Source organism: Pseudoduganella buxea (assembly GCF_009720835.1).
GTDB lineage: Bacteria > Pseudomonadota > Gammaproteobacteria > Burkholderiales > Burkholderiaceae_D > Rugamonas > Rugamonas buxea.
Genome location: NZ_WNKZ01000052.1, coordinates 1 through 43,113 on the forward strand (window position 1 = coordinate 1; position 43,113 = coordinate 43,113).

At 64.1% G+C, this 43,113-nt stretch carries 40 protein-coding genes and 1 tRNA gene; 17 read left to right on the top strand and 24 right to left on the bottom strand.

Features of this window, described 5'->3' with window-relative positions:
- Nucleotides 1–92 precede the first annotated feature (92 nt).
- Nucleotides 93–1,448, bottom strand: coding sequence for a site-specific integrase (locus GM672_RS17125; protein WP_155471755.1), 1,356 nt, complete (start codon nucleotides 1,446–1,448; stop codon nucleotides 93–95).
- A gap of 144 nt (nucleotides 1,449–1,592) precedes the next feature.
- Nucleotides 1,593–1,669, bottom strand: a tRNA-Pro gene (locus tag GM672_RS17130).
- 162 nt (nucleotides 1,670–1,831) lie between these two features.
- Here GM672_RS17130 and arsC point away from each other — a divergent pair.
- Nucleotides 1,832–2,179 (top strand): arsenate reductase (glutaredoxin), encoded by a 348-nt coding sequence (gene arsC, locus GM672_RS17135; protein ID WP_155471756.1) that lies wholly within the window; start codon nucleotides 1,832–1,834, stop codon nucleotides 2,177–2,179.
- A 67-nt stretch (nucleotides 2,180–2,246) separates the two neighbouring features.
- On the opposite strand, the gene GM672_RS17140 is transcribed toward arsC, so the two are convergent.
- Together GM672_RS17140 and GM672_RS17145 are read right to left on the bottom strand one after the other, a co-directional pair.
- Entirely contained in the window at nucleotides 2,247–3,488 is a 1,242-nt protein-coding gene (locus GM672_RS17140) for a BT3233 family polysaccharide utilization protein (protein ID WP_155471757.1), read from the bottom strand.
- A gap of 10 nt (nucleotides 3,489–3,498) precedes the next feature.
- Nucleotides 3,499–4,902 carry a glycoside hydrolase family 88/105 protein gene (locus GM672_RS17145; RefSeq protein ID WP_170300108.1) on the bottom strand — a complete coding sequence of 468 codons (1,404 nt, stop codon included), beginning with the start codon at nucleotides 4,900–4,902 and terminating at the stop codon, nucleotides 3,499–3,501.
- 166 nt (nucleotides 4,903–5,068) lie between these two features.
- Between GM672_RS17145 and GM672_RS17150 the strand changes: the two genes are divergently transcribed.
- On the top strand, nucleotides 5,069–6,226 hold the full coding sequence (locus tag GM672_RS17150) for a hypothetical protein (RefSeq protein WP_155471759.1): 1,158 nt from the start codon (nucleotides 5,069–5,071) through the stop codon (nucleotides 6,224–6,226).
- Nucleotides 6,227–6,327: 101 nt separating this feature from the next.
- Nucleotides 6,328–11,037, top strand: a complete 4,710-nt coding sequence (locus GM672_RS17155; protein ID WP_211517383.1) for a DUF3320 domain-containing protein — start codon at nucleotides 6,328–6,330, stop codon at nucleotides 11,035–11,037.
- Nucleotides 11,038–11,049: 12 nt separating this feature from the next.
- Here GM672_RS17155 and GM672_RS17160 read toward each other — a convergent pair whose 3' ends face one another.
- Together GM672_RS17160 and ispB are read right to left on the bottom strand one after the other, a co-directional pair.
- The gene (locus GM672_RS17160; protein ID WP_155471760.1) at nucleotides 11,050–11,739 is read right to left on the bottom strand and encodes a FadR/GntR family transcriptional regulator; all 690 of its coding nucleotides are present in this window, start codon (nucleotides 11,737–11,739) and stop codon (nucleotides 11,050–11,052) included.
- Nucleotides 11,740–11,747: 8 nt separating this feature from the next.
- Complete coding sequence (gene ispB / locus GM672_RS17165; RefSeq protein WP_155471761.1) at nucleotides 11,748–12,731, bottom strand: octaprenyl diphosphate synthase; 984 nt, start codon at nucleotides 12,729–12,731, stop codon at nucleotides 11,748–11,750.
- 220 nt (nucleotides 12,732–12,951) lie between these two features.
- Here ispB and rplU point away from each other — a divergent pair, with 220 nt between their 5' ends.
- The 4 genes from rplU to proB all read left to right on the top strand — a co-directional run bounded on the left by rplU (nucleotide 12,952) and on the right by proB (nucleotide 16,154).
- Nucleotides 12,952–13,263 carry a 50S ribosomal protein L21 gene (rplU, locus tag GM672_RS17170; RefSeq protein ID WP_130185982.1) on the top strand — a complete coding sequence of 104 codons (312 nt, stop codon included), beginning with the start codon at nucleotides 12,952–12,954 and terminating at the stop codon, nucleotides 13,261–13,263.
- 38 nt (nucleotides 13,264–13,301) lie between these two features.
- Nucleotides 13,302–13,565: a 50S ribosomal protein L27 gene (rpmA, locus tag GM672_RS17175; protein WP_155471762.1), complete on the top strand. Its 264-nt coding sequence runs from the start codon at nucleotides 13,302–13,304 to the stop codon at nucleotides 13,563–13,565.
- Nucleotides 13,566–13,784: 219 nt separating this feature from the next.
- Entirely contained in the window at nucleotides 13,785–14,894 is a 1,110-nt protein-coding gene (gene obgE / locus GM672_RS17180) for a GTPase ObgE (RefSeq protein ID WP_155471763.1), read from the top strand.
- A gap of 123 nt (nucleotides 14,895–15,017) precedes the next feature.
- Nucleotides 15,018–16,154, top strand: a complete 1,137-nt coding sequence (proB, locus tag GM672_RS17185) for a glutamate 5-kinase (protein WP_155471764.1) — start codon at nucleotides 15,018–15,020, stop codon at nucleotides 16,152–16,154.
- Nucleotides 16,155–16,270: 116 nt separating this feature from the next.
- Here proB and nth read toward each other — a convergent pair whose 3' ends face one another.
- On the bottom strand, nucleotides 16,271–16,918 hold the full coding sequence (gene nth / locus GM672_RS17190) for an endonuclease III (RefSeq protein WP_155471765.1): 648 nt from the start codon (nucleotides 16,916–16,918) through the stop codon (nucleotides 16,271–16,273).
- A complete protein-coding gene (rsxB, locus tag GM672_RS17195; RefSeq protein ID WP_170300109.1) occupies nucleotides 16,915–17,625 on the bottom strand; it encodes an electron transport complex subunit RsxB in 711 nt (236 codons plus the stop codon). The genes nth and rsxB overlap by 4 nt, the downstream gene beginning before the upstream one ends.
- A 137-nt stretch (nucleotides 17,626–17,762) precedes the next feature.
- On the opposite strand from rsxB, the gene GM672_RS17200 reads away from it, so the two are divergent.
- Nucleotides 17,763–18,569: a substrate-binding periplasmic protein gene (locus GM672_RS17200; RefSeq protein WP_170300110.1), complete on the top strand. Its 807-nt coding sequence runs from the start codon at nucleotides 17,763–17,765 to the stop codon at nucleotides 18,567–18,569.
- Between the two features lie 53 nt (nucleotides 18,570–18,622).
- Here the strand turns inward: GM672_RS17200 and GM672_RS17205 are convergent, their stop codons facing one another.
- The 5 genes from GM672_RS17205 to GM672_RS17225 form a co-directional block, all read right to left on the bottom strand.
- A complete protein-coding gene (locus GM672_RS17205) occupies nucleotides 18,623–19,858 on the bottom strand; it encodes a polyhydroxyalkanoate depolymerase (RefSeq protein WP_155471767.1) in 1,236 nt (411 codons plus the stop codon).
- Between the two features lie 223 nt (nucleotides 19,859–20,081).
- Complete coding sequence (locus GM672_RS17210; RefSeq protein WP_155471768.1) at nucleotides 20,082–21,149, bottom strand: NAD(P)/FAD-dependent oxidoreductase; 1,068 nt, start codon at nucleotides 21,147–21,149, stop codon at nucleotides 20,082–20,084.
- Nucleotides 21,150–21,323: 174 nt separating this feature from the next.
- Nucleotides 21,324–21,647: a ferredoxin FdxA gene (gene fdxA / locus GM672_RS17215; protein ID WP_134387214.1), complete on the bottom strand. Its 324-nt coding sequence runs from the start codon at nucleotides 21,645–21,647 to the stop codon at nucleotides 21,324–21,326.
- 168 nt (nucleotides 21,648–21,815) lie between these two features.
- Complete coding sequence (locus GM672_RS17220) at nucleotides 21,816–22,100, bottom strand: protealysin inhibitor emfourin (protein WP_155471769.1); 285 nt, start codon at nucleotides 22,098–22,100, stop codon at nucleotides 21,816–21,818.
- Between the two features lie 43 nt (nucleotides 22,101–22,143).
- Nucleotides 22,144–23,574, bottom strand: a complete 1,431-nt coding sequence (locus GM672_RS17225) for a gluzincin family metallopeptidase (RefSeq protein ID WP_155471770.1) — start codon at nucleotides 23,572–23,574, stop codon at nucleotides 22,144–22,146.
- A 132-nt stretch (nucleotides 23,575–23,706) separates the two neighbouring features.
- Here GM672_RS17225 and GM672_RS17230 point away from each other — a divergent pair, with 132 nt between their 5' ends.
- Together GM672_RS17230 and GM672_RS17235 are read left to right on the top strand one after the other, a co-directional pair.
- Nucleotides 23,707–24,990 carry a putative Na+/H+ antiporter gene (locus GM672_RS17230; protein WP_229417789.1) on the top strand — a complete coding sequence of 428 codons (1,284 nt, stop codon included), beginning with the start codon at nucleotides 23,707–23,709 and terminating at the stop codon, nucleotides 24,988–24,990.
- 33 nt (nucleotides 24,991–25,023) lie between these two features.
- Nucleotides 25,024–25,299, top strand: coding sequence for a polyhydroxyalkanoic acid system family protein (locus tag GM672_RS17235; RefSeq protein ID WP_155471771.1), 276 nt, complete (start codon nucleotides 25,024–25,026; stop codon nucleotides 25,297–25,299).
- 72 nt (nucleotides 25,300–25,371) lie between these two features.
- On the opposite strand, the gene GM672_RS17240 is transcribed toward GM672_RS17235, so the two are convergent.
- Together GM672_RS17240 and GM672_RS17245 are read right to left on the bottom strand one after the other, a co-directional pair.
- On the bottom strand, nucleotides 25,372–25,626 hold the full coding sequence (locus GM672_RS17240; protein WP_155471772.1) for an acyl-CoA-binding protein: 255 nt from the start codon (nucleotides 25,624–25,626) through the stop codon (nucleotides 25,372–25,374).
- Nucleotides 25,627–25,807: 181 nt separating this feature from the next.
- Nucleotides 25,808–26,095 (bottom strand): HU family DNA-binding protein, encoded by a 288-nt coding sequence (locus tag GM672_RS17245; protein ID WP_050409188.1) that lies wholly within the window; start codon nucleotides 26,093–26,095, stop codon nucleotides 25,808–25,810.
- A gap of 339 nt (nucleotides 26,096–26,434) precedes the next feature.
- On the opposite strand from GM672_RS17245, the gene GM672_RS17250 reads away from it, so the two are divergent.
- Complete coding sequence (locus tag GM672_RS17250) at nucleotides 26,435–27,223, top strand: anti-sigma factor (protein WP_155471773.1); 789 nt, start codon at nucleotides 26,435–26,437, stop codon at nucleotides 27,221–27,223.
- A 75-nt stretch (nucleotides 27,224–27,298) separates the two neighbouring features.
- On the opposite strand, the gene GM672_RS17255 is transcribed toward GM672_RS17250, so the two are convergent.
- On the bottom strand, nucleotides 27,299–27,505 hold the full coding sequence (locus GM672_RS17255; protein WP_155471774.1) for a hypothetical protein: 207 nt from the start codon (nucleotides 27,503–27,505) through the stop codon (nucleotides 27,299–27,301).
- The gene (locus GM672_RS17260) at nucleotides 27,505–27,861 is read right to left on the bottom strand and encodes an FKBP-type peptidyl-prolyl cis-trans isomerase (RefSeq protein ID WP_155471775.1); all 357 of its coding nucleotides are present in this window, start codon (nucleotides 27,859–27,861) and stop codon (nucleotides 27,505–27,507) included. The genes GM672_RS17255 and GM672_RS17260 overlap by 1 nt, the downstream gene beginning before the upstream one ends.
- A gap of 246 nt (nucleotides 27,862–28,107) precedes the next feature.
- On the opposite strand from GM672_RS17260, the gene GM672_RS17265 reads away from it, so the two are divergent.
- From GM672_RS17265 to GM672_RS17290, 6 genes are all read left to right on the top strand, one after another.
- The gene (locus tag GM672_RS17265; RefSeq protein WP_155471776.1) at nucleotides 28,108–29,103 is read left to right on the top strand and encodes a YVTN family beta-propeller repeat protein; all 996 of its coding nucleotides are present in this window, start codon (nucleotides 28,108–28,110) and stop codon (nucleotides 29,101–29,103) included.
- A 1-nt stretch (nucleotide 29,104) separates the two neighbouring features.
- Entirely contained in the window at nucleotides 29,105–29,893 is a 789-nt protein-coding gene (locus tag GM672_RS17270; protein WP_170300111.1) for a polysaccharide deacetylase family protein, read from the top strand.
- 7 nt (nucleotides 29,894–29,900) lie between these two features.
- A complete protein-coding gene (locus GM672_RS17275) occupies nucleotides 29,901–30,896 on the top strand; it encodes a sterol desaturase family protein (protein ID WP_155471777.1) in 996 nt (331 codons plus the stop codon).
- Entirely contained in the window at nucleotides 30,896–31,723 is an 828-nt protein-coding gene (locus GM672_RS17280) for an EI24 domain-containing protein (RefSeq protein ID WP_155471778.1), read from the top strand. Before GM672_RS17275 ends, GM672_RS17280 begins: the two co-directional genes overlap by 1 nt.
- A gap of 10 nt (nucleotides 31,724–31,733) precedes the next feature.
- Complete coding sequence (locus tag GM672_RS17285) at nucleotides 31,734–32,525, top strand: competence/damage-inducible protein A (protein ID WP_155471779.1); 792 nt, start codon at nucleotides 31,734–31,736, stop codon at nucleotides 32,523–32,525.
- A 335-nt stretch (nucleotides 32,526–32,860) separates the two neighbouring features.
- Nucleotides 32,861–36,004 carry a transglycosylase domain-containing protein gene (locus GM672_RS17290; RefSeq protein ID WP_155471780.1) on the top strand — a complete coding sequence of 1,048 codons (3,144 nt, stop codon included), beginning with the start codon at nucleotides 32,861–32,863 and terminating at the stop codon, nucleotides 36,002–36,004.
- A gap of 91 nt (nucleotides 36,005–36,095) precedes the next feature.
- On the opposite strand, the gene GM672_RS17295 is transcribed toward GM672_RS17290, so the two are convergent.
- From GM672_RS17295 to GM672_RS17320, 7 genes are all read right to left on the bottom strand, one after another.
- Nucleotides 36,096–38,027, bottom strand: coding sequence for a T6SS phospholipase effector Tle1-like catalytic domain-containing protein (locus tag GM672_RS17295; protein WP_170300112.1), 1,932 nt, complete (start codon nucleotides 38,025–38,027; stop codon nucleotides 36,096–36,098).
- On the bottom strand, nucleotides 38,017–38,553 hold the full coding sequence (locus tag GM672_RS17300; RefSeq protein ID WP_170300113.1) for a DUF3304 domain-containing protein: 537 nt from the start codon (nucleotides 38,551–38,553) through the stop codon (nucleotides 38,017–38,019). The genes GM672_RS17295 and GM672_RS17300 overlap by 11 nt, the downstream gene beginning before the upstream one ends.
- A gap of 137 nt (nucleotides 38,554–38,690) precedes the next feature.
- Nucleotides 38,691–39,212 (bottom strand): DUF3304 domain-containing protein, encoded by a 522-nt coding sequence (locus GM672_RS29980; protein WP_371867080.1) that lies wholly within the window; start codon nucleotides 39,210–39,212, stop codon nucleotides 38,691–38,693.
- Between the two features lie 92 nt (nucleotides 39,213–39,304).
- The gene (locus GM672_RS17310; protein WP_170300114.1) at nucleotides 39,305–40,183 is read right to left on the bottom strand and encodes a DUF4123 domain-containing protein; all 879 of its coding nucleotides are present in this window, start codon (nucleotides 40,181–40,183) and stop codon (nucleotides 39,305–39,307) included.
- Nucleotides 40,180–41,805 (bottom strand): DUF2345 domain-containing protein, encoded by a 1,626-nt coding sequence (locus GM672_RS29760; protein WP_308807498.1) that lies wholly within the window; start codon nucleotides 41,803–41,805, stop codon nucleotides 40,180–40,182. The genes GM672_RS17310 and GM672_RS29760 overlap by 4 nt, the downstream gene beginning before the upstream one ends.
- A 53-nt stretch (nucleotides 41,806–41,858) precedes the next feature.
- A complete protein-coding gene (locus GM672_RS29765) occupies nucleotides 41,859–42,926 on the bottom strand; it encodes a type VI secretion system Vgr family protein (RefSeq protein WP_308807497.1) in 1,068 nt (355 codons plus the stop codon).
- A gap of 80 nt (nucleotides 42,927–43,006) precedes the next feature.
- Nucleotides 43,007–43,113: IS3 family transposase (locus GM672_RS17320; protein WP_155471785.1), on the bottom strand; the 107-nt coding region annotated here is incomplete at its 5' end.

The following is a 43,113-nucleotide window of genomic DNA, read 5'->3' on the forward strand; positions in this document are numbered from 1 at the left end:
CGCCCTGCGCCACCTGCTTGATCGCTGCAATCTTGAATTCCTCTGTGTACCGCTTACCGCTCATATCTTCTCCTTGTGCCCGACATTATGGCTCAGGAGTGTCTACGATAGTCGTGGCGATTCAGTGCTCTAAAAATGGGGGGATTACCGGGTGTCTTCAAATTCAATGTTGGAAGGTGCGCTTTGACCTTCGGGTTGCGTCTGTCGGACTGGATCATGTCGATGTTCTGCTCGCCTGTAAGCTTGCTGGCGTAGAAGCGCTCAATCATCTCTACGGATGTGCGGGCATTTCGGGCAAGCGTCAGCAGGTCGATCTTGTCGCCGTCGAGCAGCCTGAACATGATGCTGGTATGCCGCAAGCTGTAGATCGTGCGTGCTTCACCTTGCGGGCCTTTCTTGAAGTCCAGATCGTCCAGCAGATAATTGAACTGGTGTTGAAGTTCGCGTAACGCGGTGTCGCGATTCGGATATTGGGGCATGAACACGTAGTCATCCGGCTCCGCGAGGCCGTCAGCGGCATAGATGGATTTCAGTTGCTCGTAGACCGTGACCGCTTCTGCCATCGTTACGATTGGGCCGTCCTTGTTCTTGCTCTTTGGCAGTGACAGGCGCAAGTAGGTCTGGTCGGAACGCACAATTTCCACGTGCTTGTGCTGCATGTTTTTCAAGTCAGTAGGGCGGATGAAGCTGTTGACCATGAACTGAATCATCTTCGGCAAATCAGACGTAAATTTTAATGTGCGTGGAGGCCCGGTTTCAGTCGCCTGCACCTTAACAGCCGTGCCTGCAAGCTTGGTTGCTTCGACAATCAGTGCGCGATACTGGGCGTCAGGAAACCATCCACGCGGCTCGTCTTTTTTCTTTATGGTCGGGAAATTCGGCACCGCAAGAAGTAGCTGGCGATGTAGCGCATATTCCATCACCTTGTAGACGATGCCCAGATGTCGCTGAATCGAAGATGGCGAAAGATCAATCCCGATTTTTCCGACGAAGTCTTGCAGGGTAGCGAACGATATAGTGGCGAGTTCCAAGGCACCAAACTCGGGCAGGATGCGCTTGTTGAGCATATAGATGTCGTTGTCGTGCGCCATCTTGGAAAGTTCTCCACGCTCGACCCTCGACTTCTGCGCCTCAAGCATCTTGCCTGCGCATATATCGAAGCGTGTTCCTTGGGTGAGGGCCTTGCCGGTGGCCTGCGCGTGAAGGATGCGGTTATAGGTCGCCTTGGCGAATTCGATCGCTTCCTGCTTGTCAGTGGTTTTTGTGCTCAGCTTGACCGTCTTGCCACTCTCGAAGCACCTGACTTGCCAAAACGGGCTTGCTTCGATCCGGTATATTTTAAGCTTGTCTGGATACCCGCGCACAGACGTGAGACTGTCTGGGATCGGCACAGTGCGCGTTGATTTGCTGGAGGGAGAAGTGCTTGGGTCTGGAGCTGATTGCGTCACTGTCGCGATTCCGAAATACTAGGCCAGCTGCGCCGATATCAAAGGAAAACGGGCGTGCGAAACCAAACTAAAGTACTACACAGGATACTGTAGTACTTTCGGGAAAGCAACAATTAAGTAAGTTGTTGATTTTGCAGAAGAATTTGGTCGGGGTGAGAGGATTCGAACCTCCGGCCTCTACGTCCCGAACGTAGCGCTCTACCGGGCTAAGCTACACCCCGACTGGTAGGAGGCATTATTAAACCAGAACTTTTCCGGTTTTTCAACTGCTCGGCCGGGCCCTGTGGGCGCCTGCGTCAAGTACTTGTTGCAAGTGCCTGTTTTTACTATTATCCGCAGTCCGGCTGTCATCCCGATAGCCTGGCCACGCCCGAAGGAAGCCCATGCCCGTCACCATTTATCACAACAATGCCTGCAGCAATTCGCGCGGCGCGCTGGCGCTGATCCGCGCGGCGGGGATCGAGCCGGTGGTGATCGATTACGTGAAGACGCCGCCCGCCCGTGCGGCGCTGGCGGACATGATCGCCCGGGCCGGGCTGACGGTGCGGGGCGCCATGCGGGACAAGGGCGAGGTTTATGAGGCGTTGGGGCTGGCCGATCCGGCGCTGGGAGACGACGTGCTGCTGGACGCGATGATGGCCCATCCGGCCCTGATCAATCGGCCCTTCGTCGTGACGGACAAGGGCGTGCGCCTGTGCCGGCCGCCTGCCCTCGTCGCGGAGATTTTATGACGCCATGACGTCGCAACGTCATGAGGCGGGCCGCGCAGCCGGTTGAGGGGTGCGCGACCCGTGCCGTTCAGGGCTGCGCCTGCAGGCTGACCTTGACGGGGCTACGCGCGCGCTTGGCGGCATCGGCGACGTAGGCCTTCCACTGGTCGGCGCTGGTGATTTCGCCGGCGCGGCTCCAGGCGCCGCCGGCCCAGTAGCGCAGCGCCTGGCCCGGTTTGACGGGGGCCAGCACCAGCACATTGAGCGGGTCCTCGGCGAAGCCTTGCGCCGTCGGCAGCACGATGGCCGTGCCGAAGGCGCCCTTGCTGGCCTGCTCGATCCACTGCAGCAGCACGCCGTCCTTGGCGTCGCGGTGCACGGCGATCTTCGGCTGCTCGCCCTTGTCGCTAGGCGTCTTGTTCAGGCCCACCGCGGCCGTCAGGGTGGCCTTGTCCTTGAACTCGAAGGTGCTGTCGATCCGGTCCAGGTAGTGGCCCGCGTCGACCGTGAAGCGCTTCACTTCCGTCACGGGCGTGCCGGCCGCATCCCAGGCGTCGTAGCGCAGCTCGAAGATGGCACGCACGGGGCCGTTCGCCAATACCTTCCAGCCGGCGTAGTTCACGCTGGTGTGGAGCTGCTTGCCGTCCCAGATGCCGGTGCCGCCGGCGCCGCGCGACTTGCCGACGTTGTACAGGTCCATGCCTTCACCTTCGTCGTGGTGATAGTGGTCGTGCCCCTTGTTGTACCAGCGGTCGACGATGGGGTAGGGCACGCGCTTGAACCACAGGTCCAGGCCACTGGTCTGCAGCACTTCCTTGCCGCTGCCCGGTGGCGCCGGCGCCATCAGGGCCGGGCCGTAGGTGCGGTGCGCAACCTTGTCGTTCTCCCACGCGAAGTCGTCAAGCCGCTCCTGCACGTAGCGCGCGGTGGCCTGCACGGGGAAGGGCTGCGTCACGCCATCCGTCGTCTCGATGGTGTAGGTGGCGCTCTTCTCGCCGGCTTTGAAGCTGTGCTGGAAAATCAGTTCGCCATAGGCCGCGCCGACGTTCTGCGGGTCCTTGGCCAGCGGGGCCACGTTGGTGACCTGGTAGGGCACGGCGCGGCCGCCGGCATCCTTGACGGCCAGGCGCTGGATCAGCGCGCCGGGCAGGGCGCGGTTCACGTCGGCCCACGGAATCGTCACCGTTTCCGAAGCGCGCGCCATGTCCAGGTCGTGCGCCAGGGTCACGCGCAGGCTTGCGGCGTGGGCCGCCGCCTGCAGCAGCAGGGGCGCCAGCGCGGCGGCCAGCAGGGCAGGGCGCGCGGTAGTGAAGCGTCGTTGCAATGTCATCACAGGCCTTTCAATGGTGTTCGCGGTAGTCGGTCTGCCCCGCGCCTTTCGGCTGGTAGTGATAGGTGCGGACCTTGTACTCGATGTTCACGTTCGGGTTCTTGATCAGGCGGAGCATCTCGGCGCCGGCCATCAGCATCGGTCCATAGCCGTGCAGCGCATGCACGCTGGTCGGGCGATGGTAGTAATACACCTGGTCGCCCGCCAGGGTCGTGCCCACGCAGGTGCCTTCGACCTGGCCCTGTGCATTGATCTTCGACGACAGCCCCGCCCAACCCGCCTGCGCCACCGAGCCATATACCGTAGGGCTGATCCAGCCCTGGTTGATGGCGTGGGCGATGGCGTAGACGAACATGGCGCTGGCCGACGTCTCCAGGTAGGAGTCGTTCCGGTCGATCATCTGGTGCCACAGGCCCGTGCCGGACTGGCGCTCGGCGATGCCCTTCAGGTTCGCGCGCAGCTGGTTCAGCACCTTGTCGTAGCCGGGATGGTCCTTCGGCAGCACGTCCAGCAGGTCGCTCATGGCCAGCACGGCCCAGCCGTTGGCGCGCGACCAGTAGAAGCGCGGCGCGTCCGGCACGTGTGCATGCCAGCCGTGAGTGTAGATGCCCAGTTCGGGGTTGAACAGGTACTTGCTCATATTGAGCACATTGTTGACTGCATCGTCGTAGTACTTGCGCTGGCCCGTCATGCGGCCCATCTCGGCCAGCGCCGGAATGCTCATGTACATATCGTCGCCCCACAGCGAAACGGCCTGCGGGCGCTTGCGCGCCATGGTGCCGTCGGCCAGGCGGAACTGCTTGTTGGCGACCCAGTCGCTGCAGGTGGCGATCATCTGCGACAGGTCCGGGCCGATCTTCGCGGCGCGGGCACGCATCAGCGCGGCGCACATCGAGCCGGCGTCGTCCAGCGCGCGCGGGTCGAGGAAGCGCGAGAAGCTGTTGGCGCGCTCCAGGTGGAACTTCTGTTCCTGGGCGCGGAAGTAGGGCAGCTTGTCGCCGAAGAACTGCAGATGGCGCTGTGTCATCGCCGTGAAGCTCTTGTCGCCGGTGGCCTGGGCCGCCAGCAGCAGGCCGGAATGGACCACACCCATTTCGTAGACGAGGATGCCGTAGTCGCCGGCCGCTTCCTCGAAGACGGCATCGGCCACCGGCGTCTTGAAGTCCGTGATGGGCGCGCCCGTCTTGCGGTTCACGACCCGCGTCGGCGTCGCCTTGTCCATGTAGGCGCGGATGCGGTGCAGCGCATCGGTGATCTCGGCCGCCACGGGCATCTTGTACGGCACCGGGTAGGTGCCCTCGGAAGGGTCCTTCAGGTTCTTGTTGTCGGGGTTCCTGAAAGGGCCCTCGGCCTGGGCGCTGCCCAGCAGCGTGCAGCAAACCAGGGCGGCCAGCACTCGTGTCGTCTTCTTCACCTTGTCTCCGTCGCGCAGCAGGTGCGCCTGTATGGTGGATCGTTGTTGGATTGGTCAGACCATTCTAAAGTGGTCCGGCCAGTTGCGCAAGGCGGGCTGACCGCTTACGCGCGAACCGTGGACGCTTTATAATCTTGCCGATTAAACAAGTGGAGGGGCTGCGGCCATGTCGAAGACGAAGTTCCATTGGCTGCCGGCGCGGCACGATTTCGACGGCACCACCTGGCTGCATGCTTATGGCTACTTCGATGGCCTTTCCTGCGAAGTGGAATACAACGATGCCGACGGCACGTCTTCCCTGTTCCTGATCGACTGCAACGCATGGCCGCCGGCGGAAACCGATATGTCCGCGCTGCGGCCCGATGTCGGCGGCGGCGCGCTGGTGCTGGTCGGGGTCGAAGGGGAGCGCCAGTACTGGCGGCGCCTGCTGGAAGCATCCGACCATGGCGACCGCGACCTGTTCCAGTACGAAGTCCGGCTGGGTAGCGTCTTCACGTCCTTCGGGCCGCCCTTGCGGGGCGACTTCCATGCGCTGGACTGCGTCGTCGCCGGCGGCATTCTGTACGGCCTGCACCGCCCGGACGGCCAGGACGGGCGCTGCGTCAGCCGTGTCAGCGCGGAGGCGGCCGACACCATCTTCGCGCCGGAAGGCAGGGTGGTGCTGACGGGGATGGGTCCGGGCCGCATACTGATCGCCGTGCACGACCCGCACATGACGTCACTGAAGCAGGCGCGCTGCTGGCTGTGGGACGAGCGCCGGGCCACGCCACTGTCCGGTCCCCACCGCTTGCCCGCCATTCCAATCCAGGTGGACAGCGCGCTGGCCTGGCTGGGCGGCGACGACATCCTGTTCTGTTCCGTCACCGAGGCGCCGCACCCGAACAATATGGCCGGCCATGAGCGCACCTTGCACCTGCACCAGTTCAATTTCGTCACCGGCGCGCACCGGCAGGCGCCGCTGCCGCTGTTCGGCAGCACGATGCGATTCGATGCACGCATGTTCAAGAAGCAGCCGAAGCAGATGGTGACGGTGCAAAGCTTCGAGGGCGAGGTCACCATCTGCCGGGGCGGCGGCGATTGGTGGATCCTGAACTACCGCACGCAAAGGATCGGCAAGCGCACCGTCTGCTGGCTGTGGGACCAGGCCAGCGGCGCCGTGGTGAAGATCGCGTCGACCGACCTGCCGGGTCAGGACGTGCTGGCGGTGCTGTACTCGCGCGGGCTGGATGGTTATCTGGTATCGGTGCCCCACGCCATCCACCGGCTCGCCGGTCTGGAAGACATCGTCGCGGCCAGGGGCGACGCGGCGTTGCACTGGGCATAAAGCGTTTGTGCGGCCCCCTTCGGCGGGCGCGCTTTCTCTATAATCGCGGGACCGGCGCACTGCGGAGCGCCCCCACGATCCAGACGAAAAAGGCAGCAATCATGACAGTATCGACCGACGGCATGGCAGGCGAGGCAGGCGACGGCGCAACCGCCGCGGGCAAGGCCGGCCAGAGCGCCAACCTGCAGCGCCTGTTCGACGATACCCGCCGCCGCCTGGTGGAGACGGGCACGCGCAACCGCCTGGTGCACGTCAACCGCGCCAACACGCGCGGCAATGTCATCGCCATCGTCAACGAGCGCTCGAACGATACCCATGCCTGGCTGGCCGGCGGCAAGGCAATGCGCCTGCGCGCCATCGGCCGCGATGCGGAGCAGGAAGGCGACGCCGCCGACAGCGTGCGGCTGGCCGACGCGGGCGAGGAAGGCTTCGAGCCGGAACGCTTCCGCGACGGCTGGCTGGAAACCCGCCTGGGGCCGGACGCGCTGCAAAAGCGCCTGCTGAAGATCGCCCGCGAAGCCCGCACGGCCGAGGAAGAATCGGGCGTGAACGTGCTGTACCTGGCGTTGGGCTTCCTGACGTGGCTGGAGAACAAGCCCGGCACGCCGGTCCGCGAGGCGCCGCTGGTCCTGCTGCCGGTGGAGCTGGCGCGCAATCCCCGCACGTCCACCTACGACCTGCGCCTGCGCGACGAGGACGTCGTCACCAACCTGCCGCTGCAGCAGCGCCTGAAGGAGGACTTCGGCATCGTGCTGCCCGAACTGGAGATCGACGAGGGGTGGACCCCGGCTGCCTACTTCGCCCAGGTGGAAGCGGTGGTGGCCGCCCAGGGCGGCTGGCACGTCGACCGGGACGCCATGCAGCTGGGCTTTTTCTCGTTTTCCAAGCTGCTGATGTACCGCGACCTGGCACCGGATGCGTGGCCCGATGGCGCCATCGCCGGCCATGCTTTGACGCGCGGCCTGCTGTTCGAAGGCTTCACGCCGGCCCCGCCGCTGCTGGCGCCGGGCGAGCGGCTCGACGACGTGCTGCCGCCGGCGCGCATCTTCCATGTCGTCGATGCCGATGCATCGCAGGCAGTCGTCATCGAGGAAGCGCGGCTGGGCCGCAATCTGGTGGTGCAGGGCCCGCCCGGCACGGGCAAGTCGCAGACCATCACGAACATCATCGCCGCGGCCGTGCGCGAGGGGAAGCGCGTGCTGTTCGTGGCCGAGAAGATGGCGGCGCTGTCGGTGGTGCACGAGCGCCTCGTCAAGGTGGGCCTGCGCGACGTGTGCCTGGAGCTCCATTCGCGCAACGCCAACAAGAAGGCCGTACTGGCCGAACTGGCGCGCACCCTGAACGCGGCAGGTGACGTGCCGGCCGCCCCCGGCGCACCGGAAGCGCTGGCGCAGTCGCTGGCCTCCTTGAACGCCATCGCCGAGGCGCTGCATCAGCCCATCGGCGTCTCCGGCGAGACGGCATATACCGTGCTGGCGCAGCAGGCCCGCTTCATCGGCCAGGGGGTCCCGCCCCCGGTCATCGACGGCGCCGCCGTGGCCGCACTGCCGCCGCAGGAGCTGGATCTTTTGCTGGCACTGGTGACGCGCTACGGCGCCGTGCTGGCAGCCGAAGGACCGCCCGCCGTTCACCCGTTCGCCGGCACCGGCAACCTCGATCTGCAGCCGGTCGAGCTGACGCGCCTCGGCCCCCTGATGGAAACGGCGGCCCGGGCGTCGGACGCCCTGGCGACTGCCCTGCAGGCGGCGGCGACCGCACTGGACGTGGCGGTGCCCATCACGCGCCACGCCGGCACGCCGCTGGCCGCCACCCTGGCGCTGCTGCGCGGCTTGCCGCAGGATGGCCAGCCTGCCGCCGCCAGGATGCTGGTCGCAAGCGACCTGCCTCGACTGCGCGAGACCTTGGTGGCCGGTGCCGCATGGCGCACCGCGCGCGACGCTGCCGCGGCCTCGTTCATCGATGCGGCGTTCGCGGCCGCCACGCCGCTGCACCTGCGCGCGCCGCTGGTGGCGGGCACGCAGTCGTTCTTCACGCGCTGGGGCGGGGCCTACCGGGGCGCCTCGCGCGAACTGGCCGGGCTGCTGCGCGCGCCGCTGCCCAAGAGCGCCGGGGAGCGCCTGGCATTGGTCGACATCCTGATTGACGTGGCAGCGCGCCGCGAACGGTGGCAGCTGGATCAGTCCTTCTGCGCGACGACGCTGGGCGAATCCTGGCGCGGCGAACAGACCGATTTCGCCCGGTTGCTGGGCTATGCCAACTGGTGCATGGCGGCCCTGGCCGCGCCGTTGCGCATTCCCGTCGAACGCATGCTGCAGGTGGCGGCCCATTCCTCGCAGGTCGATGCGCTGTTGATCGCCATTGCCACGGCTGAAAGGGGCGCGGCGCCGCTGGACGAAGTACTCGATACGCTTGACGTGCAGCTGCCGGCCGATCATGACCTGGCCTTCGTCGCCGGCTGGCTGCGCGGCGCCGCCGGCAGCCTGCCCCGCTACGGCGGCTGGGTCGCGCTGCAGAAGAACCATGCGGCCCTGCAGGGTGCCGTGCCGGAGATCGCCGGGCGGATGCGCGACGGCGCGCTGGCCGCGGAAGCGGCCGCCACCGAGATCCGCTTCGCCCGCGCCGAGCAACTGTGGAACGCGGCGCGCGCGGCCTCGCCCGTGCTGCGCGAGCTGGGCGCCCGGGACCGGCATGCGCTGGTGGCGCAATTCGTCGCGCTGGAGCGCCAGCGCCTGAAGGAGAACGTCGCCACCATTGTGACCGGCCACCTGGCGCAGGTGCCGCAGGGCGCGATGGGCGACATGAAGACGGTGCGGGGCGAGATCGGCAAGAAGCGGGGCCATATGGCGCTGCGCAAGCTGTTCTCCAGCGCCGGCGGGGCCCTGCAGCGCATCAAGCCGGTCATGCTGATGAGCCCCATCTCCGTGGCCCAGTTCGTGCCGCCGGGCGCGCTGGAGTTCGACCTGCTGATCATCGACGAAGCGTCGCAGGTGCGGCCCGAGGATGCGCTGGGCGCCATTGCGCGGGCACGCCAGATCGTCGTCGTGGGCGACCAGAAGCAGTTGCCGCCGTCGTCATTCTTCGACCGTTTGCTGAGCGACGAGGCGGAGGACGAAGCGCCGGAAGAGCCGGAAGGCGAGGAGCTGCTGGGCAGCGCGGCCAAGGTGGGCATGCTGGAAAGTGTGCTGAGCCTGTGCGAGGCACGGGGCCTGTCGGGCCGCATGCTGCAGTGGCACTACCGCTCGCGCGACCCTTCCCTGATCCGCGTGTCGAATGCGGAGTTCTACGGCGATGACCTGATCCTGCCGCCGTCGCCGCTGGAAAAGAATCCGGCCTATGGCCTGTGCTTCACGCGCGTGGCCGGTGTCTACGACAAGGGTGGCAAGCGCGATAACCGCATCGAGGGCGACGCCATCGTGGCGCGCGTGGCCGAGCACGCGCGCCGCCATCCGGACACGTCGCTGGGCATCGTCACCTTCTCGTCGGCCCAGCGCAACCTGATCACGGAGCTGCTCGAGCTGCACCGCCGCGCCGATCCCGTGCTGGACGCCTTCCTGCGCGAGGGAAAAAGCGAGGACCTGTTCGTCAAGAATATCGAGAACGTGCAGGGCGACGAGCGTGACGTCATCCTCGTCAGCGTCGGCTATGGGCCCACGGTGGCCGGCGGTCGCCTGGCCAGCATGTCCTTCGGCCCCGTCAATGCCGACGGCGGCGAGCGCCGCCTGAACGTGCTGTTCACGCGGGCCCGCCTGCGCTGCGAGGTGTTCGCCTCGTTCGACCCGGCCGACATCGACCCGGCCCGCACCAGCCGCGCCGGCCCGCGCATCCTGAAGCGCTTCCTGGAAGCGGCGGCCAACCGGGCCGGCGTGCATGCCAGCGCCGGCCACGCCGCGCCCACCCCCTTGGAAGAGGACGTGGCCGACGTCATTCGCGGCCTGGGCTACGTGGTTGACCAGCAGGTCGGCTCGAAGGGTTTCCATATCGACCTGGGCGTGCGCCACCCGGACCTGCCGGATGCCTATCTGCTCGCGGTCGAATGCGACGGCCCCACGTGGCGCGATGCGCGCTGGGCCCGCGAGCGCGAACGCCTGCGCCAGGAAGTGCTGGCGCACCTGGGCTGGCGCCTGCACCGCATCTGGAGCACGGACTGGTTCTATCGCCGGGCCGGCGAAGTCGAGCGGCTGCGCCTTGCGCTGGAAGCGGCGCGGCACGCGGCGGGCGAGGCGGTGCGTATTGCCGGTGCCAATACCGGTTCGGGCACGACGATCCCCGTGGCCGACGTGGAACCGGATGCCGCGGTGATCGACGTGGCGCCGGCGGCCGCGCCCCGGATGCCCCTGTACCAGCGCTGCATCCTGCCGGTGGAGGAGGGCGATCCGGCCGAGCTGCCGTGGTACCGCCTGACGGAACTGGTGACGCGCATCGTCGCCGAAGAGGGGCCGATCCACGTCGAGGAAGCGGCGCGGCGGGTGGCGGCCGCCTACGGCAAGGACAAGGCAGGCGCGCGCATCGTCACCGCGACGCGCACGGCGCTGGAAAATGCCGGCCTGCTGTCGGACGGCACCTTCTGGTACACCCAGGCGCAGGCCGACGCGCCGCCCGTGCGCGACCGCTCGCAGGAAAGCGGCGCCACTGTCAAGGCGGCCAGTATCTCGATGCTGGAAATCCGCGCCGCGCTGCGGCTGGCGAGGGAGGAAAACGGCGGCGGGTCGGACGCGGACATGATCCGCTGCGCCGCCCGGCTGCTGGGCTTCAAGCGCGTGGGGCCGGAGCTCAATGAGCGGCTGGCCGCCGGGTTGGCAGAGGGGGACTGAAAAACGGGGCGTCTAGCCCCGCGAGAACGTGCGCGTGACGCGTTCGAGGTGGGCCCGCATCGCATGGCGCGCGCCGGCCGGGTCGCGCGCGGCGATGGCTTCGAGGATCTTGCGGTGATCCGGCAGCGTTTCCAGGCGCAGTTCCTCGGTCTGGTAATGCTCCTTCAGCTTGTGCCACAGGGTGCCGCGGTTGCTCCACAGGTATTCGATGACGCCGACGAAGGCCGTGTTGCCGGTGGCGCGGGCAATGGCCAGGTGGAAGTTGCGGTCGGCCTGCTCGTTGCTGGCGCGGTCCTCGTGGTGGCGTTCCATTTCTTCCACGGCGCGCAGGATCGCGTCGACCTGGGCACCGGTGGCCACCTTGGCCGCGATGGCGGCGATTTCCGACTCGATCAGGCGGCGCGCGGCCAGCACCTCGAACGGACCGGGGCCCGTTTCCGGCACTTCGGCCGGCAAGGGCTGTTCGCACACGTAGACGCCGGAGCCGCCCCGTACTTCGACGACGCCGCCCAGCTCCAGCGCGATCAGCGCTTCGCGCAGCGAGGCGCGGCTGACGCACAGCTTGGCCGACAGCTCGCGTTCGGCCGGCAGGCGCGCGCCCGGGGCGATGCGTTCTTCCTGGATCAACTGCTGCACGCGCTCGGCGACCACGCGGTACAGCCGCGGTTCGGGCGTGCCTGGCTCGCCGGCGGTCTTTTTCATCGCGCGGCTCAGTGGTTGCGATCGACGGCGAAGCGGGCCAGCTGCAGCAGCGAATCCTTGTAGCGGCTGTCCGGCATGGCGGCGATGGCGTCGATGGCGCGCTGCGCCGCCACCTGCGCCTCGCGGCGCGTGTAGTCGAGCGCGCCGCCCGTCGTGATGGCGGCCAGGATGGTGTCGAAATGCTGCTCGTCGCCGGACTCGATGCAGGCGCGCACCAGCTGGCGCTGTTCTTCCGTGCCGTGTTCCATCAGGTAGATCAGCGGCATCGTCGGCTTGCCTTCGCGCAGGTCGTCGCCCACGTTCTTGCCGATTTCGCTGGCATCCCCGGCGTAATCGAGCACGTCGTCGATCAGCTGGAAGGCCGTGCCCAGCGAGCGGCCGTATTCGCCGGCGGCGGCGATGGCCTCGTCGTCGGCACCGGCGATCAGCGCGCCCAGTTCGGCGGCCGCCTCGAACAGCTTGGCCGTCTTCGAGCGGATCACCTGCAGGTAGCTTTCCTGCGACACGTCCGGATCGTGCATGTTCAACAGCTGCAGCACTTCGCCTTCGGCGATGACGTTGGTGGCGTCGGACAGGATCTGCATCACGCGCATATTGTCCAGGCCCACCATCATCTGGAAGGCGCGCGAGTACAGGAAGTCGCCCACCAGCACGGACGCGGCATTGCCGAACAGGGCGTTGGCCGTGGCGCGGCCGCGGCGCAGCGACGATTCGTCGACGACGTCGTCATGCAGCAGGGTCGCGGTGTGGATGAACTCCACGACGGCGGCCAGCTCATGGTGGGCACTGCCCTTATAGGAATAGGCATTCGCCACCAGCAGCACCAGCACCGGACGGATGCGCTTGCCGCCGGCGCTGATGATGTATTCCGCGATCTGGTTGACCAGGGCCACTTCCGAATGCAGGCGCTGGCGGATGACGCCGTTGACGGCATCCATGTCGGCGGCGATGGTGCTGATAATGTTATTCTGGTTGGCTGGTGGGGTGGACAAGGCAGGCCTGCGTTGGACGGATTGAGTTGTCGCGAATTATACGACATGCGGCTCCCACGTTGCCGACATACCACGAGCGGATGCCTTTGTGAATACTTTTTGACGTCAATTTCCCGGCCATGTATAATCACAGGTTCCCCGGCCTCCGCCCGGTGCTTTTTCACGAGGCAGCAGGTGTCGAGGGAGGGAATTTTCTTAACATTTGATGAGGTTTCAAATCATGTACGCGGTCATAAAAACCGGTGGCAAGCAATACAAAGTTGTCGCTGGCGAAAAACTCAAAGTAGAACAGATACCTGCAGACATTGGTTCCGAACTCACCATCGATCAAGTCCTCGCCGTCGGCGCGGGCGACAGCATCAAGTTTGGTGCTCCACTGGTTGAAGGTGCAACGGTTCTGGTGAAAGTGGTTTCCCAAGGTCGTCACGACAAGGTCAAGATCTTCAAGATGCGCCGCCGTAAGCACTACCAGAAGCACCAGGGCCATCGTCAGAACTACACCGAAATCCAAATCGTTTCGATCAACGGCTAATCGCTGTTATCTGAATTTAGCTTATCTAGGAGCACTAAATGGCACACAAAAAAGGTGGCGGTACTACCCGCAACGGCCGCGATTCCGAATCAAAACGCCTGGGCGTTAAGGTTTACGGCGGTCAAACGATCAATGCAGGCGGCATCATCATTCGCCAGCGCGGCACCCCAGTGCGCGCCGGCGAAGGCGTGGGCACCGGCAAGGACCACACCCTGTTCGCCCTGGTGGACGGCGTTGTCAAGTTCGTCGTCAAAGGCGCTGGCAACAACAAGTTCGTCACCGTCGTTCCAGCTGCGCAGTAATCAGCGGAATCACGCACGGGGCAGCGGCGCTTGCCGTTGTTCCGGCTGAATGCAGGGTCGCTGCGGCTCGTTCCGGCGACCGGCATTCGGAAATTCAAGGGCTCTGCCGACGGTGGAGCCTTTTTGTTTGGCGCTGTCCTCGTTAAGTGTTGACCATGCCTCCGGCATGCGCCTTCAGCACTTACCGAGTACAGAGCCCTCTTTTTCAGGCGGTACATTATGAAGTTCATCGACGAAGCACGCATTGAAGTCATCGCCGGCAACGGCGGCAATGGCTGCGCCTCTTTCTGCCGTGAGAAATTCCGGCCATTCGGCGGCCCCGACGGCGGCGACGGCGGCAAGGGCGGCTCGATCTGGGCCGTGGCAGACCGTAACGTCAACACCCTGGTCGACTATCGCTATTCGAAAATGCACCGCGCCAAGGACGGCGAGTCGGGCCGCGGTTCGGACTGCTACGGCAAGGGCGCCGACGACGTGTCGCTGCGCGTGCCGGTCGGCACCCTGATCATCGACGAAGTGTCCGGCGAAATCATCGCCGACATGACCGAGCACGGCCAGATAGAACTGCTGGCCAAGGGCGGCGAGGGCGGCTGGGGCAATATCCACTTCAAGACGTCGACCAACCGCGCCCCGCGCCAGAAAACCGAGGGCAAGGAAGGCGAACGCCGCGAACTGCGCCTGGAGCTGAAGGTGCTGGCCGACGTCGGCCTGCTGGGCATGCCCAATGCCGGCAAGTCGACCTTCATCACGGCCGTGTCGAACGCCCGTCCGAAGATCGCCGACTATCCGTTCACGACCCTGCACCCGAACCTGGGCGTGGTGCGCGTGTCGCACGAGAAGAGCTTCGTCATCGCCGACATTCCCGGCCTGATCGAAGGCGCCGCCGAAGGTGCCGGCCTGGGTCACCAGTTCCTGCGCCACCTGTCGCGTACGGGCCTGCTGCTGCATATCGTCGACCTGGCGCCGTTCGAAGCCACGGTCGATCCCGTCAAGGAAGCCAAGGCCCTCGTCAAGGAACTGGAGAAGTACGACCAGGACCTGCTGGACAAGCCGCGCTGGCTGGTGCTGAACAAGGTCGACGTGATTCCGGCCGAGGAGCGCACCAAGCGCGTCAAGGACTTCCTGAAGAAGTTCGGCTGGAAGGGTCCCGTGTTCGAGATCTCCGCGCTGTCGCATGAAGGCACGCAGGAACTGGTCACGGCCATCTACCAGCACCTGGAGCAGAAGCGCCACACGGCGCAGCGCGCCGAGGAAACCCAGATGACCGAGGAAGCCCGTGGCATCTCGTCGATCGATCCGGATGACCCGCGCTTCAAGGTTCTCGATTAAAATCGCAGTACCTGTGACGTTGCCGGACTTGCCACACGCAAGCCTGGTAACGTCAGCGGCAAAGTCCGGCGACCGGCCTGGCGATCAAATCCCTCATTCAACAAGAGATTGGCCGCACTTTCCATGAGTTCCCCTCACGCTTACCCCTCCCTGATCCAGAAAGCCAACCGCCTGATCGTCAAGGTCGGCTCCTCGCTCGTCACCAATGACGGCCGTGGCCTCGATCATGCCGCCATCGCCCGCTGGGCCGCGCAGATCGCCGCCCTGCGCGCAATGGGCAAGCAGGTGGTGCTGGTCAGCTCCGGCGCCATCGCCGAAGGCATGCTGCGCCTGGGCTTCGAGCACCGTCCCACCGATATCCACGAACTGCAGGCCTGCGCCGCCGTGGGCCAGATGGGCCTTGCACAAATCTACGAAACGAGCTTTCGCGCGCATGGCCTTGGCACGGCCCAGGTGCTGCTGACGCACGCCGACCTGGCCGACCGCGAACGCTACCTGAATGCCCGCTCCACCCTGACGACCCTGCTGGGCCTGGGCATCGTCCCCATCATCAACGAGAACGATACCGTCGTCACCGATGAAATCAAGTTCGGCGACAACGACACGCTGGGCGCGCTGGTGGCCAACCTGATCGAGGCGGACGCACTGATCATCCTGACGGACCAGCGCGGCTTGTTCTCCGCGGACCCGCGCAAGGACCCGGCGGCCTACCTGATCGAACGGGCCAGCGCGGGCGATCCGGCGCTTGAAGCGATGGCCGGCGGCGCCGGTTCCAGCCTTGGGCGGGGCGGCATGCTGACGAAGATCCTGGCCGCCAAGCGGGCCGCCCGCTCCGGCGCGCACACGGTGATCGCCTTCGGGCGCGAGCCGGACGTGCTGACGCGCCTGGGCAGCGGCGAAGCCATCGGCACCGAGCTGCAGGCGCAGACGGGCCACCTGACGGCGCGCAAGCAGTGGATGACGGACCACCTGCACACGGCAGGCCAGGTCGTCATCGACGCCGGCGCGGTGGAGAAGATTTCGCGCGAAGGCAAGTCGCTGCTGCCGATCGGCGCCATCGAAGTGCGCGGCGAATTCGGCCGCGGCGCCGTCATCACCTGCGTCAGCCAGGCCGGCGTACCCGTCGCCCGCGGCCTGACCAACTACACCAGCGGCGAAGCCCGCCGTATCCTGCGCAAGCCGTCGGCCGACATCGAAGCCATCCTCGGCTTCGTCGAAGGCCCCGAGCTGATCCACCGCGACAATATGGTGTTGCTCTAAGCCTCGACGGGTTCCGTCGCTACTGCCCCGCTCGTGTCAACATGGACACCGACACCGCAGCAATACGGCTGGGCTCGTGTCTAAGTCCATGTTGACACGGACTCGGCAGTAGACGGTCACACGACAGCCGGGGCCGGGGTCTTGGCCTTGTACTCGCACAGGTCGGCGATCATGCAGTTCCAGCACTGGGGCTTGCGGGCGATGCAGGTGTAGCGGCCGTGCAGGATCAGCCAGTGGTGGGCGTCCTGCAGGAATTCCTTCGGCACGAATTTCAGGAGCTTCTGCTCGACGATGTCGACGTTCTTGCCCGGCGCGATGCCGGTGCGGTTCGACACGCGGAAGATGTGCGTGTCCACCGCGATGGTGGGGTCGCCGAAGGCCGTGTTCAGCACCACGTTGGCCGTCTTGCGGCCCACGCCGGGCAGCGATTCGAGCGCCGCGCGGTCATGCGGCACTTCGCCGCCGTACTGCTCCTGCAGGATCTGGCACGTTGCCATCACGTTCTTCGCCTTGGTGCGGTACAGGCCGATGGTCTGGATATACGTGGTCAGTTCGTCGATGCCCAGCGCGAGGATTTTCGCCGGCGTGTTGGCCACCGGGTAGAGCTTGCGCGTGGCCTTGTTGACGCCCACGTCGGTGGCCTGGGCCGACAGCAGCACGGCGATCAGGAGTTCGAACGGCGTCGTGTATTCCAGTTCCGTGGTGGGGTGGGGATTGGCTTCGCGCAGGCGGCGAAAGATTTCGTGGCGTTTGGCTGCGTTCATTGGTCTCGCGGTGGGTCGTCTTTATCGCTGGCGGCGGCCTTGGCCGCTTCGGCCTTCAGGCGCGCCCGTTCCATTGCGGCGGCGATGATGGCGCGCTTGCGTTCCTTTTCCGCCAGTTCGGCCGCGTTGTCGGGCGTCAGGCGCGTTACCGCTTCCATCTTGGCCTGCGCCTTGGCGGCCAGGCGCGCATCGTTTTCCTCGCGTTCGCGCTTCAGGCGCTCGTTGCGGAAGTCATGGCGCGCGCGGGCGGCGTCGGCATCGTGCTGGCTCCACGCATCCCAGCCCGTCGTTTCCGTGACGGGGTACATGACGATGCAGTCGACCGGGCAGGGCTTGACGCACAGGTCGCAACCCGTGCACAGCTCGGGAATGATGGCGTGCATCTGCTTGGCCGCGCCGGCGATGGCGTCCACCGGGCAGGCCTGGATGCACAAGGTACAGCCGATGCACAAGGCTTCATCGATGAAAGCCACGGCGCGCGGGCGCTCCAGGCCGTTGATGGGGTTGAGGGGAATGACGGCGTGGCCCGTCACGCGCGACAGGCGCAGGATGCCTTCCTGCCCGCCCGGTGGGCACTGGTTGATGGGGGCGTCGCCCGCCGCGATGGCTTCGGCGTACGGGCGGCAGCCGGCATAACCGCACTTGGTGCATTGCGTCTGCGGCAGCACGTCTTCGATGCGGTCGGCGAGGGTGTGTGGTTCGGTCACGGGTCGAGGCGGTACGGAAAAGCCACATTATCCTTCATCGGCACGGTCGTGCAGCGAAAACCCCGGACGCCAGGCGGGGGATGGCCGCACCGCTGAATGCGTCTGGCGTTCGATCTGCGCTTGTGCGAGCATATTGCATGATCGAAGCTAGCCCCAAGCGTGGCCGCAAGCGCTCCGAACGCCGGTGGTGGCGCCATGCCGTCGCCGTGGCCGCCCTGTGCGCGACGGGCATGGCCGAAGCGCAGACGTCGCGCACGATCCGCGTGGCCGGCGAGGAATGGCCGCCGTTCCTGGCCCGCTCCCTGCCGGACGACGGCCTGACGGGCTCGCAGCTGCGCGCGGTACTGGACCGGCTGGGCTATACCGCCAGCATCGACTACTATCCGTGGCGCCGGGCCATGGAGCTGGGCATGCACGATCCCCGCTATGCCGGCTTCATGCCCGTGCTGCGTACGCCCGAGCGCGAGAAGTTCTGTCATTTTTCCACCACGCTGGGCCGCACTTCCTATGTGCTGGCCTACCTGCGCGAGCGGCCCGTGCGCGCCAGGAGCCTGGCCGATTTGCGCGATACGCGCATCGGCACCGTCTCCGGTTATTCGTACAGCGCCGACTTCGATACGATGGCGGCGACGCGCGCGCTCGACGTCGAGGAAGCCGTCAACGACGAAACCAACCTGAGAAAACTGCTGTTCCGGCGCTTTCCCGTCATCGTCATCGACAGCCAGGTGCTGCGCTTCCTGCTGGCGAAGGACGCGTTCACGCAGGCCGACCGGGAACGCATCGCCACCAGCGACGGCCTGTTCGCCGAGCGCACGATGCACCTGTGCTTCCGCCGCACGACGGTCGGGCAGGTCCAGCAGCAGGCCTTCGACAACGCCGCGCGGGAAGTGGATCTGAACCGGCTGGAGAAGGAGTACTGGCGCCGCATCGGCGTGGGCGGATAAAAAAATGCCGCCCGAAGGCGGCATCTTGCGTAACGTGAGTCAGCCGCAGCAAATCAGGCGTGCTGCCGGATGAAGTCCGTGATCTTCGGGCACACGATCTCGCGCCAGCGCCGGCCGGAGAAGATGCCGTAGTGGCCGGCCTGCGGCACGACGAAGTCTTCCTGCATATTGGCCGGAATACCGGAGCACAGGTCGTGCGCGGCCTGGGTCTGGCCGGCGCCGGAGATGTCGTCCAGTTCACCTTCGACCGTCAGCAGCGCCACATTGGTGATGTCCTGCGGACGCACCAGCTGGCCGCCCACTTCCCACGTGCCCTTGGGCAGGCGGAATTCCTGGAACACGGTCTTGATGGTGTCGAGGTAGTACTCGGCCGGCATGTCCAGCACGGCGTTGTATTCGTCGTAGAACTTGCGGTGGCTGTCGGCCGGCTCGTCGTCGCCGCGCACCAGGTGCATGTAGAACTCGCGGTGCGACTGGGCGTGACGGCCCGGGTTCATGGCGATGAAGCCGGCATGCTGGAGGAAGCCCGGGTAGACCTTGCGGCCAAAGCCCGCGTAGTTCGGCGGCACCGGATAGATCACGGTGTTCTCGAACCACGAGAACGGCTTCTCGGTGGCCAGGTTGTTGACGGCCGTGGGCGACTTGCGCGGGTCGATCGGGCCGCCCATCATCGTCATCGTCTTCGGCAGCTTCGGGTCCTTGTTGGTCGCCATCAGCGAGATCGCGGCCAGCACGGGCACCGTGGGCTGGCAGACGGAAATGACGTGCACGTCCGGGCCCAGGTGGCGGATGAAGTCCTGCACGTAGAAGATGTAGTCGTCCAGGTGGAAGGCGCCTTCGGACAGCGGCACCATGCGCGCATCGGTCCAGTCGGTGATGAAGACGTCATGGTCGGCCAGCAGGCCGCGCACGGTATCGCGCAGCAGGGTCGAGTGGTGGCCAGACAGCGGAGCGACCAGCAGCACGGTGGGCTGGGCCAGCGCGCGGGTTTCCGATTCGGGCAGGTTCTTGCGGAAGTGCAGCAGGCGGCAGAAGGACTTCGTCACCTCGACATGTTCGAGGATGCCGACCGGTTTGCCGTTGACGGTCACCGTGTCGATGCCGAAGGCCGGCTTTTCGTAGTCCTTGCCCAGGCGGTACAGCAGCTCGTAGCCGGCGGCGATCCGTTGGGAGAAGGGCGTGTGCGCCAGCGGCGACACCGGATTGCTGAATAGTTTGGATGACGCCTCGGCCCACTGCATCAGCGGGTTCAGGAAGGTGCGTTGCATCTCATGGAGTTGATAAAGCATAGGTGATCCTGGGTCGTAAGGCACCGCTGGGCGGGCTGCGGTGCGGAGTTCATGAGCCCATTATAGGCCGTTTTTTCTTGGCGTAAAGAATTATTCCAAAGACGACAGATAGACCGATAAAGCACGGGATTCACCCTAAGTATTACGATAATAGTGTTTCCAAAACAAAAAAAGCAGCGTTTCCGCTGCTTTCTTGTAGGACGTTTCCGAGCGTGAAGTCGGATCAGTCAAACACGGGCGATTCCACACCCAGCACCTTGTGCAGTTTCGGCGACGTCGTCGTGTACTGCATGTGGATCTTCTTGTCGGGGAAGATGTAGGGTGCCGCGCCGAAGGCCGCCAGGGCCGCTTCGTGGAAGCCCGACAGGATCAGCTTCTTCTTGCCAGGGTAGGTATTGATGTCGCCCACGGCGAAGATGCCCGGCACATTCGTCTCGAACTTTTCCGTGTTGACGACCTTGAGCTGCTTGCGCTCGATGTCCAGGCCCCACTCGGCGATCGGGCCCAGCTTCGGCGACAGGCCGTAGAACACCAGCAGCATGTCCAGCGGCACGCGGCGGGTGACGCCGTCGGCGCCCGTCACGCGCAGGTCGGACAGCTTGCCGTCCTTTTCCTCGTAGCCGGAGACCTGGCCGATAATGAGCTGCATCTCGAAGTCTTCGCACAGCTGCTTCATCTTCGCGACGGAGGCGGGCGCGGCGCGGAAGTCCTCGCGGCGGTGCAGCAGCACGACCGATTCGGCCTTGCCGACGAAGTTCAGGGCCCAGTCCAGCGCGGAGTCGCCGCCGCCGCAGATGACGAGGTTCTTGCCTTCGAACTGGGCCGGGTCCTTGACGCGGTAGAACACCTGCGAGCCGTCGAAGGCTTCCAGGCCGTCGACCTTCATCGTGCGCGGCTGGAAGGAGCCGACGCCGGCGGCGATGAAGATGGTCTTCGTGACCAGCTTCGTGCCCAGGCTGGTTTCAACGTCGAAACGGCCGTCTTCGCGCTTTTGCACGAGCGTGACTTCCTGGCCCAGGTGGAAGGTGGCGCCGAACGGCTCGATCTGCTTGAGCAGGCCGTCCGTCAGTTCCTGGCCCGTGCAGGAAGGAATCGCGGGAATATCGTAGATCGGCTTGTCCGGATACAGTTCCACGCATTGGCCGCCGACGGCGGCGAGCGAGTCGATGACGTGGGCCTTGATTTCCAGCAGGCCCAGTTCGAAGACCTGGAACAGGCCGACGGGGCCGGCGCCGATGATGACGGCGTCGGTTTCGAATTGTCCGCCTGGCGGAGTGCTGACGATATTCATAACGATTTTCTATCCTGTGATTTCAAATGCGGCAGGCCCGGCCAGGGCCGGGATCAAAAAACCAGCGCTGCCGGGCGCAGTGACGAACATTTTGCGCAAGACGCCTGCCCGCCAGGGCAGAGCGGACGCGCATGCCGGCCACGCCGGGCGTGGGGCGGCATGCGGCGATCGGGCTCAGCGGACCAGCAGGTGCGCTTTTTCCTTGACGTCCTTGAACTGCTCGGCTTCCGGCAAGGCTGGCTTGGTCTTCGTGATCGAAGGCCAGTTGCGCGACAGGTCCGCGTTGATCTTGATGTATTGCTGCTGGTCGGACGGCACGTCTTCTTCGGCGAAGATGGCGTTGACCGGGCATTCGGCCACGCACACGGCGCAGTCGATGCACTCATCCGGGTCGATCGCCAGGAAATTCGGGCCTTCACGGAAACAATCTACCGGGCAAACATCGACGCAGTCCGTGTAACGGCAGCTGATGCAAGATTCGGTGACAACGTGGGTCATAGCGGTCCTATTAATGTTGGTGCGCCGGACGGGGCGGGAATTTCGCGCATGCCGCGATGCCCATGGGGTCTCATCCAGCAAAAGCACTGTATTTTAGGGCAATTCGCTCTTTCTCACAATTCAGGCTTAGACACAATACAAATAAGCAAATGCGGCGTGTGGGTGGCGTCAAGCGGCCAGGATGCGCGCCAGCAGCGCTTCCCACGGCCGGCTGGCGGCGCTGCCGTCCTGCACGAACGAGATGCTGTGCCGGTGGCCGTCCGCATCGACGGCGATGGTCCAGCGCTGCAGGTCGGCGCCCACCGCGTTGGCCGCCGGCGGCGCGGCGTCGAAGAAATGGTTGGCGGCCAGGGCCGCCTCCAGTGCCGGCCCGGCCGGATTGGCCGCCGTGTCCACTTCGTGATATTGCGTGGTGCAGGCGAAGCCGCCGGCACCCAGGGCCGTGATCTTCATCGTGTCCTCCTGCCGGCTGTGCCGGCGCGTGGTGGGGCCGGGCTTATTTGGCGGCCGTCAGTTCCTCGGTGGTGGCCGGTTCCGGGTGCCAGCGTTCGCCCCCGTAGTGCCGGCACCAGCTGGCCAGGGCCTGGCGTTCCTCCTCCAGCACGCCTTCCAGGTCGAAATACTGGGCGTGGGTCATCGTGCCGCAGCAGGCGCGCCGGTCCTGCAGGGCGCCTGGTGCGTCCTGCACGGCCGGGGCGATGCCGGCGGCAAGCGCCTCGGCCAGCGTCGCCGTGCCGGCCGCGAGCACCTCGCGCACGGTGAAGCGGTCGCGGATGCATTCCAGGTAGCTGGCCGGCTTACCGTCGGCGCTGGCCAGGTGCAGCATCCGGTTGGCCACGTCGGCATAGCTGGCGTTGCGGTCCGGCGCGGCCAGCAGCGCGCGCAGGGTCAGCCCGCACAGGTAGGCACCGACCCGGTGCAGCACGACGGCGTCGTCTTCCAGCGCGGGGCGGCGCTCGAAGGCGAACAGGTCGGCCAGGATGTCGTACACGGCGCCCGTGAACACCTGGGAAATGGCATGCACTTCGGTGCCGGCCTCGGACAGCTTCAGGTCGTTGTCGGCATTGCGCAGCCCGTTCGGCCGGCCCAGCGCGCTGCCGAACTGCTCGGCCATGTCGGCCAGGAAGGTCTTGTCGTGCAGGTCGGCGCGGGTCTGGGCGATGACGGCTTCGGCCTGGTCCAGCTGCGACAGGGCCAGGAAGATGGCCGTCAGGTCGCCGAAGGCCTCGTGCAGGCCGCCCGTCTGCGGCGGCGCCGACGACAGGATCCAGCGCGGTTTCAGGCCATCGAGTACGGCGTGGCCCGTTTCATGGGCCACGATGTCGAAGGAGCGGCACGTGAACATGTGGCCGGCGCCGTCGTCCGCCTCGAAGTCGCCGAACTTCAGGGCCCGCTCGTTGCGGCTGTAATACGCGTTCATCACATTGGGCAGGCCGTGCGGGAAGATCACCAGGGGCTCGGTGTTGCTGGCGCTGTTCCAGGCCCACGGCACCAGGCCCGCATCCTGGGCCGCCAGCACGCGCTGGAACATCGTCAGGGTCTGGCGCACGACGGCGAAGGTGTGCACGGCATCGAACTGGTCGGTATCGGGCGGCACGATGAAGTCGCCGAAGGCATTCGGGCTGACGGGGGCGATGCCCGGCTGGCCCGAGGCGATGCGGGCGTCGCGCGGGCCTTCCAGCACGACCCCGGGCAGGAAGGCCTTGCGCGTGCCCATTTCCAGCACGGACGGGTCCTGCTTCCACATCAGCACGCGCGCGCCGGTGGGGGCCGCCTGCAGCCGCTGCGGCAGGCCGGCCGTCTTCAGGCGCGGCGCGCCCGGCTGCAGGGTTGCCGCCAGCACCTTGCGGTGCACGCGGTATGAGGCCGACGGGGTCGGCACGAAACCCACCGGCAATACCGCCGGCAATCTGGCTCTGTCGTTCATCGTGTTCTCCTGGAGGGGGATGAGCCCATCGTCCCGCCGCGCGCGCTTAGCATGTTTGATCCAGCGCAAAGTTGCGCGCGGCGTTTTGCCGTTCGCACTCGGCCGCCGGAGGGTGTGACTTGCTGTCGTACAATGGAAATCTCGACCCTGGAGATGCGCGTGACCCCCAGCACCATTCAAATCGCCGGCGCGGCCCTGTTCGCCATCGCCATCCTGCATACCTTCAGCGCCGGCCTGTTCGAGCGCATCGCCCACCGCTTTCCCGCCCACGCCGGCATCTGGCACCTGCTGGGCGAGGTGGAGGTGGTGTTCGGCTTCTGGGCCCTGGTGCTGGTGGTGTTCATCGGCGCCACGTCCGGCACCGGCCAGGCCGTGGCCTATGTGGACAGCCGCAATTTCACGGAGCCCCTGTTCGTCTTCGTCATCATGGTGATCGCCGCCACCCGGCCCATCCTGCAGACCACGAAGGGAGTCGTGGCGCTGCTGGCGCGCGCCGTGCCGCTGCCCGGCAGCATGGGCTTCGTCGTCGTCGTGCTGTCCGTCGTGCCGCTGCTGGGCTCGTTCATCACGGAACCGGCCGCGATGACGCTGGGCGCCCTGATCCTGGCCGAGCGGCTGTACGCGGGCGGCATTTCCGAACGGCTGAAATACGCCGCCATCGGCGTGCTGTTCGTCAACGTCTCGATCGGCGGCACCCTGACGCCGTATGCGGCGCCGCCCGTGCTGATGGTGGCGGCCAAGTGGGGCTGGGACCTGCAGTTCATGCTGGGCCAGATCGGCTGGAAGGCGGCCGTGGCCGTGCTGGTCAACGCCGTCGGTCTGGTCCTGCTGTTCGCCCGCGAGCTGACGGTACACCGGCCTGTTTCCGCGCCCGCAGAGGAACGGGTGCCGCTGCCGCTGGTGCTGGTGCACGTGGCCTTCCTGGCCGGCGTCGTCGTGTTTTCCCACCACCCGGCCGTCTTCATGGGGCTGTTCCTGTTCTTCCTCGGGGTAGCCCATGCGTACGAGCGCTTCCAGGACCGGCTGATCCTGCGCGAAGGCTTGATGGTGGCGTTCTTCCTGGCCGGCCTGGTGGTGCTGGGCGGGCAGCAGGGCTGGTGGCTCCAGCCAGTGCTGATGAGCCTTAGCAGCGAGGCCGTGTTCTACGGTGCCACGGCGCTGACGGCCATTACCGACAACGCCGCGCTCACTTACCTGGGCTCGCTGGTGGAAGGCCTGACGGACGAATTCAAGTATGCGCTGGTGACGGGCGCCGTCACGGGCGGCGGGCTGACGGTGATCGCCAACGCGCCCAACCCGGCCGGCATGTCGATCCTGAAGAACCACTTCCGGCTGGAGACGGTTTCCGCGCTGGGGCTGCTGGTGGCGGCCCTGCCGCCCACTCTTGTTGCCGTGGCCGCCTTCCGCCTGCTGTAGGGCTGTGGCATCATTGCGCCTTTTGCCCACAGCATGATCAATATTATTCAGGAACACAATCTGGAACCGGCGGCGGCCCGCGCGGCGGCCGAGCAGGTGGCGGAAAAGCTGGCCCGTGAGTTCGATCTCACCTGCAACTGGCAGGGCGACGTGCTGCGTTTCGAGCGCAGCGGCGTCGAGGGCGAGCTGACCCTGGCGCCGCGCCAGGCGCAGATGCAGATCAAGCTGGGGTTCCTGTATGGCGCCTTTGCCCCGGCCATCCAGAGCAAGGTGGAAGAAAAGATGCGCAAGGTGTTCGGCGCGGCGTGATGTGCCGATGCGCCGGGCGCAAGAAAGGCCGGGACGCTTGCGCGTTCCCGGCCTTTTTCGCTGGGGGCTGGCTCAGCCCTTCAGGTCCGCGATCAGGTCGATGTACTGTTGCTGCGCATCTTCCTGCGACGTGCCTTTCAGCGCGGCCCAGGCGTCGAACTTGGCACGGTTGACGAAGTCCGTCATGCCGGGGCGCTCGCCCGTGGCGTCGCCGCTGGAACCCTGCTTGAACAGGGCGTAGATCTTCAGCAGCGTCATATTGTCCGGGCGTTCCGGCAGGTTCTTCGAATCGGCCATGGCCTGGTCGAATTGTTCTTGCAGACTCATCGTGGTCCTCGTTTGGTTGGCGATGCGCCATCATACAAAATCCGCCCCGGCGCACCGGCGGAAAACTGTAGAGGACTTGTTCCAAACTGCAATACGGCCCCAACGTAAAACGGCGGTTCAGGACCCGCGCGCTGCGAGTCCTGAACCGCCGTTCCGGTTCTGCCTGGTGCGTACTACGTGCTTATTTCTTCTTGGTCGGGTTGACGGCCGCCTTCAAGGTCGCGCCAGCCGAGAACTTCGGGGTCTTCGACGCCGCGATCTTGATCGCTTCGCCGGTTGCCGGATTGCGGCCTTTACGGGCAGCGCGCTTGGCGACGGAGAACGTGCCGAAACCGGTGATGCCGACCGTGTCGCCCTTTTTCAGACGTTCGGTAACGATGGCAATCAGGGTGTTCACTGCATCGTTGGCGGCGGCACCGGACATTTCGGTACGTTTCGCAAATTCAGCAATCAGTTCGCCTTTTTTCATTACTACCTCCTTCGTTAATAGAGGGCGCAGATTAGCATAATATTTGCCGAAAGTAATGCTTTCTCGTTGAACAAACCCATATGGCGCCTGGGCTCCCCCGAAATGGGGCACGCGCGGGGTCCGCGGCGGCCATGCTGCACTGCACGGTAGCGGCAAGCGGGGCGCGGCATGGGCGCAACCCGGTGCTAATATGAAGCCGCGAGAGGCCCGCTTGCAAGAGCGGGCCCCCGAAAAGCGGGCAGGAACGGCTGAACGCCAAGGCTGATCACGAAGCCGAACAAGATGGCGAGCCGCGCGAACTGGCTGGGAAGCGGCCTATTGGAAGGCGGGGACACGATCATGACTTTTTCCGATGAAACCCTGATGGCGTATGCCGATGGCGCACTGGACGCAACGACGCGCCACGCCGTCGAAGCCGCCTGTGCCAGGGATGCCACCTTGGCGCGCCGCGTCGAGCAGTGCAAGATGCGCCGTGCGAACTTCGCCGGCTTCGCGCCGGGCGAGGAAGCGCTGGGCCAGCGCGTGCGGCCCCTGCGGCAGGCCACCGTGGTCAGCCTGGACGTGGTGCGGGCGCGCCGTGAAGCCACGCAGCAGGCCGCGCGCAAGGCCGGCCGCGAACGGCGCTGGTCCTGGCGCGAATGGGGTGCGCTGGCCGGCGTGCTGATGCTGGGTGTCGTGGCCGGCAAGTTCGGCCTGTCCTACCTGCAGGAAGACGATGTGCGCGCCGACCTCGTGGCAAGCCGCGACGGCACCCTGGTGGCGCAGGGCCGCCTGGCCACGGCGCTGGAACAGCAGCCGTCGGCGGCGCGCGGCGCGGGCCCGGCCGCCGCGGTCGGCACCATCCGCATCGCCATGTCCTTCGTGTCCACGGACGGCGCCTACTGCCGCAGCTTCGCCAGCGGCAGCGGCAGCCACCAGATCGACGGCCTGGCCTGCAAGACGGGGCAGGAGTGGCGCATTCCCGTGCTGGTGCAGAATCCCCGGCCCGCATTGGCCGGCAACGAGCGCGCCGCCATCGTCGACGCGATGCCGTCCCAGGTCGAACTGTCGATCGAGCAGCGCATGTCCGGCGAGGCGCTCGATGGCCGGGCCGAGCAGGCCGCCATGCAGAAGGCCTGGCAGCGCTGACATTGCACTCGCCCCCATAAGAGAAAAGGCAGCGCGAGGCTGCCTTTCGTTCGTCATGCCGCCCAGGCGGGTGGCTTACTTCTTCTTGTCGTCGTCCTCGTCGTCGTCCGAACCGAGGGCAGCCTGGCCCACGTAGACAACGCCCTTGCCGGCCGCGACGCCCACGTCCACCGCCGTCGATGCCACCGCCACCCCGGCGCCGACCACGGCACCGGTGACGGCCACGACGGCGCAGCCGGACAGCATGCCGGCTGCCAGGACGATTGCGGCCAGCACGCGCATTACACGCCCAGCAGCTCGACGTCGAAGATCAGCGTGGCGTTCGGCGGGATCACGCCGCCGGCGCCGCGAGCGCCGTAGCCCAGTTCGGCCGGGATGGTCAAGGTGCGGGTGCCGCCCACTTTCATGCCCTGCACGCCTTCATCCCAGCCGCGGATGACCATGCCGGCGCCCAGCGCGAACTCGAACGGATCGTTGCGGTCCTTGCTGGAGTCGAATTTCGCACCCTTGCTGCCGTCGTCGTTGCGCAGCCAGCCGGTGTAGTGCACCGTCACGTTCTGGCCGGCTTTCGCTTCGGCGCCTTCGCCGACCTTGACGTCGTCGTACTGCAGGCCGGATGGGGTGGTGGTGATGGACATGAAGGTTCCTTTTGTTTGGTCAGTCGGGCTGACGATTGTAGTGCATGGCAGGCCAAAGCGCCATGCGGCGACGCGCCGTTAATACCCTGGCAATGACGACGCGCGGTGGAGCGATGACGATATGGAAAGGTCGTTGTTTTTCGAGTGCAACCAGGACTTAATCGGCCCTTAAACGCAGTTGCCGTAAGTAATTACCCCGGGCTTTGCTCTTAAAATAGAGCTTTCCGAACCTCCCGGGCGAACCTCATGTTTTGCAGCTTCCGTCGCATCGCCGTTTCCGCCTGCCTGCTGGCCGCCGCGCAGGCGCACGCTTCCGTCGCGCAATCGAACGCCGCGCAGTCCAATGTGGTCGTCGTCCTCAACTCGCGCGACGCCACCGTCCAGCTGCTGGACCAGGCCACCTACAAGAGCCTGCAGACCATCGCCGTCGGCAAGGAACCGCACCACCTGATGCCCACGCCGGACAACAAGTCGCTGATCGTGGCCAGCTCGATGGGCAACGAACTGCTGTTCCTCGATCCGAAGTCGGGCCAGGTGCAGCGCCGCATCAAGGACATCGTCGACCCGTACCAGATCGGCTTCACGCCGGACCAGAAGTGGTTCGTCGCCACGGCGCTGCGGCTCGATCACGTCGACCTGTACCGCTTCAACGGCAAGGACTTCACCCTGGCCAAGCGCCTGCCGCTGGCCAAGCTGCCCAGCCACGTGGCCTTCGACGCGAAGAGCACGATGGCCTTCGTGACCCAGCAGGGCAGCGACCAGGTCAGCGCCATCGACCTGGCCACGCAGACTGTCAAGTGGACCATGCCCGTCGGCAAACTCCCGGCGGGGATCGCGATGACGCCGGACGACAAGTACCTGCTGGTGGGCATCATGGGCAGCGACTACGTGGAAGTGATCGACTGGCGCACGCAGAAGACCGTCAAGCGCATCAAGGCCGGCGCCGGCACGCACAACTTCCGCGCCCAGGGCGACAGCCGTTACACCTATGTGTCGAACCGGGTCGCTAACTCGATCAACATCATCGACCAGAAGACCCTGGAAAACGTCGGCCAGATCAATGTGCCGGGCGGTCCGGACTGCATGGAAATCACGGCCGACGGCAAGACCATGTGGGTCACCCTGCGCTGGATCAAGAAGGTGGCCGTCATCGACCTGGCCAGCCGCAAGGTGGTCAAGTACATTCCCGTGGGCCGCTCGCCGCACGGCGTGTACTTCGCCAACGCTTCCGCGCGGATGTAAGGTGCGCCCGCCCGGCATCCTCGCTGCGCTGGCGCTGCTGGGCGCCGCGGCGCCGGCCTGGCCGGCGGCCCGATGCACCGGCACGATCTACCTGACCTTCGATACGGGCAGCCAGTCGCAGGCCGAGCTGGTCGCCGCCACCTTGAAACGCCACGCCATCCGCGCCACGTTCTTCCTCGCCAACGAGAAGACCGTGCGGGGCGACCATGCGCTCGACCCTTCCTGGGCGCCGTATTGGAAGGCGAGGGTTGCCGAGGGCCATGCCTTCGGTTCCCACACCTTCGACCACGTGTATTACGTCAGGGACGGCGCCGGCGGCGGCATCGTCGTCAAGCCCCAGTTCGGCAAGGAGGCGGGTCAGCGCCGCGCATGGAGCGCGGCGCAATACTGCGACGAAATCCGGCGTGTCGACACCCGCTTCCACGAGCTGACTGGCAATCACCTCGATCCCTTCTGGCGCGCTCCCGGCGGACGTACTTCTGCGCGTACAATAGCGGCCGCGCGCGGCTGCGGTTACGCGCACGCAGGCTGGGCCCCGGCCGGCTTTTCCGGCGATGAGCTTTCCAGCAGCGCCTTTCCGAATGCTGTATTGTTGAAGAAGGCACTGGACGGCCTGCGCGACGGCGATATCTTCATGGCCCACATGGGTATCTGGTCGCGCCGCGACCCGTGGGCGCCGGCCAACCTGGAGCCCTTGATCGCCGGCCTGGAAAAGAAGGGCTTCTGTTTTGCCACCCTGCGCGAGCATCCCGGCTTTGCCGGGGACCGACCCAACAACGTAGCGAAATAAAAACAAGATGATTCATCTGCTGACCGACTGGTTTGCACAGGCGCAGGGCTGGCTGTTCCAGGCCCTGATCGAACCGGCCATGTTCCAGGCCGGCCTGGCCGATTTTCTCGACGATGCCTTCGAGGGCACGGAATGGCTGCTGATCGGCCTGTGCGAGCTGGTGCTGATCTTCCTCGTGCTGCGGCCGATGGAGGCGCTGCTGCCGGTGCATCCCCTGTCCGACCGGCGCGCCCGCTGGAACGATTTCCTGTACACCTTCCTGCACCGGCTGGGCCTGTTCCCCGTGCTGGTGTTCTTCACGGTGGACCCCCTGATGGACGGCGTGGCCGGCTGGCTGCGGCTGGAGAACGTGCGCCCGTTCAACCTGGAGAACCTGGTGCCGGACATGGGCCCGCTGCTCAGCTTCGCCCTCTACTTCGTCGTGCTGGACTTCTTCGATTACTGGTATCACCGCGCCCAGCACGGCCTGGGCTGGTGGTGGGGCCTGCACAGCCTGCACCACAGCCAGCAGGACATGAACCTGTGGAGCGACGACCGCAACCACCTGCTGGACGACCTGCTGCGCGACGTCTACCTGGCCCTGATCGCGCTGGCCATCGGCGTGCCGCCGGGCCAGTACGTGCTGCTGGTGTCGCTGTCGCGCGTCCTGCAAAGCCTGCAACACGCCAATGTGCGCCTCCATTTCGGCCGCATCGGCGAGCGGCTGCTGGTGTCGCCCCGCTACCACCGCATGCACCATGCGATCGGCATCGGCCATGAATCGCAGGGCAAGGGCAGCCTGGGCGGCTGCAATTTCGCCGTGCAGCTGCCCGTGTGGGACATCCTGTTCGGTACCGCCAACTTCACGCCGGCGTTTGCCCGCACGGGCGTGCGCGACCAGATGCCGCGCCCCCGCGCCGACGGCAGCACGCAGCCGGGCCGCGACTACGGCCGCGGCTTCTGGCTTCAGCAGTGGCTGGGGGTGAAGCGGATGGTCGAATTCGCCAGGCGGAGGGCCGGCTGATGCGCGCCGTCGCCAATGCCTACGGGCGCGCCGTGCTGTCGCAGCTGCACGGACGCATGCTGATCCTGTCGGCCGTGCCGCTGCTGCTGTCGCTGCTGCTGTGGGGCGTCGTGCTGTACTTCGGCCTGCAGCCGCTGATGGACTGGCTGCACGCCAGCTTCGTCGACTACGACATCTTCCGCAGCACCAGCAGCTGGCTCGATTCGATCGGCCTGGGCTTCCTGAAGTCGCTGGTGGTGCCGTTCTTCGCGCTGCTGCTGCTGTTGCCGCTGATGATCCTGACGGCGCTGCTGTTCATGAACGTGGCCGCCATGCCCGTCATCGTGCGCCACGTATCGAGCCGCCACTATCCGAAACTGGAGATGAAGCGGGGCGGCAGCCTGCTGGGCGGCCTGGGCGCGGCCGTGTCCTCGTTCATGGTCTTCATCGTCATCTGGCTGGCCACCTTGCCCCTGTATATCCTGCCGCCGCTGGCGATGGTGTCGTCGGCCTGCCTGTGGGGCTGGCTGACGAGCCGCGTGATGTCCTACGACGCGCTGGCCGACCACGCCAGCGTGGAAGAGCGCCACACCATCCAGCGCGAACGGCGCTGGGAGCTGCTGGTCATCGGCCTCGTCTCGGGGGCGGCCGGCGCCTTGCCGCCGCTGCTGATGGCCGGCGGTGCCGTGCTGGCGGTGGTGTTCCTGCCCCTGTTCCTGGCCCTGATGATGTGGCTGTACGTGCTGATCTTCATCTTCACGGCCCTGTGGTTCCAGTACTACTGCCTGGAGGCGCTGGCGCAGCTGCGCGCGCGCACGGCGGCCAATCCCATCGAGGTGAACGCATGAAGGTAAACCAATGAACATCGGACTGATCGTCATCGGCGACGAAATCCTGTCGGGCAAGCGGGTCGACCAGCACTTCCCGAAAGTGGTGCAGATCCTGGCGGCGCGCGGCCTGCAATTGTCGTGGGCCGAGTACCTGGGCGACGAGCCGGAGCGCATCGCGGCCACCCTGAAGCGCACCTTCGCCACGCATGACATCGTGTTTTCCTGCGGCGGCATCGGCGCCACGCCGGACGACCACACGCGCCAGGCCGCGGCCGCCGCGCTGGGCCGGCCGCTGGTGCTGCATGAAGAGGGCCGGCGCAATATCGAGCAGCGCATCGTGCAGATGGCGCGCGAGGCGGGCAACGAAGCCGACCTGGGCGCGCCGGAAAACCTGCAACGCCTGAAGATGGCCGAGTTCGCGCAAGGCGCGGAACTGATTCCGAACCCGTACAACAACGTGGCCGGCTTCGCGTTGGGCACCCATTACTTCGTGCCGGGCTTTCCCGTGATGGCCTGGCCGATGATCGAATGGGTGCTCGACACGCACCATGCCGACCTGTTCAACCGCACGCCGCGGGCGGAGCGGGCCGTGCTGGTCTACGAGGCGGCCGAATCGGCGCTGACGCCGCTGATGGTGGCGCTGGAATCGGCCTGGCCCGGCATCAAGATATTCAGCCTGCCCAGCGTGGGCAATGCCACCACGCGCCGCCATATCGAACTGGGCGTGAAGGGCGCGCCGGACCAGGTGGCGGCCGCTTTCGACGCGCTGTGCGCCGGGCTGGATCGGCTGCGCGCCGAGTATGTGCGGGTGCAGCAATGACGTGCCCCGGCCAAGGGCCCGGCGCGTATCGATGACAGGGCCGTGACACACCCATGACGGGGTGTTGACAGGTCAACCAACTGTGGCCGCGCCACGTTGTTTTTTTGCGAAAATAGCAGGCACGCGTCAAATAATCGCCCAGTTCGGCTGTGCGCGTCGGGCCGATGTGGTGCAATGGCAATACGCCGTACGTCTCGGCCCGGTGCCGCAATGCACCACGCAGTGAACCCAACCAAGCACGCAGCAACGATGTAACAAACGTTCTCACGGGATTTTGTCACACACGCAGCACGAATACTGAAGCAGCAAGCACACTACGCAGCAAGAACCCACCTATGTCTTCCCAAACCGACCACGAGAGCCAGAGCCTGGACGACGAACAACCGGCGACGCCGCCGCCCTCCGAACCCCGCAAGAGCAAGCGATCGCGCAACGCCTTCATCGTCCTGATGCTGGTGCTGCTGTCGCTGTTCATCTGGTGGGCGATCCAGGAGATGCGCAGCTCGACGATGCAGGCGCGCTACTTCAGCGGCCTCGTCAAGGAGCTCAACTACAAGGTCGAGCCCGGCCCCAGCAAGGCCATCCGCTTCCCCCACGACAGCCCGTACGACGAGCGGCTCGGCTATGCCAACCTGCCCGACTACCTGGCGCGGCTGAAGCAGCGCGACTACGAAGTGGCTTCGCAGTCGCGCTTCTCGCCGAAGATGATGCAGCTCTCCGACATGGGCGTGTTCACCACCTTCCGCGAGAAGACCCGCACGGGCCTGACCATCTACGACTGCCGCGCCCAGCCCCTGTTCACGGCCAGCTACCCGGAACGGATCTACCCGGGCTTCGAGCAGGCGCCCACGGCCCTGATCCACAGCCTGCTGTTCATCGAGAACCGCGAGCTGCTGGACAACAAATACCCGACGAGGAACCCGGCCGTCGAATGGGACCGCCTGTCCAAGGCCATCCTGGAAAAATCCGTCAGCGCCGTCGGCCTGGCCAGCAGCCGCGCCGCCGGCGGCAGCACCCTGGCCACGCAGATCGAGAAGTACCGCCATTCGCCGGAAGGGCGGACCGGCTCGATGAAGGACAAGCTGCAGCAGATGGTGTCGGCCACGTTGCGCGCCTACCAGCAGGGCCCCGACACGACGGCCGTGCGCCGCCAGATCGTGGTCGACTACCTGAACACGGTGCCGCTGTCGGCCAAGCCGGGCTATGGCGAAGTGAACGGCATCGGCGACGGCATGTGGGTCTGGTATGGCCGTGACTTCAACGAAGTCAACGACCTGCTGTCGGGCCGCATGGACAAGCCGGGCAGCGCGCTGGCGTTCAAGGAAGCGCTGTCGCTGCTGATCGCCCAGCGCCGCCCCAGCCACTACCTGGGCGCGGGCGGCGAGGACCTGGAAATCCTCGCCAACAGCCACCTGCGCGTGCTGGCGCAGGCCGGCATCATCACGCCGGCGCTGCGCGACGCGGCGCTGAAGGAAAAGCTGCACCCGGCCCAGGGCAACGGCCTGCAATCGGCGCCGCCGATGAACTACGTGACGAAAAAGGCGTCGAACGCCGTGCGCGTGCACCTGGCCAACCTGCTGGGCGACAACCGCATGTACAACCTGGACCGCCTCGACCTGTCGGTCGTCAGCACGCTCGACGCCAATGCACAGAAGGCCGTGACGTCGATGCTGCACCAGTTGCGCGAAGCGGAGAGCGCGCAGCAGGCCGGCCTGACGGGCAAGGGCATGCTGGGCAACGGCGACCCCGCCAACGTGGTCTACAGCTTCACCTTGCTGGAGAAGGGCGACAAGGTCAATTACCTGCGCGTGCAGACGGATAACTACGACCAGCCCCTCGACATCAACGAAGGCGCCAAGCTGGACCTGGGCTCGACGGCCAAGCTGCGCACCCTGGTGACCTACCTGGACATCATCGAGCAGCTGCATAAAAAATACGGCGGCATGAGCGCGGCCGAACTGCAGAAGATCACCGTCGATCCGAAGGACCGCCTGAGCACGTGGGGCATCGAATACCTGGCGATGACGCCGATGGAAGGGCGCGACCTGACGGCCATGCTGAACGCGGCGATGGAGCGCAAGTACTCGGGCAATCCGGGCGAAGGCTTCTTCACGGGCGGCGGCCTGCATTACTTCGGCAACTTCTCGAAGGAAGACAACGGCCGCATCCTGTCCGTGCGCGAAGGCCTGCGCCGCTCGACCAACCTGCTGTTCGTGCGCCTGATGCGCGACGTCGTGCGCTACTACTCGTTCCAGATGCCCGGTTCCTCGGCCAGCCTGCTGGCCGATGCCGACGACCCACGCCGGGCCCAGTACCTGGCACGCTTCGCCGACAAGGAAGGCAAGGAATTTCTGTACCGCTTCTACGCCAAGTACAAGGGCAAGCCGAAGGGCCAGCTCGATCGCATCCTGGTCGACAGCGTGCGCCCGACGCCGCTGCGCCTGGCCAATATCCACCGCACTTTGTTCCCCAACGCGTCGCTGGGCGAATTCGCCATGTTCGTCAACGGTAACCTGACGACGCAAAGCGAAGTGCCACAAGAGCGCCTGGAGAAGATGTACGAGCAGTACGCGATGGACAAGTGGAACCTGGCCGACCGCGGCTACCTGGCCAATGTCCACCCGCTGGAACTGTGGCTGGTGGCCTACCTGCGCCAGAACGAAGGTGCTACCTTGAGCCAGGTGGTGGCCGCGTCCGAGAAGGAGCGCCAGGAAGTCTACCAGTGGCTGTTCAAGACGCACCGCAAGCACGCCCAGGACCGCCGCATCGCCGGCCTGCTGGAAATGGAAGCGTTCATGGAAATCCACCGCCAGTGGAAGAAGATGGGCTACCCCTTCGATTCGCTGGTGCCGTCGTACGCGACCACCCTGGGCGCGTCGGCCGACCGGCCCGCCGCGCTGGCCGAGATGATGGGCATTATCGTCAACGGCGGCGTCAGGAAGCCGACCCAGCGCATCGAGTCGCTGCACTTCGCCGCCGGCACGCCGTATGACACGACGGTGGCCCGCGCCAAGCAGGTGACGTCGGAACGTGTACTGGCGCCGGAAGTGGCACGGGTCGTGGCTGACGAAATCCGCGGCGTCGTCTCGGACGGTACCGCCAAGCGCGCCAAGACGGCCTTCACGGCAGCCGACGGCAGCAATATCGCCGTGGGCGGCAAGACGGGCACGGGCGACCAGCGCTTCGACGTGTATGCCGGCGGCGGGCGCCTGATCGAATCCCGCTACGTGAACCGTTCGGCCACCTTCGTCTTCAATATCGGCGAGCGCTTCTTCGGCAGCATGACGGCCTACGTGCACGGCCCGGACTCGAAGAACTACGACTTCACCAGCGCCTTGCCGGTGCAGCTGCTGACGGTGCTGGCCCCCAGCCTGATGCCGCTGATCGAGCCGAACCAGAAGGCCGTCGTACCCACCGACTCCGCCGTCGCCGCCGCCGCCGCGGCGCTGGGCGCGCCCGTCAAGGCTTGCGGAGGCTGATTCCCCGGCGACTCAGGAAGCGCGGCCTTGGCCGCCCTTTTTTTGTTCGATTGCAATCGCTGACCACCGTGGGGTGCTCCTGTAGCGCCCACTACGCGCGCCGCTTGCGCCGCTGGGCCGCCGCAGCACGGGCCTCTTCGTTCAATGCCGCTGTCCGTTCCCTCAGCATCTGGTCACCATTGTTGCCGAAATAAGTGCGCCGGAACTTCGCCAGTCCGATGCCATTCAACAGGAACTCATTGACGCCGTCCGATGCTAGGCCTGCCATCGAATCGTGGACCCAGTAGTCGAAAAATTCGTAAATTGCCGCAGATTGTGGCTGAATCGATATTGATTCGATAACAGTCAGCAGATCACGTTCTGGCGACTTTTCATCTCTAAGGAGGGGAAAGCCACGTGTATTCAGCCATGCTTTCCACCGCTGCAAGATGGCCCCGAGATCGTTCGCAATCTGGTCGTTTTTTCCGACATCTTGTCGGTCCAATAAGGCCAGAATACGGCGGGCAGCGAGAGTATTGGGCGCTGTCAGCAGTCCCAATACTCCCTTGCCGAGAGATTGAAAAGGCTGATCCAAATACGTGTCAAACTCCTCATCACCTTTCATGCAATCCTCCATATAGACGCACGCGGCGGCCAGAATGGCTATGAAATGCTGCTGCGAATCTTGTAAGAACTCTTTTTCTTTCGTCGTTCTTTGAAAGAACGGTCGCATGTAGTAAGGCTGGGCGGAAGGATGAGTGTACGGTTCACGTCTTGCCTGGTGACGATAGGTTAAATAGTGTCCCATGTGTGCCCGTGTCATCTCTTCGACTGGGCCGCGCGCGACGCTGGCAGCCTTCATGTATGCATCAAACGCATCCCTCCCTGCTTGATTTGGTATAAGCGCAGTTTTGATATCCATTTTTAATTCGGAAAGTGACCGGAACGGTACCCCCGCAGCAAGCGCAGCGCAATACATTTCAAAACCAGGAATTCTGGCGAGGGCTTCCGACTTACCTTGCGATGTTTCGCTGTAGCCGCCACCTACATCCGAGTGTGCGCCGGGATAGACGTATTCCTTGACGTTGGGCGGGTATTTTCCGTCGATTCGCACTGAGTCAAGGGGGAACGTGGAACGTACCTCATGGGCGGCCACAATGTGGAGACAGCTCTCCACTCCCGGATGGATTTGCATATTATTCGAAGCCCAGGATTGGCGCCCCTCTACCCCGAGTAGCCCGCTGGAAAAACCTCCTGCAAGTCCGACTGAGGCTACGGTATCGAAAATTCCGAGAAATTCTACCCTGATTGGGATGCCAGCGAAACTATAGCCACCATCAGCCTTCTCGCAAATCGCGTACAGCCAGTTTACAAAGGCTCGTGCTTCCGCAGCCCCACGGGAGAATCCAAATACTGACAAATTGATCTGATCGAGCCGCGGCCGATTTTTCCGTTGATTAGCGACCAATTTTTTTACTTCTTCGACCCAATATTTCCCAAAGGCGTGCTCGCGCAACGCTGCGAAACTGCTAAACCCGCCAATATTCTGAGCTATTTTTCCAGCGAGGTCACTCGGAATCACATCCTTATCGCTGATGAAATTGCTTACTGCGTTGAAAACTCTCGTAATCCCCCAGATTAGTCGAGGTTCGCCATTCCACGAGGCACCCGTCCCCAGTTTTCCACCGGAATCATTAATCTCCGGGAACGGTGTTCCGACGCCCGGAATATAATATTGAAAATAACGGTCTGTACCTTCCGTTACCTTGGTTTTGTACACATGAAATAGGCGAACGACATTGCTGTGTTTTTGTTTTTTTGGTTGATTGCGGACGCTGATATAATCCAGCATTTCATTATTTCCCGTGCCGTCGAAAAATATGCCAGCAAAAACTTGTCCGGAACATGCCAGCTTTTGCGAAACGTTTGTCCGCGCGGATAACGCCTTCGCTCTAAGCATGTTTTCTCTGGCAGTCAACGGCCTCAATACGGATCGCGTCTTGCTCAGTTCTGGGTTATGCGCAAATTCGATATTAGCATTCAACTGAGCCTCCTCCGCGTTTTGCTGCCTCAGCCATCGACTCTTTGGTGCTGGATGCTTTCCAAGGCGCCAAGTCATCCTTCGTCATGGGATAGAATGGATGCTGAGGAGAGCAAGGTGAAACAACTATCTTTATTTTTTCTCTGTAGAAGTGAACTTGCAGGCGGCCAGGAACCTTGTATTCAGGAATAGGTATCGCAATTTCCGCCGATGGAGATGCTGGCGTGGTTTCCTCTGTAAAGCCGTCATATTTCCACCATATTTTAACGGCTAAGCCGGGCCGCCAGACCGTTGGGATAGCAACGCAGCAGGTTTCTGCGCCCCCGCTCTCAGAGTCGACATTGGGACCCATAACTCCATTTACATAAAATTCCGAAATAGAGATATCTGTAGTATGGTTATATCCAGTGATACTGACGGCTGTAGTTCGTTCTCCGCAGCCGACCATCAGGAGGCTCGCAATCAGTGTCAAGCAGAAATTTTTGATGGAACTTAATATTCGGGTTCGGCTCGTGATTTTATGGTTCATATATCTCAGTACGATGAATGGGGGCGAACATGAATCCTTGCGTCGCTGGTTGAAGGGTGCGCATACAGTTATCAACCTCTTCCAGTACATCAAGGTGTGCGAACTTCCATGATTCAAGATGGCGCTTGATAGCATTTTTAACAATCAATTGTACCCCCTCCGCGACGGGCTGTTTCGGCCATTGACTGTTTCGTCCCAGAGGCTTCCCAAGGGGCCAGATCCTCTTTCGACATTGGATAAAACGGGTGGTATGGCGAGCAAGGTGATACTACAATCTTGATCCTATCCTTGTAGAAATGTATCTGGAGTTTGTCTGGGGTCTTGTATTCCGGTATTGGAACGGAGATTTCAGCGGGTGGTGGTGGAGGTATCAGGTCTGCAATCATTCCATCATATTCCCACCAGATCTTCGCAGTCAAACCCGGTCGCCAAATGTTTGGAAGCAAAATGCAACAGGTTTCGGCTCCGCCGCCGCCGTCCGCACTTGCGTTTGGCCCCATGACCCCATCTACATACAGCCCGGCGATTGAGAGATCCTTCATGTGGTTGTAAGCTGTGATACTTACTGCTGTTCTATTATCCCTGCACCCGCTCAAAAATGTAGTAGCGATCGAGAATAAAAACAACGTAGCGATCGATTTTTTTCTAAACGGTATCATAGGTTTCAAGTGTGTAGTTCATTAAATTATGATTCATGTTCGGAAGTCTGCAGCAGTACGTGATGTCGATGGAATCCATGGGTCGATACATGCTATAGAATTCCGCGTTCGACAAGATATTCGCCCAAACCATTCTCGGGCCAAGATTTTTCCTTTAGTATGGAAAAGAGCCCACTATCGATATTGCTTGCACCATCGCTCAATAATGACGCCACGGCGAGCGAGAACACGTCAGCTGGACATTTCACGCCAAATTTCAATGCGATATCGTGTGAATCCGCCACCAGTGCATAGCGCCGCGAGCAACTGATTTTCTCGGGAACGATATCCGGAATCGACTCGAGAATCATGGCCAGCATCGCGTCCGGATGCGAAAGTTGGAGGAGCTGGTCGAGCTGTGAAGTGTTCAGCGTGATACCGATACTAGCGTTGCTTCGGAGGCTTACCGGACAGCGGCTTAGTCGTGCTGTCCTGTCATAATAAACCCAGTCGGCCAGGGGAGAGCTGATGCTTGCCCACTGATCGGCATCCAGAATCGACGGCAGCGCCGCCAGCACCCTTGTGTCGGCGAAGCGCAGCAGCAGCTGCTGATGATCGATGACGTTCACCATGTGCAGCCCTTGCCATGCTCCCCGCAATTCATGAAGCGATATCCTGCTGGCGGCGAAGCTCAGCATTGGGCGTCCCTGGCAATGCCTGAGGAGCACGGTGAGTTGCTGCTGCAACGTAGCGTCGAGGGTAAGGGGCACGAGCCATGGCGCGGCCTTTTCCAGACCCTCGAACTGAGCAGAGGCAAAGCAGTTGATGCCGGACCTTGCATAAGGCGTCGTATCGCAGGTCGGGTAGTCGAATGCGCCATCCACCAGGGCTGCCCACGTCATTTCCGGTGAATTCAGCATTAAGGTGGACAGTTCCTGTACCGCGTTCTTGACGACTACGTCATCGACCGTGAAGTAGAGCGGGTCCCTCATGCCACCACCGCGGCAAGTGGCGAGCCCGACCGAAGCGCCTTGATCAGGCATTCGACGCAAACCGGTGCACCGGTTGGCAGTCGGGGCATCGGGTAGTCCAGTGAGTCCGGTGCATCGAAGCTTTTCTTGCCCGCGTTGATGGTGATCTTACCGGGGCCTTGAACTGTAATATTCCCGCCCTCGATCGTGATGTTTGCGCCGCCCGCCGTCGATAAACTGATACGCTTGGCTGCTGCCCAATCGACATGCGCGTTGGCACTGACGATCGTCACCTCATCCCTTGCCTGGATGCTCAGCGTATCGGATTGCGCCTGCATGTCCAGCTCATCTTTGGCAGTGATCAGTTGCAAGCCCAGGCCGCCATCTGCGGGCGCCATCGCGCCGCCCAGGATACCGATCGCCTGGCCAGTGTGCATGCGGAACTGTCCGCCGGCCACGAATTGCGTATCCTGGCCACTCATCAGTGTGATTGCTTCGCCATTGGCCAATTGCACACTGTGACCCGCCGTGACCCCCAGACCGCCTTTGGCCGATAGTGCAATAAGCGGATCAGTCGAGTGTGGAAGTTTTCCTCCGCCCGGATCGGTTGATTTTTCCGAAGCGTCGGCTTTTGCAGCATCGAGCGATTCGGCATCGACCATCCCGGATACGGCCTTGAGCATCGCGGCCAACGGCGCAGCTTGTTCGTCAATGACGCTCGCGTCGGCGTTGATCGTTCCCACATGCATTGCCAGCGCAACTGTTTTATGGGTGATTGCTGCGTCGCTGAACGTTTTCGCTATTTGTGTGGCCTGCTTCAGCAGGGCGATACCTGCGGCATTGTCCCCGGCAGGATCACGTCCTTGCGCTGCGTGCGTCATTCGGTAACTCGACACCAACAATCCAGCGCCCCCCCGAACCGCGCCGTACGCATCCGTGCGCAGTTCAACGCCTTGACCACGCAGGCTGCCGCGATAGTTGTCCGCGCTGTGGATCAGGTGACCCAGGTTCAGCTCACTGGCCGCATGACTGGATTTGAGCTGAATACGGCCTTGCGCGTCGGTGTCATCGAAGACCAGTTGGTTATAGCCGGTGCCACCGAATTCCTTGGTCCGCACGCCCCACTGGGCGGCACCATTGCGGTGACCGTTGCTGTCGGCGGAAGCGCCGTGCCACACCGGGCTGTTTCCCGAGGCCAGATTGCCTTGTCCGGAAGTGGCATGGTCATGGGCCGGCGCGAAGCTGTCCATGCTGCCATCATCTCCAGCTCGGCCGCCTGGCGTGGGTACGACGCCACCTTCGCCTCGGCCATTGTAGAGTGCCCCCACGATGATCGGACGATCGATGTCGTTCTCGAGGAATTGCACAAGCACTTCCTGGCCAATGCGGGGCAGGAACTGGCTGCCCATGCCTCCGCCAGCCGAACGCTGTGCGACACGCACCCAGCAACTGGCATTTTCGTCCTGCCAGTGAAAGCGGATGCGTACACGGCCGAGTGCATCGCAAAACAATTCGTCGGCACCCTGCGCGCTGGTGTCGCCGTTCGCCCCAACAACGAGGGCGGTCTGGCTGCCGTGCGCGACCGGCCGTGGATGGCTGCGTAGCGCTCCGTGGCTGTCGATAAAGGCCGGTCGCCATGGCACCGCTGCTGCGATCGCGTCGAGACAGTTCGCGTAACCCGTAGCGCGTGCCTGGGTCAGGACGGCATCAACGAATTCCGGGACGTCATCAGGCAGCAACTCTTCCAATAATTCCGGGATCGCGCCCAGGATCTCGGCGACTGCATCCCTGGCGTCGGACGGCAGATTATTAATGCCGATACTGAAAACCCGTATGGCCACGTAGGCAGCGCCGTTGGCACTGCTCGCCAGGGGGCTATCGACCAGAGCGAATCGCTTACCCGGGCGCAGCGAGCGTACCGTCGAGCGCATGGACCAAGTGGCGCCGGCAACCTCGACGCTTCAGCGTGGAGCGTTGCGTAGTGTTCGGCATGGCCGGCATGGGCGAACGAATAATGCCCTGGTGCTTCGTAATGTTCCAGCATCGGCAGGGACTTGCGACTGGATTGCGTTGTTGCCACGCTGGCCTTGACGATTTTCTTCGACTTGTAGTCATAGCTGAGCATGGCGCTTTCGCTGGGGATCAAACGGCGCGTGTTTGAGATGGCCTGGATCGCGTCGCTTTCCTCGCTGGAGCGCGCGGCATGGAATCGGATGCCACCCTTGCTTGCACTGGAGGTGTCTTCCGCGATTGCCGCACGGTCCACGCTGTCCGAGAACAACACCATGCAATGGTCCTCCTCGACGTCTTCGAAATACCACCCCAAGCCTTCTTCCGTCAGCAGGCGCGTGACGAAATCGAGGTCGCTCTCGCGGTACTGGCAGCAATAATCTCGCGAGCCTGCGTTAGTGAGAAAGGCATCAACGTCGTCACTCCACCGCCAACGAGCCAGCGGCAGATAGGACGCGAAGACTGAATCGATAATCTCCCGGACGTTGCTGTTTTCCCATGCGCGGCTGTTGCGTACTTCGCCCAACTGCCATAGCCAGGGTGACAGACGCAATCGGTAGCGGGCGAAGCCGCCATCGCTTCCCAGTACGGCTACCGCGGATATATAACCGCGGAAGCTCGCCCGCGTACCGTCAGCCAAACTTGCCAGTAATTGCGCGGGCTTGCCGATCAGGATGGATGGTTCGATGTGGGCGCTCAGGGACAAGGCAATAACATCGCGATACCCGACCTGCTGCATTCGCTCGTCAGCCACGAATGCTTCGACCAGAAGATTATCGCGAGCAGCTAAACCGGACTGCTCGCTGATGGTCAGTTTGAATCGCCACGAGTTTCCTAGACACTCGCGAGCCGCTTGAAATACTGCTTTTCATACTCGACCGGCGACAAGTCATTGCTGAAGCTGTGCCGGCGCTTCGGATTGTAGAACATCTCGATGTAAT

What these genes read in the sequence shown, in the direction of transcription:
- GM672_RS17210 (WP_155471768.1), bottom strand. Translation starts at nt 21,149, where the DNA reads ATGAATATCGTCAGCACTCCGCCAGGCGGACAATTCGAAACCGACGCC.
- fdxA (WP_134387214.1), bottom strand. Translation starts at nt 21,647, where the DNA reads ATGACCCACGTTGTCACCGAATCTTGCATCAGCTGCCGTTACACGGAC.
- GM672_RS17150 (WP_155471759.1), top strand. Translation starts at nt 5,069, where the DNA reads ATGTCGAAGACGAAGTTCCATTGGCTGCCGGCGCGGCACGATTTCGAC.
- GM672_RS17250 (WP_155471773.1), top strand. Translation starts at nt 26,435, where the DNA reads ATGACTTTTTCCGATGAAACCCTGATGGCGTATGCCGATGGCGCACTG.
- GM672_RS17155 (WP_211517383.1), top strand. Translation starts at nt 6,328, where the DNA reads ATGACAGTATCGACCGACGGCATGGCAGGCGAGGCAGGCGACGGCGCA.
- GM672_RS17300 (WP_170300113.1), bottom strand. Translation starts at nt 38,553, where the DNA reads ATGAACCATAAAATCACGAGCCGAACCCGAATATTAAGTTCCATCAAA.
- GM672_RS17240 (WP_155471772.1), bottom strand. Translation starts at nt 25,626, where the DNA reads ATGAGTCTGCAAGAACAATTCGACCAGGCCATGGCCGATTCGAAGAAC.
- GM672_RS17245 (WP_050409188.1), bottom strand. Translation starts at nt 26,095, where the DNA reads ATGAAAAAAGGCGAACTGATTGCTGAATTTGCGAAACGTACCGAAATG.
- GM672_RS17235 (WP_155471771.1), top strand. Translation starts at nt 25,024, where the DNA reads ATGATCAATATTATTCAGGAACACAATCTGGAACCGGCGGCGGCCCGC.
- GM672_RS17230 (WP_229417789.1), top strand. Translation starts at nt 23,707, where the DNA reads ATGGAAATCTCGACCCTGGAGATGCGCGTGACCCCCAGCACCATTCAA.
- arsC (WP_155471756.1), top strand. Translation starts at nt 1,832, where the DNA reads ATGCCCGTCACCATTTATCACAACAATGCCTGCAGCAATTCGCGCGGC.
- GM672_RS17265 (WP_155471776.1), top strand. Translation starts at nt 28,108, where the DNA reads ATGTTTTGCAGCTTCCGTCGCATCGCCGTTTCCGCCTGCCTGCTGGCC.
- GM672_RS17280 (WP_155471778.1), top strand. Translation starts at nt 30,896, where the DNA reads ATGCGCGCCGTCGCCAATGCCTACGGGCGCGCCGTGCTGTCGCAGCTG.
- GM672_RS17310 (WP_170300114.1), bottom strand. Translation starts at nt 40,183, where the DNA reads ATGAGGGACCCGCTCTACTTCACGGTCGATGACGTAGTCGTCAAGAAC.
- GM672_RS29980 (WP_371867080.1), bottom strand. Translation starts at nt 39,212, where the DNA reads ATGATACCGTTTAGAAAAAAATCGATCGCTACGTTGTTTTTATTCTCG.
- GM672_RS17140 (WP_155471757.1), bottom strand. Translation starts at nt 3,488, where the DNA reads ATGACATTGCAACGACGCTTCACTACCGCGCGCCCTGCCCTGCTGGCC.
- GM672_RS17255 (WP_155471774.1), bottom strand. Translation starts at nt 27,505, where the DNA reads ATGCGCGTGCTGGCCGCAATCGTCCTGGCAGCCGGCATGCTGTCCGGC.
- GM672_RS17200 (WP_170300110.1), top strand. Translation starts at nt 17,763, where the DNA reads ATGATCGAAGCTAGCCCCAAGCGTGGCCGCAAGCGCTCCGAACGCCGG.
- GM672_RS17220 (WP_155471769.1), bottom strand. Translation starts at nt 22,100, where the DNA reads ATGAAGATCACGGCCCTGGGTGCCGGCGGCTTCGCCTGCACCACGCAA.
- GM672_RS17160 (WP_155471760.1), bottom strand. Translation starts at nt 11,739, where the DNA reads ATGAAAAAGACCGCCGGCGAGCCAGGCACGCCCGAACCGCGGCTGTAC.
- GM672_RS17225 (WP_155471770.1), bottom strand. Translation starts at nt 23,574, where the DNA reads ATGAACGACAGAGCCAGATTGCCGGCGGTATTGCCGGTGGGTTTCGTG.
- nth (WP_155471765.1), bottom strand. Translation starts at nt 16,918, where the DNA reads ATGAACGCAGCCAAACGCCACGAAATCTTTCGCCGCCTGCGCGAAGCC.
- obgE (WP_155471763.1), top strand. Translation starts at nt 13,785, where the DNA reads ATGAAGTTCATCGACGAAGCACGCATTGAAGTCATCGCCGGCAACGGC.
- rpmA (WP_155471762.1), top strand. Translation starts at nt 13,302, where the DNA reads ATGGCACACAAAAAAGGTGGCGGTACTACCCGCAACGGCCGCGATTCC.
- rplU (WP_130185982.1), top strand. Translation starts at nt 12,952, where the DNA reads ATGTACGCGGTCATAAAAACCGGTGGCAAGCAATACAAAGTTGTCGCT.
- GM672_RS17285 (WP_155471779.1), top strand. Translation starts at nt 31,734, where the DNA reads ATGAACATCGGACTGATCGTCATCGGCGACGAAATCCTGTCGGGCAAG.
- GM672_RS17290 (WP_155471780.1), top strand. Translation starts at nt 32,861, where the DNA reads ATGTCTTCCCAAACCGACCACGAGAGCCAGAGCCTGGACGACGAACAA.
- proB (WP_155471764.1), top strand. Translation starts at nt 15,018, where the DNA reads ATGAGTTCCCCTCACGCTTACCCCTCCCTGATCCAGAAAGCCAACCGC.
- GM672_RS17275 (WP_155471777.1), top strand. Translation starts at nt 29,901, where the DNA reads ATGATTCATCTGCTGACCGACTGGTTTGCACAGGCGCAGGGCTGGCTG.
- GM672_RS17205 (WP_155471767.1), bottom strand. Translation starts at nt 19,858, where the DNA reads ATGCTTTATCAACTCCATGAGATGCAACGCACCTTCCTGAACCCGCTG.
- GM672_RS17260 (WP_155471775.1), bottom strand. Translation starts at nt 27,861, where the DNA reads ATGTCCATCACCACCACCCCATCCGGCCTGCAGTACGACGACGTCAAG.